Here is a 53135-nt window from a genome sequence, read left to right as displayed (position 1 = left end):
CCGACGGTTCGATCGCGATCGGCGTGGTCTCGACGGGCCTGCTGACGGTGGCGCTTTTTCTGTGGTGCTGGCGCCTGTTCGTGACGGGCTATCGCTTGAAGAGCTGAGACCGCTGTGGCCGGCGCGACAAAGCTTGCGATTTTCGCCGGCTTTTCAGGTGCTTTCACCGTCGATTGATTGACACAACCGCGTTCCAAAGCGACAACCTGCAGCCTTCCGGTCCCCGTGCTTTCAGCGCGGGGGCTTCTTTCCTTTTTGGGAGGTCGGTCTCTTGAGCACCGCGACGTCGTCCAACTCCTCGCAACAGCACATCATGGGCGTCTACAACCGCGCCCCGCTGGCGTTCGAGCGAGGCCGAGGCGCGCGCCTGTTCTCGACCGACGGCGGCGAATATCTGGACTGCGTGGCGGGCATCGCCACCAACGGCCTGGGTCACGCCCACCCCGTGCTGGTCGAGGTTCTGAAGGAACAGGCCGAGAAGCTCTGGCACGTCTCGAACATCTACCGGATCCCCGAGCAGGAAGCCCTGGCCGACGCCATCTGCGCCTCGACCTTCGCCGACGTGGTGTTCTTCACCAACTCGGGCACGGAAGCCGTCGAGTGCGCGCTGAAGACGGCCCGCAAGTACCACTCGGCCAACGGCCAGCCCGAGCGGATCGACATCTACGGCTTTGACGGCTCGTTCCACGGCCGGACCTACGCCGCGGTCAACGCGTCGGGCAATCCCAGCTATGTCGACGGTTTCGGCCCCCGCCTGCCGGGCTATCATCAGCTGACCTTCGGCGACCACGAGGCCATCAAGGCCGCGATCGCCAGCCCGACCACGGCGGCGATCATCGTCGAGCCGGTGCAGGGCGAGGGCGGCGCTCGCTCGATCCCGACCCAGTGCCTGAAGGGCCTGCGCCGGATGTGCGATGAGCACGGCGTCCTGCTGATCTATGACGAAGTCCAGTGCGGCATGGGCCGCACCGGCAAGCTCTTCGCCTATGAGTGGGCCGAGGGCGGCGAACCGCACATCATGGCGGTGGCCAAGGCTCTGGGGGGCGGCTTCCCGATCGGCGCGTGTCTGGCCACGACCGAGGCGGCCAAGGGCATGACCGTGGCGGCGCACGGCTCGACCTTCGGCGGCAACCCGCTGGCCATGGCGGTCGGCAAGGCGGCCTTCGACCTGATCAACTCGCCCGAGACGCTGGACAATGTGAACGCCGTCTCCGGCTTCCTGACCCAGCAGCTGAACGGCCTGAAGGACCGCTTCCCGGACATCATCGTCGATATCCGCGGCAAGGGCCTGCTGATCGGGATCAAGCTGATCCCCAACAACCGCGAGTTCATGGTTCTGGCCCGCGATGAGCACCTGCTGATCGCCGGCGGCGGCGACAACTGCGTACGCCTGCTGCCGCCGCTGAACCTGACCATCGAGGAAGCCCGCGAAGCCGTCGCCAAGCTTGAAAAGGCTTGCGAGGCGGCTCGCGCCAAGGCCTCGGCCTGACACATCTGAACCTTTGAAATCGCCCGCTTCGGCTTGCCGGAGCGGGTGTGAGGGATTTGGCCCATGACCGCCCCCCGCCACTTCATCGACCTGTGGAAGCTGGACGGCCCGACGCTGCGCTTGCTGCTCGAGGACGCCAAGGCCCGCAAGACCGCCCGTAAGGGCTGGCCGCAAGGCAAGGTCGATGCCGACGCGCCGGCCAAGGATCGCGTGCTGTCGATGATCTTCCAGAAGAACTCGACCCGCACCCGCTTCTCGTTCGACGCCGCCATGCGCCAGCTGGGCGGCTCGGCGATCATCTCGACCTCGGCCGACATGCAGCTGGGGCGCGGCGAGACCATCGAGGACACCGCCAAGGTGCTGTCGCGGATGGTCGACGCGGTCATGATCCGCGCCAACAGCCACGCCGACGTCGAGCGCTTCGCCCAGGTCTCGACTGTGCCGGTGATCAACGGCCTGACCGACAAGAGCCACCCGTGCCAGATCATGGCCGACATCCTCACCATCGAGGAGCATCGCGGCGACATCGGCGGCAAGACGATCGCCTGGGTCGGCGACGGCAACAATGTTTGCTCCAGCTTCATCCACGCAGCGCCCTTGCTGGGCTTTGAGCTGAAGATCGCCTGCCCGGCCGTCTATCACGCCGACCTGCACGACCTGGCGCGCGCCGAGGGCCTGCAAGGCAAGGTCAGCATGACGACCGACCCGAAGGAGGCCGTGCGCGGCGCCGACGTCGTCGTGGCCGACACCTGGGTCTCGATGGGCGACACCGACCATGACGAGCGTCTCGCGGCGCTGGAGCCCTACCAGGTCGACGACAGGCTGATGGACCTGGCCAAGGGCGACGGCGTCTTCCTGCACTGCCTGCCGGCCCACCGGGGCGAGGAGGTCACGGACGAAGTCATGGACGGTCCGCGCTCGCTAGTCTGGGATGAGGCGGAGAACCGCATCCACGCCCAGAAGTCGGTGCTGGCCTGGGCGTTCGGCGCGATCGGCTGAAGAGAGAAGGGCGCCGGCCAGCGCCCGGTTGGAATGCGCTGGCCGACTGCGCCGGCGCGTATGGGCAAAAGCGACGGCGCTTCATTGGTGCGCCGACTCCGCGAGCGCCGCAATGCGGCAGGAGGTCGCTTTGCGCAGATCGGGTAGACGTCGTTCCTGCTGTCGCATCCGGACAGGCTCGCAATTTCCACAAGACCCCTTATCTAACCGCCCCATGACCGACATCGCTTCCACTCCGGGCGTCCTCGACGACGTCGTTTCCGCGTTCCAGATCGAAGGCCTGCCCGTGCGCGGCCGCGTCGTGCGGCTGGGCCAGGCCGTCGACGAGGTGTTGACGCGCCACGCCTATCCCGAGCCCGTCGCCAACCTGCTGGGCGAGGCCTGCGCGCTGGCGGCCCTGGTCGGCTCCAGCCTGAAGTTCGAAGGGCGGCTGATTATCCAGGCCCAGGGCGATGGCCCCGTGCGCTATGTGGTGGTCGACTATGACACCTCGGGCGGCCTGCGCGGCTATTGCCGGTTCGACCCTGAGGAGGTCGCGGCGGTGTCGGAAGGCTTCGCGCGTCCCGGGGCCAAAACCCTGCTGGGCGGCGGCGTCTTCATCATGACCCTGGACCAGGGCCCTGACATGGACCGCTACCAGGGCGTGACGCCGATCGAGGGCGAGACCCTGGCCCTGTGCGCCGAGCAGTACTTCGCCCAGTCGGAACAGACCCCGACCCGCGTTCGCCTGGCCGTCGGCCAGGTCGACACGGGCGAGGGGCCTCAATGGCGCGCCGGCGGCATCCTGATCCAGGTGATAGCGGGCGACCAGGCGCGGGGCGATACGCAAGACGCCTGGCAACACGTCACGGCGCTGTTCGAGACGACCGGCGAGGACGAGTTGATCGACCCGACCGTCACGACCCCGACCCTGCTGTGGCGCCTGTTCAACGAGGACGGCGTGCGTCTGCTCGACGAAAAGCCGCTGCGCGCCTTCTGCCGCTGCTCGGAGGACCGCATCGGCGTGGTGATGGACTCGTTCTCGGCCGAGGAAGTCGAGGAGATGATCGAGCCTGACGGCAAGATCCATGTGACCTGCGAATACTGCTCGCGCGTGTACAAGCTGGACCCGCCGATGGCGGGGTGAAGCGCGTCCACGCCGCCGTGAGGCGGCGGCGTGGCGAGCCGGGACTATCGTTGTATCACCGGCAATTCCTCGATGCGGACCTTGCGGTTCGCCTCCCCATCTGCGGTTACTGCGGTGACAGCGGCCCAAGTTGCAACGGGGGCCGTGGGGGGGAGCTTATAGACGACGTTGGTCGTCACTCCCGACCGACTTCCGATCTCGTACACGCCGCTCGGTTCGCCGAGAGCCGCGATCATGGGTTCCTTGTCCGCGTCAAACAGAGCGACAGACAGGGCTTTCGAACTCAGCGGCGCGCTGCCGACCGCCCGTTGGATCACCAAGTGAAGCTCAAGGGCGCCAGTGAGGCGATTGCGGGTATGCTCCACCCTGAAGAGCTTGTCCGTGCTCGCCAACCCGATCTCCTCCGCAGTCGCCTGTGCTGGCACAAGGTCCTCCCCCTGCGTTGCAGCAAGCGTAGGTGTGGACAGGCTGCTGCCGACAACGGTCCAGGTCTGGGTCGCCAGGACGTTCCCGGCGCCGATGTCGAACAGCATACCCTCAAACGACAGGTTGATGGTGTAGTTGTTCAAGGGGTTAAGGGGCGCGTTGAACCCAGGCGCGTCCTCCATGCTGAAATCAGAGCCTGTGGCCTGATCGGGGTTTGTATAGCGGTCGTTGGTCATGGCGCACTGGCGATAGCCGTAGGCTGTGCAGAAGTCGCAGTTGTCGCCGGCGGGAGGACAGCCGTCCTCCTCATAATCTGTCGGCGACAGCACGACGGGGCCGCACAAGACGTGTGTCAAAGGCGAGCCATTGACCAAGAATTCGCCTTTCACGGTCTGGCGATAGACACCGTCCGCGCAGGTCTCGTCCGGTCCGCACGTAAATACCGCGGTGTTCGAGAACTCAGCGGCGAAGCGACCTCCAGTCCACGTGGGAACTACGTTCGAGGTCGGCGTGTCGAAGCTCGAATAGCCGATAGCCATGGAAATCTCCTGTTTTAGGCGGCGGGGGAGTTTGCGTGCCGCGAGCCGGCGCGCTGGAAGCTGGACAGGGGAGGGCGCCGACGCTGGCGTAAACGAGCGGCGGGTTCTCTCGAGCCGAGAGGGGGGGCGGCGAGCCTGCCGTACCTGTCGTTGAAATTGGTCTTAGCGGGTGTGAGCGGGCGGTGGGGCTCGCCCGCTCACCTAATTGAGTGGGCAGCCTACTTGATGGTGTCGGTCGACCAGCTGCCGTCCGCGTTGAGCGTGACGTTGATGATCGAGAAGCCGCCGGTGAAGTCACAGACCGCCGAGTTGATGCTGGACTGAGTGAAGTTCATCACCGTACCGGCCGTGTATTTGCCGGTTTGGACGTAGTACTTGAGGATCGGTTGGCAGTCGGTGTGGCTTGAGGGGTTGGCGACCACGAAGTTCGATAGGGTGATCCCGCCGTTCACCTCGACCGCCGAGCCAACGTTGTAGATGGCGGGGGGCGACGAATAGGTCGGGGTCGTGATCCGGAAAGCGCCGAGCTGAACGTCCGAACTCGAGGCCGTCGGGCTAAGGCCCAGCGGGTCGACCGTCGCCGTGGTCCAGTTCTTGGCGCTGCCGGTCGCCGGCGTCAGCTCGATGGCGCGGCTGGCTGACGCGTAGCCCGAGGACTGTCCGATGGTCGGGATGGTATGGGCCTGCTGAATGCCAGCATAGTACTGCATGTTTACTTGGAACGTAAGTTCCGCGCCAGTTTCGTCATAGTTCCCTAGCTTCTGAGAATAGAGGCTGTTGCTGTAGACGTTCGCGCCGCCACTATAAACCGCAGGCTGTTGGAAAAAGAAGAATTCCTGGGTGGATGCGCCGAGATTGGTAACGTTGATGGTAAGCAGGGTGGACATCGTTATCTCCCGTGATTGAGGGGTGTCGAGAGAAAGCGGTCGTTCCATTTGGTGGGGCTATGGGCGATCGCGTCCCCTCGACGCCCAAAGAGTGCTCTAAATATGGTTGTATTTTAAGGTCTAACAACTTGAGGTGAGCGCAAGTCCGGCGACGCAAACTTGCGCCCAGCTCAAGTGGGTTCGGTCATCTCCTCAAGCAGGGCCATCAGGCGAACCCGCGCCCTTCGCCGAACCTTGCGCAGAACGCGCAGGTACTCGAATTCCTCCGACGCCAAGCTTTCGACGGTATGGCCGTCCATCTCGCCGCGACCCAGCACCAGCCAGTCGAGCGAGATATCCAGCACCTCGGAAATCCGCGCGGCGTTCTCCAGTGACATGGGGCCGTTCTTGCGCCAGCGGCTGATGGCGCTCTCGTGGACGTCGAGGTCCAGCGCCAAGGCCATCATCTTGGAGATGCCGCGACCCTTGATGGCGTGGCTTAGCCGATCCCCCCTGGAATCCATCCCCCGGTCCACCCAAAGGGCGGCCCCGCCAGCCCGCCCATCCCAAGCGAATTCTGCGACACAACCTATGTCAGTATATAGAACAAATAAAGCTTATGATTGCGAATGCAGGCAGAGCTACTCGGCGCCGGCCGCCTAGGGCAAATGATGAGTTCCTGGGAGGTCCGCCTCAGTTCATCTTCAGCGAGGCGCCGGGCAGGTGCAGTGAGAACTCGGGGATCTCGGCGTCGAACACCTCGCCGGCCTCGGTCACCATCTGGTAGCTGCCGCGCATCGCGCCCGAGGGCGTGGGCAGGGGGCAGTTGGAGACGTAGCGGAAGGCCTCGCGGGGCCTCAGTTCCGGCTGTTCGCCGACGACGCCCGATCCCTCGACCTCGTTCACGCGGTTCTGGCCGTCGATGATGGTCCAGCGGCGCGAGACGAGGGTGACAGTCTCAACGCCGTGGTTCTCGATCTCCACTGTGTAGGACCAAAGGTAGACGCCCTCCTCGGGAGAGGACTCCTCGGCCGCATAGGCTGGGAAGACGCGCACGACGATGTCGCGCGTGCGCGCTTCATAGATCGCCGCGGCGTGGCCGCGCCGTCGCCGCATCCGCTGCATCGGCGGGGAGGTCTCACGCCTGATCGAGCGCACGGATCACGTCTCGGGTCAGGTCGGCCAGGCTTTCCAGGCCCACGGACAGGCGCACGCCGCCTTCGGTGACGCCCAGCAGCGGGCGCTCCTCTTCGGGCACCGAGCGGTGGGTCGTGGTCGGCGGGTGGGTCGCCATCGACTTGGCGTCGCCCAGATTGTTGGAGATGTCGACGATTTCCAGCGCGTTCAGGAACCGGAAGGCCGCCTCGCGCGAGCCCAGGTCCAGCGCGATCACCGTGCCGCCGCCGCTCATCTGCTTCTTGGCGACCTCATAGCCCGGATGGTCCTTGCGGAACGGGTAGAGGACGGTGCGGACCTTCTTGTGCTCGGCCATGACGTCGGCCAGGGCCGCGGCGGTGTCGCTTTGGCGACGAACGCGCAGGTCCAGGGTCTCGAGGCCCTTCAGCATCACCCAGGCGTTGAATGGCGACAGAGACGGGCCGGTGTGGCGCAGGCTGTCGCGGTAGAACTCCTCGTTGATCGCCTCGCTGGTCAGGATCGCCCCGCCCAGGACGCGGCCTTGGCCGTCGATGTGCTTGGTGGCCGAATAGACGACAACGTCGGCGCCCAGCTTCAGCGGCTGCTGGAAGATGGGGGTGGCGAAGACGTTGTCGACGATGACCTTCGCCCCGACGGCGTGGGCCATTTCAGCCACGGCGGCGATGTCGGTGATCTCCAGCACCGGGTTCGACGGCGTCTCGATCAGCACGGCCTTGGTGCCCGGGCGGATCGCCGCTTCCCAGGCCTTAAGGTCCGTGGCGTCGACGAAGGTTGTCTCGACGCCGAAGCGCGGCAGCCATTCGGCGACGATCCAGCGGCACGAGCCGAACAGGGCGCGGCCGGCCACGACGTGGTCGCCGGCCTTGACCAGGCCCATCAGCGAGGCGTGGATCGAGGCCATGCCCGTCGCTTGCGCACGGCAGACCTCGGCGCCTTCCAGCAGGGCCAGGCGGTCCTCGAACATCTTCACGGTCGGATTGTTGAACCGCGAATAGACGAAACCGGGATCCTCGCCCGCGAAGCGGCGGTCGGCGGCCTCGGCGCTGTCATAGGTGAAGCCCTGGGTCAGGTAGAGCGCTTCGGCCGTCTCCATGAACTGCGAGCGCGCGATCCCGCCTCGGATCAATTTTGTCGCGACATCCCAGTCTTTCGGATCTTCGGCCACCGCCCGCCTCCTACGCGTAAAACGCCGGCATAAGGAGCGGGAGGGGCGCCTGGGTCAAGCCACAACACCGCTGGACGGGGCGAAGAATTGTCACGCTCCGCCTGTCGATTGTCCCGCCCGCCCTGATTTGCGCCGAGCCTTGCCTTTGCGGCCGGGTTTGGCGAGTGTCGCGCCGATGACTGACGCACACGCCGCAGGGATTCTGCCCTGCCAAACGATCGAGGACCTGATCGCTCAAGAGGCGATCACCTCGGCCACGCCGTTCGACACCGATCAGGTGCAGCCCGCCAGCCTGGATCTTCGGCTCGGCGCGCGGGCGTGGCGGGTCCGCGCCTCGTTCCTGCCTGGCCTGCATCGCCGCGTGCCCGAGCGCCTGAGGGACGTGGCCATGCACGAGCTGGACCTGACCAAGGGCGCGGTGCTTGAGAAGGGCTGTGTCTACATCGCCGAGCTCCAGGAGCGCTTGGCGCTGCCTGGCAACGTCTCGGCGCGCGGCAATCCCAAGAGCTCCACCGGCCGCGTGGACGTCTTCGTCCGCCTGCTGACCGACCACAGCCGCGCTTTCGACGATGTCGACGCCGGCTATGAAGGGCCGCTCTATATCGAGATCGCGCCGCAGACCTTTTCGGTGCTGGTGCGGGCCGGCACGCGTCTGAACCAGCTGCGTCTGAAGCGCGGCGAGCCGGCCAAGCTGTCGATCCGCAGCGTTGGCGTCGATCTGACGGCGGGCATCGTCGGCTTCCGGGGGCGGCGCCACGCCGGCGTTGTCGACCTTGACCACGAGGACGGCCACGACCCGCGCGACTTCTGGGAGCCGCTGGAGGCCCGCCATGGCGAACTGCTGTTGGACCCGGGCGAATTCTACATTCTGGCCAGCAAGGACGACATCGAGATCCCGGTGATGGAAGCCGCCGAGATGACGCCGATCGACCCGTCGGTCGGCGAGTTCCGTGTCCACTATGCCGGCTTCTTCGATCCGGGCTTTGGCACCGATGAGGCGCTGGCGCGCGGCTCCAAGGGCGTGCTGGAGGTCCGCAGCCACGAGACCCCGTTCCTGCTGGAGGACGGCCAGACCGTGGCGCGCCTGGTCTACGAGCCCCTGACGGCGCGTCCGGAGCGGCTCTACGGCGAGGGCGGATCGCACTACCAGCGCCAGGGGCTGAAACTGTCAAAGCACTTCAAGGTCTGGTCCTAGCGGCGCTTCGCGTCTGTCGCAGGCCCGTCGCGCGGCAACGCGCCGCACTACATCTGGTGGACAGTGCGTGTCGTTGCACAAATCCTGGTCTCGTCCTCGCGGGCGGTGATCTTCTGAGTCGCCGGACGCGGAGGGCGGCGGAAGACCACGGAGACCAGCTTGGCCCGTCATGCTCAAGACCCGTTCCTGATCCTGCAAAGTCGCGTCGACGCTTGGGAGCGCTGCGCGCGCATTCCCGGCTGCGACAAGGCGATCTGGCGGCAGGACGCCAGGGGGCGGGTGATCCGCTGGTCTGATTTCGGTGACCGCTTCTCGCGCTACGGCTGGGAGGTGGTCGCTCGTCCGCGCCCAGACGTCTGGGGACGCGCCCTGGCCGCCAAGCGACTCGAGGCGGTGCACTGGCGCGCCGTGATGGGCGAGCCCGCTGTGCGTGACCCCTTTCTGGATCAAAGAGCCGCCTAAAACATCAAGTCTGTCCGTCATTTAGTCTGGCTTGAACGACATAATGACAAGACCGCTTGACACGGCCTCGACCTTTTGTGACAACTGTCCTTGTCATTTCGACGAGGAGGCTTGTCATGAGGAAGAACGTTCAGCGCGCACCCGTCAGCCGTAGGGATAAGCTCGCCATTGGCCTGGCTTCGAGCTCGGCTTCGTTGGTCACGGCTGTCTGCGCCGCGCGCGAGATGGGCGGCCCGCTCCTGGCGGCCGGCGCCGTCGAAGCGCTGGCCGCGCTTTAGTCGGCCGTCTGGATCAAAGAGGGGATCAATGAGCGAACACATCGGACGTCAGGCGCGCCGCCAAACGGCGGCGCTGCGAGGGCTGATCGGCGCCTTCCTGATCGGGGCGGTCAGCGGCGCGGGTTACCACATCGCCAAGGACCAGAGCCTGGCGATCTCACCCGTCATTCTGGGCGCTGGCTTCGTCGGCTTGGCCCTGCTCGCGGCGATCACCAGCGTCGTCTACTGGCGCAATATCGACGAGGCCGCCCGCGAGGCTCACAAGTTCGCGTGGTTCTGGGGCGGTTCGAGCGCGATGCTCCTGGTTCTGCCGGTCCCGTTCCTAATCGGCGACGCGCGCCTGGTCGCGCTGCTGGGCCAGCACGCGCCGACGGATTGGTTCGCCATCGGCGTCACGGCCCTGATCATCGCCCAGTTGATCGGCTACGGCCTGGTCTGGGCCGGCTGGTGGCTGCGCCAGCGCTGATCCGACCTGGAGCCCTTGGAGCGTCAAACATGACCAAGACCTCAAACCCCGCCGTTCGGCGCTATCTGGCGCGCTTCTTTCCGGCGATGATCGCCTATGTCGTGGTGCTGTCTGGATCATTGTGGCTGATCGAAAGCCACAGCCCGCAAGGCGTCTTGCTTTGGATACTGGGCGCGGCGCCCGCCATCCCGATCATCGCCGTCATCGCCGTCATGGGGCTCTATCTGGCGGAAGAGACCGACGAGTTTCTGCGCCTGGTGCTTGTTCAGTCCATGCTGTGGGGCATCGGCTTCACCTTGGCCGCAGGCACGGTCTGGGGGTTCTTGGAGAACGTCGGGCTGGTTCCGCACTTCCCGCTGTACCTGATCTTCCCCGTATTCTGCGGCGCGTTCGGCTTGGCCCAGCCCCTCGTCAGGAGGCGGTACCAATGAAGAACCGCCTCAAGGTCCTCCGCGCCGAGCGGGACTGGAGCCAGGCCGATCTGGCCGAGCGGCTTGATGTGTCCCGCCAGACCGTCAACGCCCTGGAGACGGGCAAGTACGATCCCAGCCTGCCGCTGGCCTTCAAGATCGCCCGCCTGTTCGGGCAGCCGATCGAGACGATCTTCCAGGACGAGGCTTAAGCGCTTCGCCCGCCTCCGGGGCGGCAAGCCCCAATTGCTGACCTGTACCGCTTCGCCCGGCGCCCTGTCGCCGAACCCTTCCGCACGCCTCGTTCCTATGGAGAGCACGATGCAAAAGCTGATGCCTAAAGCCCATCTGTTCGCCGTCATCATGGCGATCCTGGCCGCTCTTGGCGTCTTCGGCAGCCGCGCCGACGCCGCCGATCGGATGACCGTCACCGTCACGGGCAAAGGTCCCGATGTGGTGCTGATCCCGGGCCTGGCCTCGTCCGCCGCCGTCTGGGACCAGACCGCCAAGCAGCTCTCGGCCTCGCACCGCGTCCACGTCGTGCAGGTGGCGGGTTTCGCCGGTGCACCGGTCGGCGGCGCCGCCGAGGGGCCGGTGGTCGAGCCCCTGGTCGCGGCGGTCGACGCCTACATCAAGGCCAACAACCTGAAATCGCCGGCGATCATCGGCCACTCGATGGGCGGCTTCACAGGCCTGCTGCTAGCCCAGCGCCACCCCGAGGACGTCGGCCGACTGATGATCGTCGACAGCCTGCCGTTCTTCCCGCTGCTGTTCTCGCCGACCGCGACGCCCGAGAGGGTCACGCCCCAGGCTGCGGCCATGCGTGAAGCCACCATCGCCATGAGCGCCGAAGCCTTCGCCAGCCAGCAGGCCTTGACCGCGCCGCGTTTCGTCAAGTCGGTCAAGGATCAGGTGCTGGTGCTGGACTGGTCGAAGACCTCGTCGCAATCGGTCGTCGGCCGCGCGATGTACGACCTGCTGACCACCGACGCGCGGCCCGGCCTGGCTGGGATCAAGAGCCTGGTCACGTTGCTCTATCCCTATGATCCGGCGATGGGCGCGCCGCCGTCGATGGTCGAGAAGATCTACACCGACGCCTACGCGACCCTTCCAGGCGTGACCGTCAAGCGCGTCGATGACTCCCGCCACTTCATCATGCTGGACCAGCCCAAGGTCTTCGCCGAGGCGGTCGCCGACTTTCTAAAGTAGCCGCCTTCCAGCCTTCACCCCCCGGAGCGCTTCGGGCCTTGCCTGGCGTCTCCCATCACCTTCAACCTGATCCATCTCATCGGAGCGTTTCCATGTTTCTCAATCTTCACCGCGCCACCAAGCGTCTGGCCGTCGGCCTTGTCTCGGTCTTCGCGCTTGGCTTTGCTGGCGGCGCGCTTGCCGAACCCGCCTTGTGGGCGATCAAGGACAAGGACTCGACGATCTACCTGTTCGGCACGATCCACGTGCTGAAGCCCGACACGAAGTGGCGCTCGGCCAAGATCGACAAGGCCATCGCCGACAGCGCGGACCTGACCTTGGAGGTCATCGGCGCCGACGATCCCGCCGTCATGCAGCCGCTGGTCACCCACTATGGCCTGGACCAGACCAAGACTCTGTCGGCAAAGATCGGCCCCGAGGCCTTCAAGAAGGTCTCGGCCGTGGCCCAGACCGTGGGCATGCCGCCGCAGGCCCTGGAGATGATGCGGCCGTGGTTGGCGGGCATCACCGTCTCGATGGCGCCGATCATCAAGGCTGGCTACGACCCCCGCAGCGGTGTCGAGGCCGTCCTGACCAAGGAGACCAAGGCGGCGGGCAAGGCCCAGGCCGCTCTGGAGACGGCCGAGCAGCAGGTTCGCTTCTTTGCCGACCTGCCCGCGCCGATCGAAACCGAGTTCCTGAACTCGTCCGTCGACAACGCCGAAGAAGGTGTCGGCAAGCTGGACGAGATGGTCACGGCCTGGAGCGCCGGCGATGTGGCCGCCCTGGAAACCGTCTTCGTCACCGAGATGAAGACCAAGTATCCGTCGGTCTATGACGTGATGCTGGTCAAGCGCAACCAGGACTGGGCGGGACAGCTGAAGACCAAGCTCGCCGGTTCAGGGGTTAGCTTCGTCGCGGTGGGCTCCGGCCACCTCGTTGGTCCCGACAGCGTCCAGGTCCAGCTGGCCAAGCTGGGGATCAAGGCCCAGCGCGTCGAGTAGGCAAGGGGGCTCCGGCGGGGGACGCCCCCCGCCGGGTCAGCGCGGCGAAAGCACCGCGACGATCCAGGCGCCGCCCCAAGCGGCGCAAACGATGGCCTCGTCCTCTACTTTCGCGTGGGCCTTCATGAGTTCCCAGGTGGGCAACTGACGGGTGGCCAACCACATGGTCACCCCGAACTTGCCGCCTTCGCGCAGGTTCTTGCGGTAGCGGTCCATGACCTTGGACATGTCGCCCAGGAACTCGGCGCATTCCGAAAAGACGATGACGTCGAAGGTCTCGTCGGTGTCGAAGGCGCTCCCATCGCCCGTTTCGAAATGGACGGGTCCGTCGATAGGCGTCGCTGACGCCTTTTCCCGGGCTCGTTCGATGGCCAGCTTGGAGACATCAACGCCCAGATAGGCCGACGGGCGGTGCAGGGCGATCGTGTGGTAGAACGCGCCTTCACCGCAGCCGATGTCCAGCACAGCCGGGTTCGGTCGGCTTCCCGCCAGTAACGACGCGAGCAGCCTATGGTGGTGACGCTGGTCGTTGCGCCACAGTCGGTCCAGCACCCCTGACGCATAGTCGCTGTCCCAATCCCAGTTGGCGTTGGAGTCGCGCGGCGGCGTGCTTTTCCGTCGTCGGCCGAACACCTTCCCGACCCATGGCCGATCCATCGCCGCCAGTTCGATGAACCGCCTCAGCTTCCCATAAGCCATTACGCCATCCCCCTATTTGGCCCGTGCGCGACGCCGCGGCGAGGCCAAAGCTTCCATGAAAGAACGTTGTTCCACGCGTCTTTCACATGCGGCGGGCTTATTGTGAAGCTTGGGCGCGCCGTCGGCGTAACAGTCCGGGGCGAGACCGCCTACTCCGCCGCGCGGGGCGCCATGTAGATCGAGCGCTTGGGCGTGCTCATCACGCGGCCCAGCATGGGCTCGAACGCCTCCAGCGGCATCGACTGGAAGCTGGGGTCGAAGGCTTCCTGGTCGTACACATGACAGAACTTGGCCGTGTATTCGAAGTCGGGATGGCCCCGGAACTGGTCGCGCAGGTTCCGGTCCAGGCCCAGGTGATGGAAGAAGTAGTAGCCCTGAAAGATCGCGTGGTGCGCCACCATCCAGTGGTTTCGCTCCGACACGAACGGTTGGAGGATCGCCGCGGCGATGTCGGCGTGATTGCGTGGACCCAGGATGTCGCCGATGTCGTGCAGCAGGGCGCAGACGACATATTCCTCGTCCTCGCCGGCTTGATGCGCGCGGGTAGCAGTCTGCAGGCTGTGCTCCAGCCGGTCGATGGCGAAACCGCCGCAGTCTCCCTTCAGAAGATTCAGATGCGCGATCAGGCGTTTTGGCAGGTCGCGGCCAAATTCCATCGACGCGCTGGCGATGATCGCCCAGTCCTCGGCCGTGCCGTCGACCATGGCGTGAAATTTGGCCCGGGCCTCGACGCCTGGATGGTCTTCACCGTCCGCCATCGCGCTTCTCCCCAAACATCTGTTTGAGGCGATGGTGCGCCCGAAGCGGCGAACCGTCAACGCGAACGCTTGGGCCGGCTTAGCGCCGGGTCGGCAGACGTCGAGCCTCGGGGGCCAGACGCTCCCAGACCTCTTCCAGCTTTATCAGGAAGCGCGCGTACGACCACTGGTCGGCCGTGGCGCGGGCCGCGTCTCGTAGGGCGGCCAACCGCGCGCCGCCGGTGGCCACGACATCCGCCGCCTCGGCCAGGGCGTCGGCGGCGGCTTCGCAATCATCGTCGGGCGCCCAGAATCCGTTTTCGGCCGTCATGTACTGGCGACCGCCGATGCCCATGAAGCCAGCCGACACGCAGCCGCACGCCATGGCTTCCAGGGTCGTCATGCCGACGGACTCGAACCGCGGAAGGCTGAGATGGAGCGCCGATCGTCCCAAAATCTCGGCGACTTCGGCCTCGGGCTGGTTGGATATCTCGACCCATGGCAGGCCGACATGGCGCGGATGGGCCTTGCTCAGGAACTGCCGGATGATCCTGGTTTCCCCCATCCGCTTGCGAGGCGAATAGGCCGCTTGCAGCAGGTCGTTGGCGCCAGGCTTGAAGATCCGCTCGTCGGCGAAGCATGGGACGATCTCCACCTGGGCCCCCGGAACCACCCTGCGGATCGTGTTGGCGTTGATCGCGCCGACGGCGAAGAAGACCGGCGAATGACCCGGCGCGAACGCGTCGACTTGCTCAAGTCCCAGGTTCAGGAAGCTGAACTGGTTCTGCTCGAAGATGACCGTGCGCCGCCTGTCCTGGGCCAGGGTGCGGATCGCGTTGGGGGCGTCGGACGGAACCACCAAGATGTCATCCGGGCGAAACCGTGTCCCCACCTCGGTCGGCGCCTCGAAATCCAGCCAGGTCAGGTCGACCTTGTCGGTGTTGCGCCACCAGATCGCCTCGAAGCCCATCCTGTTGAGGGCTTCGACATGGCGCAGAATGACCTTTTGCCCGCCCGCCACAGCGCCCGTCGGAAAAGACAGATAAACGATACGCGTCAAGCAACGTCCCTGCTCTGAACACAGTCTTCCCGTGCGCTGTAGCACACAGCGCCGCGACGGTCGTCATAGGTCAGGAAAGCTTTGGAGCGGGCGGGGGGAATCGAACCCCCGACATTCAGCTTGGGAAGCTGACGTTCTACCTCTGAACTACGCCCGCCAAAGGGAGGACCCGTTTAGCCCGGCTTGGGTCAGCACTCAAGCGTCGGCGCGACCTGATTTTGGGGTTCGCCCGGCTCTAGGCGTCGGCTTTGGTCGCGGTGTCCTCGCCGCCGCCCACGCAGCGCGCCAGCATTTCAGCCAGGGCCGAGACCTCGATGGGCTTGGGGAGCACGTCGTCCATGCCGGCGGCCTGATAGCTGGCGGTTTCCTGTTGCATCAGGCTGGCGGTGACCGCCACGATCGGAACGCGCGGGCGACCCAACCGATCTTCCTCCTGGCGAATGGCGCGGGTGGCCTCCACGCCGTCCATCACCGGCATGTGGACGTCCATGAAGATCGCGTCCCAGGGCTGGCGCCGCCAGGCCTCGACCGCCTCGCGGCCGTCGGCGGCGAAGCCGCAGGCGATGCCGAACGGTTCGACCAGGGCGGCGATGATCTCGCGGTTCATGGCGTTGTCGTCGACGACCAGCAGGGTCGGCGCGTCCTCCTCGCCCTCCGCTTGCGGGACAGACGCCCGCTGCGGCGCCGGGGTCGAGACGGGGCAGGGGATCACAAGGGTGAAGGTCGAGCCGCGCCCTGGCTGCGACGCGGCGGTCATCTCGCCGCCCATGGCTGTGACCAGGCCCTGGCAGAGGGTCAAGCCTACGCCAATGCCCCCGGCCGAGCGTTTGGTCGAGTCGTCGATCTGGCTGAAGCGCTCGAAGATCACGGCCATCTTGTCCGGCGCGACGCCGTCGCCGGTGTCGCTGACCTCGATCCGCAGTTTGCCGCCCGCGCCGCTGATCCGGCAGTCGACGCCGCCTTGGTGGGTGAACTTCAGGGCGTTGTCGATCAGCACACTGACCACCTGCCGCAGCCGATCGACATCGCCCAGGCGGGTCTCCGCCGGCGCGGCCTCCAGCTGCATGGTCAGGCGCAGGCCGCGCGCTTCGGCGGCGGGGCGGTGCAGGTGGTCGAGCGACTGGGCGAGGGCGGCCAGCGGGAACGGTCGCGGCTTCAAGCGCAGCTCGCCGTCGTCCAGCTGGCATAGGTCCAGCACGTCGTCGATCATCATGCGCAGGCGCCGGGCCGCGCCCTTCATCTCAAGCACCTGCTCGCGCTGCTTCCGGCCCAGGGCCGAGCGGGTCAGGATCTGGCCCACGCCGAGGATCGCGTTCAGCGGGGTGCGCATCTCGTGACTGACCGTGGCCAGGAAGCGGGACTTAGCCTCATTGGCCGCCTGAGCGCGTTCGGTGGCCTGCTGCAACTGCCGGGTCCGCAGAGCCACTCGCGCCTCGAGGTCCTGGTTCAGACTGTTGAGGTCGTGACTGCGCCGCGCCAGGGCCTCAACCAGGTCTCGGTTCTGGTCGCGCAGCTGGATGGAGTCGACGAGCAAGGCGTGATTGTTGCGATGGCCCGCCAGCATGACCAGGCAGAAGACGACGCCCAGTACGCCCAGCACGGTCTCGCTTAGCTGCCCGGCGATCAGGGTCAGGGAGGCGGGCAGCAGAATGAGGGCGATATAGATTCGGCCGGTCAGCTTCAGGGGCGAGAGCACGCCGGTCGCGCCGCCCGCCAGCGCCGACAGCACCACGATGATCACATAGCGCGTCGACTGGCTGTCGATCGGAATGCGCGCGCAGGCCAGGAAAGCCCACAGGGCGGCGCTGATGATCAGGCCGCTTGAGAACATCGCCGCCAGAAGGTCCAGCCGGTTTGCCAGGGCCCGGCCGGCGATGGCGGCGGCCAGCAGGCGGTCGGCGACGATACGCGCGGCCAGCACCGTCAGAGTCACCGCCAGCCATGCCCAGTAGAACGGGCGCTCGCTGGGCAGGGAGGCCAGGGTAACGCCGATCGCCGCCGCCGCTTGCACGCCCATCGTCGCCATGCTGTTCCGCGACGCCTGTCCCAGAAGGGCCAGGGCCAACGGATTGTCACGGATCTTCGAGCGGGCGTGGTTGGGGATCATGGGACTGTCGCGGTCACGACACTAGATTGCAAGACTTGTTCCCTCCGGGAATAGCCAAAGTCGCCTTGGCGATCTCGCGACAAAGCGCCGCGCAGCAAGGCCAACGGCAGGTAAACCATAGGGGCGATGGCGCTGGCGGCCCACGCGGCAAGGCCTAGCGGGCGGTGTCGTCGAGGAAGATCGACACCCAGGCCAGGGGCGCGTTCCAGTTGATCGCGACCTCATTCTGGGTAAAGGCGCGGTAGTCGTCGGTCCAGCACGTCTGAGGGTGGCATTGGCCCTTCATGTCGCGCGCAATGGGGTCGTCCATGTCGGTGGAGTTGGGGCCGCCCGACAGCACCCCCGACGGCGGCGCGGGGTAGGCCGGGTTCGCCTCGCGGGCCCAGAAGCGGTGGTGGGGATTGCGCATGGCCCGAGGGCCAAAGCCGCTGACATACGACCGGTCCAGCGGGTTGCGACCCAGCACGTAGTCGAGGGCGTCGAGCGCGCCGGTCCGATACGCGGCCTTGCCGGTGAGGTCATAGGCCACGCCCAGGATGATCGCCCGGTTCAGCACCGACGCGTTCGAGCCCCAGGGATAGCCCTTGGGCGCATAGGGCAGGGCGTAGCCCTGGGTCTGGCCATCGGCGAGATGGCTGTCGGCGCTGGCGAGAAGGTTGGCGCGCAGCTTGGCGATCTCGGCGGGCTTGAGCCCGTTCGGGGCGAGGGCGAGAGTCACGCCGCCCAAGGCGCCGACCGAACTCCAGCTGATGTCGCCGGTCGGGCGGTCGCCCGCAGTGGGTCCGGCCAGGAACAGCGGCGAGGCCCGCAGCGCCTGGGCGTAGGCGTCCTCGCCCGTCGTGGCGTAGAGCTCGGCGGCCGCCCAGTAGAATTCGTCGGTCAGGTTCCCATCGCCATAGCCGCCGCTGCCGGCGAAGGCGCCCAGGGCATAGATTTCTGGATTTCGCACGGCGGCGGCGTAGGCCCGGCGAGCTGCGGCCAGGCACCGCGCGGCGAAGGCCGGGTCGATCGTCTTCCAGACCCGCGCAGCCTGGGCGGCCACGGCCGCCAGGTTCAGCGTCGCCGAGGTGGTCGGGTAGTAGAGATAGCGGGGACGCTTGTCCTCGGCCGGCGCCGTGGGGATCGTCGTCCACTGATCGTCGGCTATCTTCTGGTGCGCCATGCCCGAGGCGTCGACGGGCGTCAGGGGCAGCTTGCCATCGACCGGGTTCTGCTTGCCGATGGGGACCTGGAGCGTCTGGCCGTCCGGAACCTGCATCGACAACAGGAACGCCAACTCGTAGCGCGCCTCGTCCAGCAGGTCGGGAACGCGGTTGCTCCTTTCGGGTAGGGCCAGGGCGCCGTCGCCCACGGCCTTGAGCGCGGCCTTGCGCTTGAGCACGGCGGCGCGCTCATAGGCGTTGACAAGGGTCCAGACCGAGACGCCGCCATTGACAACGTACTTGCCGTGGTCGCCGGCGTCGTACCAGCCGCGGCTGGCGTCCAGTGTGTAGCCGCAGCCTGGCCAGACCTGCCCGCGCTCGTCGGCCTTGTCGAAGCAGGTGGCCTTGTCCGGTGCATGGCCAGCGGGGCGGGCAAGATCGGGGCGTTCCACGAAACGGGCCTCGATCGGGATGCTGGCCCGCTGCTGGTAGAAGAACGACAGCGACGCCCGGGTGAGCTTGCCGTCGGGCTTGGCGCGCAGCGCGAAGGGCCTGCTCTCGGCATCGCCGACCTTGAGTCGATAGCCGTCTCCCGCCCGCCGGAAGGACGAGAAGTCGATCTGGTGGACGTGCTCGCCCGAGGCGGCGTCATCGCCGAACACCCGCGTTTTGCCCCGCAGGACCACGCCGCCCTTGGCGTCCAGCAAGGTCCAGTCCAGCGGCTGGGCGGAGGGATCGGCTAGCACGGCGCGCTTAGGGCCGTTGGCTTCGAAGCCGCTCTGGTTGAACCGGAGAGCGCGAGGGGCCTCTTCGGCATGCGCGGCGCCCGCGAGCGGCAGGAGGGCGACGAGCGGCAGGGCGGCCAGACGGTTGTTGCGCATCCTAAGAGCTCGCTCCGACTTTTTCAGTCTGAAAGCTAGGCAAGCCGGACAGCGTTGTCACGATCTTTGCTGGACCCTCCCATACGCGGAACGCCGCCTGGCGGCGAGCCAGACGGCGTTCAAAGCATCCTGAGCGCGGCTCAGTTACCTTCGGGCGGCGGGCCTTCCGGCGGCGGGCCGGGAGGCGGGCCGTCGCCCTGCTGCATGCGACGCTGGCGCATTTTCTCGAAGGCAGACTTCATTTCGTCGAGCGTGATCTTGCCGTCCTTGTTGGCGTCGATCATCGCGAAGCGGTCCTCGGGACGGCCCGCGCCGGTCCATTCTTTCAGGTCCACGGCGCCATCGCTGTTGGCGTCCCAGCGCTTGAAGATGTCTTCGGGCGACGGCATCTGCATGCCAGGCGGCGGCCCGGCCTGGGCGAGCGCGGCGCCCGCGGTGAAAGTGGCGCAGGTCGCCAGCGCGGCGAGAATTATGCGGCGCATATAGGTCGTTTCCTTCCGGGTGATTGTCCCTGGACGTTTTGCATGAGCCGCGATTGTTACGGCTGTGTTTCGCGATTACGGCGAGAAGCGGCGTGGCGCCTCAGTGCTTGCCGCGGTCCCGGCCGAAGTTCGGCTCGGCGCTCTCCTGGCCCGCCGCCACGATGCCACGGCGGATGGCGCGGGTGCGGGTGAAGTGGGCGTGCAGGGTGTCGGCGTCGCCCCAGCGGATCGCGCGACTCATCGCCTGCAGGTCCTCGGTGAAGCGGCCCAGCATCTCCAGAACCGCGTCCTTGTTGGCCACGAATATGTCGCGCCACATGGTCGGGTCGCTGGCGGCGATGCGGGTGAAGTCGCGAAAGCCCGAGGCCGAATACTTGATGACCTCGTTCTCGGTGACGTTCTCCAGATCCGCCGCGCTGCCGACGATCGTGTAGGCGATCAGGTGAGGCAGGTGCGAGACGACGGCCAGCACCAGGTCGTGGTGCTTCTCCTCCATCAGCTCGACCTGGGCCCCGAAGGCGCGCCAGAAGGTCGACAGGCGCGCAACGGCGGCCGCGTAGGCCTCGTCCTCGCTGTCGAGGGGGGTGAGGATCGTCCAGCGGTTCTCGAACAGCTCGGAAAAGCCGGAGTCGGGGCCCGACTGTTCGGTGCCGGCGATCGGGTGGCCGGGGATGGCGTGGATCTTCGAGATGTCCTGGGCGCGGAACGCCTCGGCGACATTGCCCTTGGTCGAGCCGACGTCGGTCAGGGTCGCGCCGGCCTTCATGGCGGGGATCACCTGGGCGGCCAGGTCGGGGATCGACAGCACGGGCGTGGCGATGACCACGAGGTCGGCGTCCTTGACCGCCTGGGCGATGTCGCCGGTGACGTGTTCGGCGATGCCCAGCTTGAGGACGCGAGCCCGGTGCGCCTCGCTGGCGTCGGCCACCGTGATCTCGCCGACGACGCCATGCTCACGCGCGGCGCGGATGATCGAGCCGCCGATCAGGCCAGCGCCGATCACGGTCATTTTCGGATAGAGAACGCCGGGGCTAGACATGGATAGGGCTCACTTCAAACCGATCTCCCCGGCGAACGCCGGGGCCCAGATCCAGCCTGAGCGGTTTGGGATGACGTGCCTCTTGCCTGGTTTCAAGCGAAAGGCGGCCGTGGGTTCGATCTGGACCCCGGCATTCGCCGGGGGGGCGGGGGAAAAGCCAGACATCTAGCGGCTCATGAACTGGGCGAGGAGTTCGACCACGGCGCGGTTCTGCTCTTCCAGGCCGACGGTGATGCGGATCGCATTGGGCAGGCCGTAATTGGCGACCGCGCGGACCAGATAGCCCTTCGACGCCAGGAAGGCCTCGGCCTCCAGAGCCGTCTTGCCGGGCGTGGTCGGGAAGGTCGCCAGCACGAAGTTGGCCGCCGACGGCGTCACCTCCAGGCCCAGGCCGCCGAGCTGCTGGGCCAGCCACGGACGCCACTGCTCGACCAGGGCCAGCGAACGGGCCTGGAATTCGTCGTCGAACAGCGCCGCGACCGCCGCTTCCTGGGCGGGGATCGAGGTGTTGAACGGCGGCCGGATGCGCTCGATCGGCTCGATGATGTGGCTGGGCGCGTAGCCCCAGCCGACGCGCAGGGCGGCCAGGCCGTGCAGCTTGGAGAAGGTGCGGGTGACGATCACGTTCTCGGCGGTGCGGGCCAGGTCGAGGCCGTCCTCGAAACGCGGATCGCTACAGAACTCGGCATAGGCGCCGTCCAGGACGAGGAGCACCGACGGCGGCAGGGCCGCGTGCAGGGCGCGGATCTCCTCGCCCGTCAGCCAGGTGCCGGTCGGGTTGGCGGGATTGGCGATGAAGACCAGGCGCGTGCGCTCGTCCACGCATTTCACCACCTCATCGACGTCGATGCGGTGGTTGATCTCCTTGGCCATCCGTACCTCGCCCTGGCAGGCGCGTGCCCCGATGGCGTAGGCGGCGAAGCCGTGCTCGCCCTGGACGATGTTGTCGCCGGGCTCCAGATAGACCTGGCACAGCAGGGCGAAGATCTCGTCGCTGCCGTCGCCGAAGGTCAGGCGCTCGGGCTCGAGATCGTAACGCTTGGCCACCGCCTCGCGGAGGATGTTGGCCTTGCCGTCCGGATAGATGTGCAGGCGGTCGACCGCGTCGCGATAGGCCGCCTTGGCTTTGTCGCTGCTGCCCAGGATGTTCTCGTTGCTCGACAGCTTAACCGGATGGGCGACGCCCTCGACCTTGGACTTGCCGCCGACATAGGCGTGGATGTCCAGGATCCCGGCCTTGGGGACGGGGCGGGGCGCGGCGAAGCGGTCTGCGGCGGAGGCGGTCATGGGTCTGCTCGGGGGTCTACTCGGGCGTCGTACCAATCTGTGTACGGCGGCCGCTTCTTACACGTCGAACTGCTCGGGCGCAGCCCCGATGACGCCAGTCAATTGGCCTGGCGCGCGCGCCAGCCGCTCGTCGTCCGGCTGGAAGAAGCCCGACAGCGAAAACAGCTTCAGCCCGCCGGCATCGGCGATCAGTTCGGCGGCGACGCCGTCTTGGCCCAGGGCCTCTACGATAGCGGCGGCGCTCTTGGGCGAGTCGCTAACCCAGAAGGTCTGATCGCCACCGGTCGGTTCGACCTCCACCTCGGCCACGGCCAGGGCGGCCTGGAGCCCCCAAGTCGCGAGGCAGGGCAGGGCGGCGAACACCTTCAGTTTCGGCTCGGCCAGCAGACGTCCCCACCACGGCGTGTCGCTGGCCAGCGGCAGGACGGCTACGCCCCACGGGGCGCGGGCGACGGTGAGGGCGTCCTGAGGCGTCGGGACGAGAGACAGGCGCGGCGCGGTCCCGAAGCGCAGACGGGTCAGCTCAACCGTGCGGGCCGGCTCCCGGCCTCCGAAAACGCCCAGTTGGTAAGGACCCTGGCGCGCCAGATTGTCGGCCATGATCTCGCGCCAGATGCGGATGACCAGGGCGTTGGAGGCGCCCTTGCGGGGCGCGTCGAGCAGTTTGCGGACGATCTGGGCCTCGCGGCCGGGGCGCAGGCCAAAGCCGGTGTCGCCCGAGGCGCGCTTGGCGGCGGCGACCGCGCCGGCCAGGCTGGCGCGCTCGTCAAGCAGCTTCAGCAGTTCACCGTCGATGGCGTCGAGCCGCCATCGAACCTCATCGAGAGACGGTGTGGCGTCCGTCGCGTCGCTGCCCATGTTCTTCCCCGAAATTGGAGGGCGGACCATAGTCTTTGCCGCCGAACACGCAATAGCCAGCCTTCACGGGAAGAAAATTGCGTTTTGGGTGAGCATTGCTCGATCAGTAGACCCGCGGCGCGGGGCCGGTGTCGAGTACGCCCAGGAAGCTGCGCCCGTCGCGGAAATGCAGGCTGGCCTCGATGACCGGCTCGCGCCCCATGGCCTGGGCGGCGGCGGCGAGAGCCTGTTCGGGGGTGCGGATCGGCTTGGAGAGGTCGACGCGTTCCTTGATGGCCACTTCGAGGTCGCCGGTCAGGTGTCCTTGCGAGTCGACGGACAGCACGCCGGACTTGGCCCGCCCTTCCGCGTCGCCGGCCAGGATTTGGCTTTGCTCGAAGGTGATCTGGCCGCCCGCGGCGCTCCAGCCCTTCACGGCGGCCTCCCAGCTACGGCCGCGCAGCGCCGAGACGTGCGAGAGCTTGGTTTCCAGCATCAGCGAGGCGGTCTTGTCCTGGGCGATGCGGCCCAAGAGGCCCGTGAACGCGGTCTTGGCGCCGTCGGCCTTGAACAGGATCGCGCCCTGGTCCTCCGGACCCGCGCGCAGGTGCAGCTCCATGCCGTCCGCCGAAACCAGTTGGAACGGCTTGGCGCCCGAGGCCGGCGTGAAGGTCAGGCCCGCGCCCTCGACCGAGATGCGCGGCGGATACTCCTTGATACGCGAGATGCTGGCCCGCAGCGCCTGGCCGGTAATGGCGACGTCGCCGGCCTCGGGCCGCGTCAGCACCACGCCTTGCGGCGCCACCAGCACCCAGTGGGTGACGTCGAAGATGGCGGCCTCGCCCTTCAACACCGGCGCGCGCACCGCCCAGCCCGTGGGCTCGGCCACGCGGGCGTCGGTCAGGTCGATGTTCATCCGGAACGGAAAGCCGTGAAACGTCCTGGCGCTCCAGGAGAGGTCGTAGCCGCGCGACTTCAGGTCGGCGGCCTGGGCGTCCATCTTCTGCTCGGCCTGGCCGCGCAGCCAAAACCAGCCGTAGCTCCAACCGCCCGCAACGAGGGCGGCCAGGATAAAAGGTGCGAACAGCCTGCTGCGGCGGGCTTTGCGGGACGGGGCGGCGTCGCTATGGGTCATGGAAAGGCGCGTCCAGTCAGGAATGGTGATGGGTTTGGCAGGCGGCGGCGAAGATCGCTGGGTGTTCGGATACGGATCGCTGATGTGGCGGCCCGGGTTCCCGTTCATAGACCGAAGAACGGCTGTGCTCCACGGGCGGCGCCGCGCCTTCTGCATCTATTCGGTCCACCACCGCGGCACCTACGAGCGGCCGGGCCTGGTGCTGGGCCTGGCCCCCGGCGGCGCGGTGCGCGGCATGGCCTATCGGGTCGCGGCGTCCGAATGGGAAGGCGTCTATGCCTATCTGCGCGAGCGCGAGCAGCCGACCGAGACCTACTTCGAGACTTGGCGCGACGTGAAGGTCGATGGGAATGGCAAGGCGCCGGCGCTGGTCTTCCTGTCAGACATGAAGCACAGCCAGTGGGCCGGCGCGCTGACGCTGGAGCAGCAGGCCCAGCTGATCGCCGGCGCGACGGGACTATCGGGACCGAACATCGACTATCTCCGCGACCTCGTCATGCACCTGCGCGAGGACGGCGTGCGCGACCACGCCATGGAGAAGCTGCTGAGGATGGTCGAGAGCATCGAGACGGGCGCTTAGAGCCCCTCGTCCTCCAGCGCCTTGGTCGCGCCGTCGATCCGCGTCTGCAGCTCACGCATGAACTCCGCGCGCTTCAGGCCGGCGGGGATCGGCTCCAGATATTCGAAGACGATGGTCCCAGGCTTGAGCAGCAGGCTCTTGTCCCAGTGGCCGCCGCAGTTGAGCGCGAGGGGCGTCACCGGCATGTCAAGCTCGCGATAGAGCGCCGCGATACCGGGCTTGTAGTCGCCGGGCTGGCCGACATCGCCCCGCGTGCCTTCGGGGAAGATGACGATCTGGCGAGCGCCCTTCATGCGGTCCTTGGCGTCGCGGACCAACTTCTTCAAAGCGGCCGAGTGGCCGTCGCGGTCGACGACGATCATGTCCGCCTTCAGGCCGTGCCAGCCGAACAGCGGCACCATCAGAAGCTCTTTCTTCATCACAAAGCAGGCGTCCGGGAGGATGGCGAATTGGCTGAAGACGTCGAACATCGACTGGTGCTTGGCCGCGACCAGGGCCGCGCCGGTCGGGAGGTTGTCGCGGCCTCGGATCTCGACGCGCACGCCCGCCAGCCAGCGCAGGCTCAGCGTCACGCCCTTCGACCAGAAGGCCAGGCAGGCGCGATTGGCGGCTCTGGGCAGCGGAAAGGTGACGATCATCAGGATCGCCATCGTCGCGGACCACAGCCAGAAAACGAGCTGGAACAGGAAAGAGCGCAGATAGATCAAGAAGCGTCCTTCGCCTCGGGGGCGTCCTTTGTCTTGGGGCCAAGCGCCAGGAACGCCTCACGTCCCAGGATCGCCAGGTACTTACAATACTCCACGATCATCCGCCGCGCGCTGGTGCTGGTTTTCCACCACCGATGAGCATTGAGATCGGTCCTGACCGGATAGGGATAAAGTTTCACGCCCGGCATGGCGGCGCTGAGCTCCAGCATCGAGCGGGGCATGTGATAATCGGCGGTGACCACGATCAGGCTCTCATAGCCCTTTGAGCGCGCCCACTCTGCGGTTTCCAGCGCGTTGCCGACGGTGTTGGCGGCGGTGAAGCCCAAGTCGACGCAGCAGTCGTAGATTGGCTTGACCGCCTTGGTGACGCTCTGGACGTCGGCGCGGGTGGCTTCGCGATTGACGCCCGAGATCAGCAAGCGTTTGCCCTTGCCTTCCTCCAGAAGACGCGTGGCGGCTTCCAGGCGAAGGCTGGAGGCGCCGGTCAGGGCGACCACGCCATCGGCCTGCGGCGGCTCGGGCGCGGGCGTGGAGAGGTCTACGCGGCCGGTGAAGGCCAAAAGGCCCAGGCCCCAGATCATCAGGGCGATCAGCAGGGCGGCCAGCGACTTCACGCCATCTCCCCAACGATCCGAGAGGCGGCCAGACGCGCGGAGATTCCGGCGATCAGCGCGGCTGCGATGGGCGCGGGCGCAGCGGCCAGCAGGTCCATCCAGGCCAGCGGCAGGACCGGGGCCAGACCCGCGCCGCCGCCGAAATAGCGAAGGAGCGCGCCGATCCCGGCCGCGCTGGCGCCGCCCAGCAGACCCGCCAGCGCGCCCATCATCGCGAAACGGCCTTGGAACAGGCCGGCGATGAAGCCGCGTTCGGCGCCGGAGAAGTGCAGCACCTCGATGACGTCGCGGCGCGCGGCGAGGCCTGCGCGGGTGGCGAAGGCGATGACCGCCGCCGCAGCAGCAGCGATCAAGGTGAAGACGCCGAGCGCCGCCAGCCGCGCCATGTTGGCGGCGCGCTCGATATCGGCGATCCAGCGGCTGTGGTCATCCACCGTGGCGTCAACACCCGCCGAGCGCAGGGCCTTGTCCAGAATCTGGGCGGTGGGCGGCGCCTTGGGGTCGAGATCCAGGGTGACGAGGCGCGGCGTGGGCAAATCCTCGACCAGCGCGTCCTTGCCGATCCAGGGCTCCAGCAAGGCTTCGGCCTTTTCGCGGGTCAGGGCTTGGGCCTCGACCACGCCCCGCACGCCGGCCAAGGTCTCGGCGGCGCGGGCGGCGGCGCTGTCGGGGGTCTCGCCGGCGCGAGCGCGGACCACGACGGTGGCCGAGCCGGTCAGCTGCGATGTCCAGCCGTGGGCGGCGCGGTTGGCGGCCAGAGCCGCGAAGGCCGTGAGGCAGGCCAGGAAGCACAGGACGGCGACGACGAAAACAAGCGCCCCATCCCGCGCGTCGCGCGGCGGCAGCAGCGGCCCTGGCCGCCATCGCGAGACGTCGAACAGCGCGGTCACGGCGTCGCCTCCGCCCCCATCAGGCGTCCGTCCAGCAGACGCAGGGCCGGTCTTCCGGCGCGCGCGACCATGTCTTCGTCGTGGGTGGCGATCAGCACCGTGGTGCCCAGGCGGTTCAACTCGACGAACAAGCGCAGCAGGCGCAGCGACATGGCCGGGTCGACATTGCCCGTCGGCTCGTCGGCCAGCAGGATATCGGGGCGATCGACGACGGCGCGGGCGATGGCCAGTCGCTGCTTCTCGCCGCCGGACAAGGTCGCGGGAAGAGCATGCATGCGCTCGCCCAGGCCGACCCATTTCAGAAGCTCGGCGACGTCGTCGCGATAGGTGGCGGGTTTGCGCTTGAGAATACGCAGCGGAAGGGCTGCGTTGTCGAACACCGACAGATGCTCGAGCAGCCGGAATTCCTGGAAAACGACGCCGATGCGGCGACGCACGAACGGCAGGTCATTGGGGTGGAGCAGGCTGATATCGCGGCCAAAGAGTTCCACGCGTCCTCGTGACGCACGGTGGGCCAGATAGATCAGTTTAAGCAGCGAACTCTTGCCCGCGCCGGAGGCTCCGGTCAGGAAATGGAACGAGCCCTGGCGCAGGGAGAAGCTGATATCCTTGAGAGTTTCGGGCGCCCGGCCGTAGCGCATGGAGACGCCTTCGAAGCGGACCACCGGTAGGGCGTCATCGCCCTGTTCTGTGTCGATCCGCAAGGCGCGTCACTGGGCTTTCTGGACATCAGGGTTAAAATCGGCGACCCCGTAAGCAGCGTGTAGAGATCGTTCGATTCGCGGCCATGATACTGACCTGTCCGGAGTGCGCCAGCCGCTATTTCGTGGACGACTCCAAGGTCGGTCCGGAAGGCCGGGTCGTGCGCTGCGCGGCCTGCGGCCATCGGTGGACGGCGCGCAACGAAGAGACGGCGACCGACCTCTTCGAGGATCCTGAAAACCCCAGTCTCGCCAGCCGGAGCGACTCGGAGGCCGCCCCTGAGTCGGCGGGCGAGCCGACTGAAAGCGAGGCGGTTGAAGAGCCGCCGGTCAGCGCCCTGCCGGGCGAGGAACTGCCCAAGGTCTTCCGCGCCCGCGCCGACGCTCAGCGGCGGCTGCGCGAGGCCACCGTCACGGGCGTCATCTGGGCGGGCGTGGCGGCGGTCATGGCCGCGCTCGTCATCGGCGCGCTGATCTTCCGCATCGACATCGTGCGGATTCTGCCCGGAACCGCCGGAGCCTATGCGGCCGTCGGGCTGCCCGTGAACACCGTGGGCCTGGTCATCGACCGCGGAAGCATCAAGGCTCAGCCTCTGATGAAGGACGGTCACGCGGCGGTCACCGTGACGGGCGCCATTCGCAATATTACAGAGCATCCGGTTGTCGCGCCGGCGCTGCGCGTCGAGCTTCTGAACGGCGAGGGTAAGCGGGTCTCCGGCCAGCTGGCCGCCGCGCGCGACGCCAAGATTCCGCCGGGCGAGGTGCGGCATTTCTCGGTCACCTTCCTAGACCCGCCGCGCACCGCCAAGGACCTGCAGATTGGCTTTGCGACCGACGAGGGGGCCGTGAAGGCGTCGATCCCCCCGTCGGCGGCCCATGAAAAGGGCGCCGAAGGGCACGGCGAGAAGCCCGATGTGGCCTTGCGCGGCGCCCAGGAGACGTCCGCGTCGTCAGAAGCGGCTGGACATGCCCCCCGGGACATGAGAGCGGGGACAAAACCGTCCCCACAGACTCTCACGAACCCGCTCACCATGAATGATTCCAAGAAGCCCGAAGTCCTGATCTCTGAAGCCGAGATCGCTGAACGGGTTAAGGCGCTGGCCGAGGCGATCGCGCCGCGCATCGACGACGACACCGTGGTCGTCTGCCTGCTGACCGGCGGCCTCTGGTTCGCCGCCGACCTGACCCGCGCGCTTTGGAAAGCCGGCCGCGACGTACGCTTCGACGCCCTGTGGCTGGCTTCGTATCATGACGAGCGCAAGAGCTCGGGCCGTTGCGAGGTTCGCGCTGACCTGCAGCGTCCGCTGGTGGGCCGCCGCGCCCTGGTCGTCGATGACGTCTTCGATACGGGCCTGTCGCTGTCGGAGGCCGCGCGCCTGGTGAAGGATGCTGGCGCCAGCGAGGTGCTGACAGCTGTCTTCGCCCGCAAGCCCTGGCCGACCTCGCGGGGCATGGAGCCTGACTTCGTGGCCTGGGAGGCGCCCGCGCGCTACCTGGTGGGCTATGGCCTCGACGACGAAGGCAAGAGCCGTGGCCTGCCTTACATCGGCGCGATGGACTAAGGCCGTAGAGCGCGGCTGCCTTAAGCCGCGCGCTGCTCCGCCTGCGGCCGCGCTTCGCGGCCGATCTCGAACATGTCGACTCGCTGAGCCAGCTCCTGGGCCTCGTTGCGCAGGGCGTGGGCGGCGGCGGTGGTCTCTTCCACCATGGCCGCGTTCTGCTGCACCACGCGGTCCATCTCGCCCATCGTGCTATTGACCTCGCCCAGGCCCTCGGCCTGGTTGCGGGCCGAGGCGGCGATGGCGTTGACCTGGGTGTTGATCTCGGCGACGCGGGCGATGATCCGCTGCAGCGCCTCGCGCGTGCGGCCCACGCGCTCGACGCCGGCGCTGACCTGATCGCCAGAGACGTTGATCAGGGCCTTGATCTCCTTGGCCGCATCGGCCGAGCGTTGGGCCAGGGCCCGCACTTCCTGAGCCACGACCGCGAAGCCACGACCGGCTTCACCGGCGCGGGCCGCCTCGACCCCGGCGTTCAGGGCCAGGAGGTTGGTCTGGAAGGCGATCTCGTCGATGACGCCGATGATCTTGCCGATCTGGCCCGACGAGGTTTCGATCTGGGTCATGGCCTCGACGGCCTCGCTGACCACCGGGTCCGAACGCTCGGCCTCCTGGCGGGCGGCGGCGGCGGCGGCGTTGGCCTGGTTGGCGCTTTCGGCCGTGTTCTGGACGGCCACGGTGATCTCGCCGAGCTGAGCGGTGGTCTGGACTAGGCTGGCGGCCTGATGCTCGGTGCGGCGGGCCAGCTCGTCCGAGGCGCGCGACATGTCGGCGACGCCCGCTGTCATGCTCGCGGCGTTGCCGGCGATCTCGCGCATAGCCGCCTGCAGGCGGCTCAGCGCCTCGTTGAAGTCGGCGCGGAGGGGCTCGTAGCGAGCGGCGAAGGTCTGGGTCAGGCGCCAGGTCAGGTCGCCGCGCGACAGGTGGGCCAGAGCCTCGGCCAGTTCCTCGACGACCTGGGTCTGCTCGGCTTCCACCGCAGCCTTCTGCCGAGCCTGCTCGGCGTTGGCGGCGTCGCGCGCGGCGCGCTGGGCTTCGGCGTCGGCGTTGGCGGCGTCAGCCCGGGCGGCGGCGTCGAGGGCCTTGTCGGTGCGTGCGGTGACGGTGACGAACAGGCGCGAGACGCTGGCGGTCAGCCAGATCAGCGACCAGGCGGTGGCCAAGGTGACGCCGGCGCTTAGGGCGACGCGCAGGAACGTGACCTCGCCGATCATCAGCAGGTGGGGCGCGAACAGGGCGGCGGCGATCTCGATGGAGATGATCGTGCCGGCGGCCACGGCGACCGCGCGCCAGTCGCCATAGGCCACCATCAGCGCCAAGGCGGCGAGGTAGGCCATCCGAGCTTCGGGCTGCAACGCGTGACCCGCGAAGGCGGCGACGAACAGACTGACCTGCCCCATCAGGGTGACCGCAGTGGAAATCCGTTGGGCGGCGTTGTCGCGCCAGATGGCCCAGCCGCCCCAGCCGATCGCGGCAAGCAGCACCGAGCCGCCGGCCAGCGTCATGGTCGATTTGCCGCCGGTGAACAGGCTGGCGACCGGGGTGATCAGCGCCAAGGCCGCGATGCAGACGAGCACCAGGTGCCCGCCCACTTTTCGTTGCGCCTCGATACTGTCGAACTCTATGAAGCTGCCCACCGAAGATACTCCACGCCCCAAATTGGGTTGAAGTTCGGTGATCGCGGTTAATCTAGCGTGACGATCGGAAAGAGTTTCGGTCCGTACGACTACTTAAACCCAGTCCGGTATCAGATCGCGCGCCAGGATCTCGTCATAGGTCGGACGTTTGCGGATCACAGCGTAGCGATCGCCATCCACCAACACCTCGGGCACGAGGGGACGGGTGTTGTACTCGCTGGCCATCGCGGCCCCATAGGCGCCCGCCGACATGAAAGCCACCAGGTCGCCCGTCGTGAACGGCGGAAGCGCGCGATCGCGGGTGAAGGTGTCCCCCGTCTCGCAGACCGGGCCGACGACGTCGTAGACGGTCTCGCCGCCGCGCTGGATCACGGGACGGATGTCGTGGAAGGCGTCGTACATGGCCGGGCGAATCAGGTCGTTCATGGCCGCGTCGATGACCAGGAACTTGCGGCCCTCCGGCCGCTCATGGACGTGCACGACCTCGCTGACCAGCACACCGGCGTTGGCGGCGATCACGCGGCCAGGCTCGAAGGCTAGGGTCACTGGCAGGCCGTGAGTGACCTCGCCGACCATGGCGGCGAATTTAGCGGGCGAGGGGGGAGCGGGGCTATTGAAATAGGGCACGCCCAGGCCGCCGCCCAGGTCCAGCCGCTCGACCGAGAGGCCTTCGCCCAGCAGTTGCTCGACGAGACCCCGCATCTTGGTGAAGGCGGCGCGCATGGGCTCCAGATCGGTGATCTGGCTGCCGATGTGGCAGGCCACGCCGACCGGCTCGAGATTGCGGTTGTTGCTGGCGTTGGCGTACAGGCGCGCGGCCTCGGCGAACGAGACGCCGAACTTGTTTTCGGACTTGCCCGTGGCGATCTTGGCGTGGCCGCCAGCGGCGACGTCCGGATTGACGCGGAAGGCGACCTTGGCCTTCACGCCCATGTTCGCGGCGACCTGCGCGATCAGGTCCAGTTCCGGCTCGGACTCGACATTGATCTCGGCCACGCCCGTCTTCAGGGCGAAGGCGATCTCGCGGCGGGTTTTGCCGACGCCGGAGAAGACGATGCGCTCGCCGGGGATGCCGGCCGCCAGGGCGCGGCGGATTTCGCCCTCCGAGACGGTGTCGGCGCCGGCGCCCAGCTCGCCCAGCACCTTCAGCACCGCGACGTTGGAATTGGCCTTCACCGCATAGGCGATCAGCGGATCGACCACGCCGGCCACCGCGAGGGCGTCGCGGAAGACCGTGAAGTGCCGCTCCAGCGTGGCGCGGGAATAGACGTAGACCGGCGTGCCGACCTCGGCCGCGATCTTGGCCAGGGGAACGCCCTCGCAGGCCAGGCCCTCGGGGCCGTACTCGAAGTGGTTCAACGCGAGGTCCTAGTTGGGCGTGGCGCCGGGGAAGCCGGCGGCGGAGGGGCCGCCGAACGGATCGTTCGTGCCGGGCAGCGGCGCGGCGCGAATGGTGCGGTTGCTGGAGGCCGGGTCCCGGAGTTCTTGGGTCCCGCCGGCGCGGGCGGGCTGGTTGGCCTGGGCCGAGGCCGCGCGGCGCTCGGCTTCCCAGGCGGCCTTCTTGGCCGGATCCCACAGGGGCGTGGGACGCTCCAGAGCGCCTTGCTTGCCGCAGGCCGCAGCCGTGACGGCCAGAGCCGCGAGCGTCAGAACGGTGAGAGGGCGACGGAGCCTCATGCCAGAACTTCCTTCCAACGCGCGATCTGGGCGCGGACCTGGGCGGGGGCGGTCCCGCCATAGCTCATACGGCTGGCCGCCGAGGCGGCCGGGGTCAGAACGGCGTAAACGTCCTGGCTGATCCGGGGCTCGATCGCCTGGAACTGCTCCAAGGTAAGATCGGCCAGATCAACGCCAAGACCCTCGGCGGTCTTCACGGCCGAACCTGTCACGTGGTGGGCGTCGCGGAAAGGCATGTTCAACGTCCGCACCAACCAATCAGCCAGGTCGGTGGCGGTCGAGAAGCCCGCGCCCGCCGCCTTGGCCATGACTTCGGTGTTCGGGGTCAGGTCCGCGACCATGCCGGCCATGGCCAGCAAGGCCAGCTCCAGAGCGTCGAAGGCCTCGAAGGTCGGGACCTTGTCCTCCTGCATGTCCTTCGAATAGGCCAGCGGCAGGCCCTTCATGACCACAGTCAGGGTGGTCAGCGAGCCCAGAATCCGGCCGACCTTGGCGCGGATCAGCTCGGCCGCGTCGGGGTTCTTTTTCTGCGGCATGATCGAGCTGCCGGTGGTGAAGGCGTCGGTCAGTTTGATGAAGCCGAACATCGGCGTCGTCCACAGCACGATCTCCTCGGCCAGGCGCGACAGGTGCGTGGCGGTGATCGAGGCGGCTGACAGCGCTTCCAGCGCGAAGTCGCGCGAGGAGACGCTGTCCAGCGAATTGGCGGTCGGACGGTCGAAGCCCAGGCTCGCCGCCGTCTGGTGGCGGTCGATCGGGAACGGCGAGCCGGCCAGAGCGGCCGCGCCCAGCGGGCACTCGTTCATGCGGGCGCGGGCGTCGCGGAAGCGGCTGGCGTCGCGGCCGAACATCTCGACATAGGCCATCAGGTGATGGCCGAAGGTCACCGGCTGGGCTGGCTGCAGGTGGGTGAAGCCCGGCATCAGTGCGTCGGCGTGGGCCTCGGCTTGGGCCAACAGCGCCTTCTGAAGGGCTTCCAGCTGGCCGACCGAGCGATCGCAGGCGTCGCGGACCCACAGGCGGAAGTCGACAGCCACCTGGTCGTTGCGCGAGCGGGCGGTGTGCAGCCGGCCGGCCGTCGGGCCGATCAGCTCGCGAAGTCGCGCCTCGATGTTCATGTGAATGTCTTCGTACTCGTCGCGGAACGGGAAGGTCCCCGCGGCGATCTCGCCCTCGATGGTGTCGAGACCTTTGAGAATTTCGTCGCCGTCGGCGCTTGCAATCACACCTTGGCTGATCAACATCCGGGCGTGGGCGCGCGAGCCTGCCAGGTCCTGCGCCCAAAGGCGCTTGTCGAAGCCGATGGAGACGTTGATCGCCTGCATCAGCTCGGCGGGCTTGGCCGAAAAGCGACCGCCCCACATGGCTTGGCCCTGGCCCTTGGCGGCCTGGGGCGTATCGGAGGCATGGTCGGTCATATGAGCGAAGTCCAGTCGGGTCAGAACGAGCCGGGCGCTGCGAAGCGCAATCCTTTTAGGCTGGCGCTTGCGGGCGTCATCCTCGTCGGTGTGGCGGCGGTTCTATACGTCATCGTCACCGCTTCGTTCAAACCCCAAGGTCCCGCCGACCTCAGAGAATTCAAGAAGGGGACGCTGGCGAAGCTGGACGTCCCCGAAAGCCCGCGTCCGGCGCCGGCCACGGTGTTCACCAGCATGGACGGCAAGCCGGCCACTCTCGCCGACTTCAAGGGGCGGGTCGTGGTCATGAACCTGTGGGCTACCTGGTGTGCGCCGTGCAAGGCTGAGATGCCGACCCTTGCCAAGCTGCAGGCCGTCTACGCCACCCAGCCAGTGACCGTGCTGCCGATCAGTGTCGACCGCGACAGCGACCTGAACCTGGTCAGGGAGGAGATGGCCGCCAACCCGCCGCTCGTCACCTATCGCGACCCTTCCTACAAGCTGTCGTTCGACCTGCAGCCGCGGGCCCAAGGCTATCCCACCACGGTCATCTATGATCGTGAGGGGCGTGAACGCGCTCGGCTAGCGGGGCCCGCCGACTGGTCGGCCCCTGAGGTCCGGGGTCTGGTCGAGAAGCTGCTGGCCGAAAAGTGATCGACCCCAAGGTCCTCGAGCCGCTGGCCGACGACGCCTGGCCCGCGCGCGAGCGTGAAAGGCTGGGCGGCTGGAGGCTGAACGCTTCTTCCGGTTATTCGCTGCGGATCAATGCTTGTTGGCCGCTGGACGCGCCGGATCGTGACCCTGACCTTGCCATTGAAGCGGTGGAGGCGTGGTACGTCGCGCGAGGCTTGCCGCCGCGCTTCAAGCTGACTGATGGGGTGTTTGCTCCGCCTGATCTCGCCGAACGTCTCGCCGCGCGGGGCTACCGCTTTGGCCACGAGACCTTGGTCATGGCGGGAGCGACAGGCGGGGAGGGCGACGCGGGGGTGCGTCTTTCGCCCACGCCTGATGCGACTTTCGAGGCCGTGTTCACGGCCTCGGCGGGCGATCCGGAGGATGGACGCGAACGGGTCCAAGCGCTTGGCCGCATGCCGCCACCCGCCCTCTATGCTCGGTTGGAGATCGACGGCGCGCCAGCCGCGATCGGCGTCGCGGCCTTGGGCGGGGGCGTCGTCGGCGTTTTTGGCATGCGCACCGTCCCGACGCATCGCCGCAAGGGCTTGGCGCGTCGGGTCTTGCGATCGCTATTGGCCGAGGCGCGCCAAAGGGGCGCCCAGCGCGCCTGGCTTCAGGTCGAGGCGGGCAACGCCTCGGCTATCGCGCTCTACGCTGCTGAAGGCTTCGAGCCCGCCTATCGCTATCACTACTGGAGCCGATAGAGACTCAGACGAAGCCCAGTTCGTAGCTTAGAGCCTCGGGGCTGACCCCGGCCGCCCGAAGCTCTCGCAGCGTCTGGGCCTTGTCGCGTTTGGCGTAGCGTTTCCCGTCGGGGCCTAGCAGCAAGCCGTGGTGGCGATAGATCGGTGTCGGCAGGTCGAGCAGAGCTTGCAGTAGTCGTTGAATATGCGCCGCCTCGAAGAGGTCGTTGCCCCGGATCACGTGCGTGACGCCTTGCAGGGCGTCGTCGTGGACGACCGCGAGGTGGTAGGCGACCCCCACGTCCTTGCGGGCTAGGACGATGTCGCCCGCCGTTTCGGGTCGCGCCTGGATCAGGCCCGTCTCGCCGTTCGGGCCGGCGCCTTCCTCGACGAAGGTCAGGGTCTCGAAGCCGCCCAGAGCCTCGCGCGCCGCAGCCAACGACAGCCGCCAGGCGAAGGCCTCGCCGCGCGCGAGGCGTTCAGCTTCCTCGTCGGGCGGCAGCGGCGAGCCAGCATAGGGAATGGACGGCTCGTGCGGGGCGCGGCCGATGTCGATTTCCTTGCGGGTCTTGAAGCAGCGATAGACGAGGCCGCGCGTCCGTAGGGCCTCGATCGCGGCGTGGTAGTCGGCCAGATGGTCCGACTGTCGACGGACGGGATTTTCCCAGGCCAACCCCAGCCACGACAGGTCCTCGAGGATGGCGGCCTCGTATTCGGGGCGGCTGCGCGTGACGTCGATGTCCTCGATCCGCAGCAGGAAGCGGCCGCCGGCGTCCCGCGCGGCCATGAAGGCCGAGAGGGCGGAATAGGCGTGTCCGCGATGCAGATGGCCCGTGGGTGAGGGGGCGAACCGGGTGACGAAGGGCACGCTCAGTCTTCGGCGAACTTCGCGAACATGCCCAGGTGCTGGAACACCGCGCGCAGGAAAGCTTCCTCGCCGCCGAGCACTTCCTTGAGATGGGCAAACTGCTTGAAGCCAATCATCTCGGCCAGGCCGTGGCCCGCGCACCAGCCGGCGATGGTGGCCAGCTCAAGGTCGATCTCGGCGAGAGGCGTCTTGGACTGCTCGGCCAAGGTGTCGCGCACCTGGCAGTAGGCACCGCCTTCCTTCAGCTGGTCGGGCAGGGCGTCCTTGTCGCGCGAGCAGTCGTACATCACGCGATAGAGGGCGGGATTGTCGCGGGCGAAGCAGACATAGGCCACGCCGAGATTCGACATCCGCTCGCTCGGGTCCCGGGTCGAGGCGCGCGCCTTCGAAAGCGCCGCGTCTAGTTCGACCCAGCCTTCATGGGCGACGGCTTCGAGCAGTTGCGCCTTGTCCTTGAAGTGGTGGTAGGGCGCGGCGGGGCTGACGCCGGCCTCGCGTGCTACCGCCCGTAGCGACAGAGCGGCGGGGCCGTCGGTCTCGAGGATTTTTCGCGCGGCCCCAATCAGCGCGCGGCTGAGGTCGCCATGGTGATAGGGGCGGGGTTCGACGGTCGCGATGGTCATTGGGCTCACTCTAACCCCGGCTTTCTAGAATTTCATCCAAACGCTGTAAAGATCATCTTGACGGCGTTCAGATTTGCGTTATCTAAGCGCTGTCCAGATTGGCTCGGCCAAGCGGCGGCCAATGGTCCATGGTGGGCCCGGACGTGATAACGCATCAGGGGATACCGACATGCTTCGTTATGTGACCGCCTTCGAGAACGCTTTCGACCGCCTTGCGGGCGGCTATTTCCTCGTCATCGCTGTGGCCGTCGCGGCCGCCGTGGCTGGCGTCGTTCTGTAAGCGATCTGCTCGCGCTCGGCGGGCCGCATCGGCGCCCGCCGCCGCGTCCGATGCTTGATGCCGCCCCAAGGGGGAGCTAACCAAGTCGGGACGCGTTAGGCCTCGACGCCGCATGTGCGCGTCATAGGCGAATTCTTCGATGATCAAGACTTCCGAGCGGCTATGAGCGTCGCCTTCACGAAAGAGGGCGACAGCGAGGCCTTCGCGGCCGATCTGCCCGATCGCCCGATCTCTTCCCATCCCAACCTCGTCACGCCGCAAGGCTTGGCCAAGATCGAGGCCGAGCTGGCTTCGGCGCGCGCGGCCTATGCCTCCGCCCAGAGCGCCGGCGGCGCGGCTGACGGCGACCGAACGGCCATGGCGCGTGCGACACGCGATCTGCGCTACTGGTCGGCGCGTCGCGCCACCGCTCAGCTGATGGAGCGCGACCCGACCAAGACCGTCGTCCAGTTCGGCGACCGCGTGACCTTCGAGCGCGAGGACGGCCGCGTGCAGACCTTCCGCATCGTCGGCGAGGATGAAGCCGACCCGGCCAAGGGCTCGGTGTCCTATATCGCCCCGATCGCGCGGGCGCTGTTGGGCAAGGCGTTGGGCGAAACCGCCGCGGCGTCGGGCGGCGAGATCGAGATTACCGCGATCGACTAGACCGCAAGTTTCGGATTGCCTTTCGCGCGTCGGGTCTTCACCTGCGAACAATGTTTTTTCCGCCCTCCGCAGAGACTCTTCGCGAAGCCTGCAAGATACTGGCCGACGCCGATCCAGCTTTGGCGGGGATCGAGGCGGTGACACCGCCTTTCGACTGGCGCGTGGGGCTGGGCGGCTTTCCGGGCCTGCTGAAGATGGTCGTGCAGCAGCAGGTCTCGCTAGCCTCGGCCGCCGCGATCTGGGCGCGGGTCGAAGCGGGCTTGCCCGAGATAACGCCCGAGGCGGTGCTGGCGTACGAGGACGCGCACCTTTTGTCGCTCGGCCTTTCCCGGCCCAAGGCGCGCTACGCCCGCGCGATCGCCGAGGCCCACGTCTCGGGAACCTGCGATTTCGAGGCCTTGCCGGGCCTTTCCGACGATGAGGCCGTGGCCGCGCTGACCGCGATCACCGGGATCGGACGTTGGACGGCCGAGGTCTATCTGATGTTCACCCAAGGCCGGATGGACATGTTCCCCGGGGGCGACGTCGCCTTGCAAGAAGCCATGCGCTGGATGGACCGGGCGGAGGTCCGGCCAAACGAGAAGCAGGCCTATCGCCGCGCCGAACTGTGGCGGCCCTATCGCGGCGTCGCCGCGCACCTTCTGTGGGCCTGCTACGGCGCGGTGAAGCGGCGGGAGATCGCGCCTTTTTGAAGCAAGGCGACAGATGTCTTGGTTCTGTCGCCGATCTGGCCCATCCTTTCCTTGCGTTCGGGAATGAATGCCGATTCCCTGAATTGCGTAGGAAGGAGGCCCGTCTTCAGTCCTGTCGCGTACCCCCTCAGCCGAGGTCTCGGGCGTTTTGACGCTTGCCTCGAAGGGAGGATCTGATGCAGGTCCTCACGCGCCCCCGTCGGGCATGCCGGCTCTCGTGCTCAACGCCGACTTCAGGCCGCTCAGCTACTATCCGCTGTCCCTCTGGCCCTGGCAGGAGGTGATAAAGGCGGTTTTTCTGGACCGTGTCGATGTCGTGGCCAGCTACGACCAGGTGGTCCATTCCCCGTCGTTCGAGATGCGGCTGCCTAGCGTCGTGGCGCTGAAGCAATACGTCCCGCAAGAGCGTCCGCCGGCCTTTACCCGCTTCAACCTCTTCTTGCGTGACGCATTCAGCTGTCAGTACTGCGGCGCGACCGAGGATTTGACGTTCGATCACGTCATTCCGCGCTCTCGCGGCGGTCGCACGACGTGGGAGAATATCGTCACCGCCTGCGCGCCCTGCAATCTCAGCAAGGGCGGACGCACGCCTCGGGAGGCGGGGATGCAGCCCTACCACCACGCGCGTCGCCCCTCTATGCATGAGCTGCAGGAGCGCGGACGACGCTTCCCGCCGGGGCGTCTGCACGTTAGCTGGCTGGATTATCTGTACTGGGACATCGAGCTGGAAGCCTGAGGCTCCTGGGCTGCGGTGCGGGTGATCTGGTTGCGCCAATGCAACCGGAACCTTGGCGGCAGGTTTTATCTCCGAGGCTCAAGCCACGGAGATAAGCCATGACCCGACCCGACTCAGACCAGGGCAAGGACCGCCACCCTACCCACGGAACCTCCGCCTCGACCGCAGACATGGCGGCTGAACGCGAGATCCGCCGGGAAGATAAGTCGTTCGACGCTCCCCACGCCCGCGAGGCGGAGGAGCCGCTCCGCGAGGGTGAGAAGCACGACCAACTCGCCGGCAAGGTCGAGACGGCGGAAAACCGTCAGGAAGCCTTGCTCGACGAAGGGCTTGAAGAGAGCTTCCCGAGCAGCGACCCGGTCAGCGTCAAGCGCATAACCTGATTAGCGAGCAGGAAACCGTTGCGAGGCGCGCTCGGCGAAGTTCGCGGCTTCCGCCGAGCCTTCCTGCGGTTCGAACGTCACATTGGCGCGGCGTGCGGCGCGACGCGCGTCCATGGCCGCGATTTCGGCGAAGGTCAGGGCGCCTTGCTCGCGGATCATCCAGCGCCAGCGCTCGATCATGCTGATCACGTAGACAGCGTAGATGCCGGCCGCGTCGGCCACGAAATCGAGCAGGCTGCTGCTGCGCGAGACATAGGCTTGAGCGATCTCGACGCCGGCGCCGATCGCCAAGGCGATCAGCATCATGTCGATGCGGCGACGGAACGGGAAGGCGAAGAACGCGATCGCCAGCAGGCCGCCGAAAGCGAGCGCATGGGCCAGCTTGTCGTTCAGGCCGAAGATTTCCTCAGCGCCCGCGAACGGGCCGAGGGTCAACGCCACCACGGCCAGAACACCCAGAACAAGGGCGCCGCGGGCCACGGGAACGATATGGCGGGGCTTGAGGAACATGCGAGGATCTCCAAATGGCGACCTCGTCTTTACGGCGAAGGTGACGCCAACTGGTGAACGAACGCGGTTAGCCAAGTATGACTTTCCGAGGTCGTCTCGTATCCTCGCCAGTATTATTTTTGTCCGGATTCGGCTTTCTTCTTTGCCTCTGCGGCCGCCTTGTCGGCCTCGTCCTTGGCTTTTTTCCAGGCGTGGTAATTCTCGAGATAAGGTTGACGACGCAGGACTTTTGACGCCGGATCCACGATGATCGGGAACGCGTCGCCCACGGTTATCCGGTCGGTTCCGCCGGACATCGCCGCCGTTACGACCGCGTCTCCCACCTTGACCTCGATCGGCATGGGAAAGGGTTTGTCCTTAGCCGTCTTCCAAGTCAGCACCAGATCCGCGCCGTCGCGGGTCTGGAGAAGCTCAGGCTGCTGGGCCTCATAGAGATAGACGTCGAAGAACCAGCCATAGTCCTTGCCCGTCACCTGGTTGACGATCTTGATGAAGTCCTTGGTGCCAAGATAGCGCGGCGCGAAGTTGCCGGGCGCTGGATCGGGCCTGCCGTAAACCGCGATCCTGGTGATCTTGAAGAACGCCTCGTCGCCGATCAGGGCGCGCAGCGTGTGCAGGACATTGGCGGCCTTATAGTAGATGTCGTTCCCGGGGCCGCGGTCGCCGTTATAGACCGCGTCCTCCTTCAGGGGGCGACCCGAGACGATCGGGAACCGATTCTTGGTGTCGACGCGCATCTGGTTCAGGCGCGCCATGTACTCCATGTCGCCGTGTAGCCATTGCGAGAACAGCGGCTGCATGTAGGTGCCGAAGCCCTCGTGCAGCCACATGTCGTCATTGTCGGCGTTGGTCAGCTGGTTGCCGAACCATTCGTGCGCGAACTCGTGCTGCAGCAGCCAGTCGAAGCCATAGACGTCCTTGCGGTAGTCATTGCCATAGGCGTTGATCGTCTGGTGCTCCATGCCCAGGTGCGGGGTCTCGACCACGCCCATCTTCTCGTCACGGAAGGGGTAGGGGCCGATCATCTGCTCATAGAAGTCCAGCATGGGCGTGAACTCGGCGAATAGCGCCTTGGCCTTTTCGGTGCGGCTCTTGAGGTGCCAGAACACCATCGGGATCGTGTCGCCGTAGCGGCTTTTGTAGGTGGCCGTCAGCGCCTCATAGGGGCCGACGTTCAGAGCGATGGCGTAGGTGTTGGGGAACTTGGCGCGCCAGCTGTAGGTGCGCCACCCGTCCTTCTCGGTCATGCCCAGGAAGACGCCGTTGCCGGGCGCGACCAGCGGAGCGGGGACGGTGATGTGCAGGTCGACGAGCTTGGGTTCGCCGGTCGGATAGTCAATGCACGGCCAGAAGAGGTCGCAGCCATCGCCTTGCACGGCCGTCGCGATCCAGGGCTCTCCCGTCTCGGTCTTGCTCCAGACGAAACCGCCATCCCAGGGCGCGCGCTTGGCTTCCACGGGAACGCCGGCGTATGCGATGGCGACCGTGACCGTCTTGCCGGTCGCCAAGCGTCTGGGCAGGGTTATCGTCATCCGGCCTTCGGGATTGGTCCAGGCCGAGGGCTTCAGCGGCTTGCCGTCGATCGTCAGTTTGCTGATCGCGAACACTCGGTCGAAATCGAGGACCAGCTTGTCCAGTGGCGACTTGGCCGTGAAGGTTAGCGTCGCTTCACCCTCGATGGCCTTCTTGTCGGGCAGGATTTTGAACTTCAGGTCGGCATGGTCGAAGGCCAGAGCCTGCTGCTCGATCGGCATGACGCCGCCGGTTTCCAGCGAGAGGGCGCTGGTCTTCAGGGGCTCGGCGGCGAGCGCCATGCTGGCGGCGGAGAGAGCGATCAGAGAGGCGGCGCAGGCGGCCAGGGCGCGGATACGGACTGACAAGGCGGGCGACTCCCCCAACGCGAAGCGATTGGCGAGCATCGGTAGGCGCGGCCGTTAGCGGCGCCAAGCGCCGGGTTAGATCTTTTCGCTGATCTTGATAGCGGCGCGGCAACCGGCCTGGATCACGGCGCTGAGCAGCGAATAGCCGGGCGCTTCGCGGGCGCCTTCCTCGACGGCGAGGTCGCGGTGGGCCAGCTCGTCGTCGCGGAACTGCGAAAGCTCAGCCGCCAGGTCCGGATCGCGGTCCTTCAGCTCTTCGATCTGGCCGGCATAATGCTTCTCGATCACCGACTCGACCGCTTCGGTGCAGGCATGGGCCGCCTTGTCGCCGAGCAGGGCGGTGCCAGCGCCCAGCGCGAAGGCCGCCGCGCGCCAAACCGGCGACATCAGGGTCGGGCGCACGCCGCGCTCGGTCAGTAGGTCGTTGAAGCGCGTGAGATGGACCTGTTCGTGGCCCTCCATCTCTTTGAGCTGCTCGGCGATCCGCTCGCGGCCGGGCGCGTGCCGCATCACTGCGGCCTGGCCACGATAGATGTGGACGGCGGCCAGTTCTCCAGCCTGGTCGACACGCAGGATTTCGCCGAGGCGAACTTTCTGGGCGCCCATGCCAGGGCGATGGGGCGTGGGTTTGGTCATGCCGCGGCTTCCGACTTGCGCAGCGCCGCCAGGACGGACCAGACGGCCAGTTTCAGAGAGATCAACACGTTCCAGCCCGCCATGGACAGCCCAAGGAAGACCCAGGCGGCCGTATCGCAAGCCGGCGGCTTGATCTTGGCTGTTCCCTTCAGCATGGCCTCAAGGTTGGAGGCCGCCGCAGCGCCTATGCCCGAGCAGGCTGACGGCCCCGGCCACCACTTCCATTCGGCGCCGGCGTGATAGGTCGCCAGCCCCGCGCCATAGAGGAACAGCGCGCCCAACAGCAGGTTCGCTGGCAGGCGCAGGCGCGGCCACAGCGGCGTGCGCTGCAGCGCGAAGGCGACCAGGCCGATGGTTCCGGCCACCCAGTAGATCTCGCGTTGCTTCAGGCAAAGATGGCAGGGCGCCAGGCCGCCGAAACGTTCGAATGCGTGAGCGGTCGCCAGCATCAGCGCGCTGGCGAGGAACGCCAGCAGCGGCCAGTGACGCGTGACCAGATCATAGAGGCGGCCGACGAGGCTGTTTGCTTCTGTCTGGGCGCTCTCATTCGTCATACCACGCAGGCTCCGCCGCTGCCGCTACCGCCAATGAAATGGCTCGCGGTCAGGCCGATGACAATGAGGGCGATCAAGATTCCGGCGAACAGCGCCAGGCGCCGCTCGACCACCGGCAGCAGGGCGGGGCCGAATTTCTTGATGATGAAAGCGACGAGGAAGAAGCGCGCGCCACGCGTCAGGGTCGAGGCGACGATGAACATCGGGAAGCTGAACATCGCTAGGCCCGAGGCGATCGTCACCAGCTTGTAGGGGATCGGCGTCAGGCCCTTGGCCAGGATTACCCAGACACCGTACTTGCCGTACCAGCACTGGAACTCCGCGAGGCCGCCGGCGTGGCCGGTCACCGTCATCATCCAGAGCCCGAAATCTCGAAGGAAGTAGCCGATGGCGTAGCCGAGGATGCCGCCCAGCACCGAGGCGATCGTGCAAAGGGTCGCATAGCGCCAGGCCTTTTCCGGCTTGGCCAGGCACATCGGCGCCAGCATTACATCGGGCGGAATCGGAAAGAACGAGCTTTCGGCGAACGATACGGCGAACAGGCTGGTGGGGGCGTGGCGGGAGGCGGCCAGGCCCATGACCCAGTCGTAGAGGCGACGCAGCATGCGAACTCCGATCTAGTGAGAGCCCGTAGCTAAAGCGAGATAGCCAAAAGTGTAAGCGGTTTTGGCGATCATCTCGCATCTAAGCAAAGGAAAGACTTCCTCCGAGCGGATGAATGCGCCGTTGAGGCGCTGTCAGCTCGGATGTCGGGCGCGCGCGGCTTCCCGTCCGCGCGCGCCCCTCTCCAGCCTAGAACTTCAGCGCGAGGGAGACGCTGTAGTTGCGGCCAGGCTGGCTGTAGGCGTCCTTGACGGTGGAGTTGTCGGCCAGGCCGCGCATGTCGCTCCACCACCAGTACTTTTCGTCGGTCAGGTTGAAGACGCCCGCGCGTACCGTCACGGCGTCCGTTACCGCCCACCAGCCGGTCAGGTCAGCCACCGTGAACGAGGGTGGCATGAAGCAGTTGTAGGCCGAGCTGCCACCGGTTCCGGCGCAGGTGACGCCCGCGCGGCCGGCGGACTTGCGGTCCGAATGGATGACGCTGAAGTCGCCGCCGAACTTGCCGGAAGGCGCGCGGTAGGTCACGCCGCCGGTCAACTTCACAGGGTCGATCGAGGCCAGCGGCGTGTTGACGCCGTTCGTCCGCGAAGCGCCGCGCGCGTAGGAGACCGCCGCCCTGGCGGTGAAGCCCGCGCCTAGGTCGAGCGATCCCTTGGCCTCGGCCCCGCTGATCTTCACGCCCGACAGATTCACGTACTGGTAGACGGCCGGATTGGCGGCGGTGAAGTTCCCCGACACCTGAACCTGCTCGATGAAGTCGTCGTACTCGCCAGTGAAGCCGGTCACGGCCACGCGCCAGCCGCCGCGATGCAGCCGGAAGCCGGCCTCTAGCGTACGGCTGGTCTCGGGCTTCAGGTCGGGGTTCGAGATCGACTTGTAGTTCGAGACCAGGTTGGCGAAGCCGGTGTTGACCTGCGAGGGCGAGGGGGCCTTGAAGCCGGCGGCGAGGTTGGCGAACAGCGTCACCAGATCGGTCGCGTCCCAGACGACGCCGACCTTGGGGCTAAGGTGCGTGTCGCTCTGGCCGGCCGTCGCCGTCGTGAACAGCGGATCGGCCTTAGGATCCAGCTTGTAATAGTCGAAGCGCACGGCGGGGTAGATCGTCACCGGGCCGGCTGTGATCTCGTCCTGCACATAGAGGCCGCCCAGGGTGAAGTCGGTGGTGGGGAAAGCCTTGCCGGGGAAGGTCTCGCCGCTCGGCGGGACCGTGCCGTCGCGCGTGCCCTGCTGGCGGGTGATCGAGGCGTCGCCGCCCCAGACAACCTCATGCTTGAAGGCGCCGGTCTCGAAGCGGCTGTGCAGCTCGACGCCCGCGCCGAACACCCGGTTGTCGAAGGTCGCGTCCCGGGTGCGGTCGGCGGCGGTGTTGCGGTCTTCCGCCGAGAACTGTCGGGTCTTGCTGCGCTGCCAGTAGAGCGTCGTCTGGGCCGCCTCGATCAGGCCTTGGCCGCCGTCGAACCGGTGATCCAGACTGACGCGGTCGCGCTTCATCCGGTCGAAGGCGGTCAGGCCGATCACGCTGGTCGAGGCCAGCGGCGGTTTGGCGATGGCCGAAAGCACCGTCCAGTCGACGTCGCGGTCCAGGTGGTCGACAGTCAGGCGGAAGCGGTTCTTGTCATTGGGGCTGTAGATCAGCTTCCCGAGAACCGCGTTGGACTTGTTGTCCTCCGGATTGGCGGTGGTGCGGTCGGTGTTGGCCGAGTCGTTGGTTCCGGCCGTCTTCTGGCCTTCGCCGTCGCGACGGGTATAGGCCAACATCGCTTCCCAGCGGTCCGAGCGGCCCGCCAGGACCAGGCTCTCGCTCCAGCTTTCGTCGGCCGAAGCGTAGGATGCCCGGGCGCGGCCGGCGACGTTCTGGCCGGGCTTGAGGATGTCCGACGGGTCCTTGGTGATGAAGCTGACCGAACCGGCCAGGCCGTCCGCGCCATAGAGCGCCGAGGCGGGGCCGCGGACGATCTCCACGGATTTCAGGATATCGAGATCCACATAGTCGCCGCGACCGGTCGACTGGGCCCCGAAAGCGAAGCCGTCCGGGACGCGCACGCCGTCGACCACGATCAGCACGCGATTGCCTTCCAGGCCCCGGATGTTGAAGCCGGCGTTGCCGTCGCGACCCGTCGAGGCCCCGGCGGCGGTGAAGCGGGCGGGGGCGGTGCGCACCGCGACGCCAGGTTCGTCGCGGACCAGGTCCTTGATGTCCTTGACCAGCCCGTCTTCCATTTCGTCCGCCGAGATGACGCTGACCGTCGCCGGCGCTTTTGAGATCGGTCGTTCGGAACGTGTAGCCGTCACCGTGACCTTGTCGACTTCCGTGGCGTCGACGGAGGCGGCGGCGTTGTCGGCCGCTTGAGCGGTCGAGGCGAGCAGAGCGGCGGTCGAGGCGGCAGCCAGGGCGGCCAGCTTCAGGCGAGACATCGATATCCCCTTCGATGGTAAGATGCGAGCTATTCGCAATTTTGTGGCGATGGGGGTTAGAGCGACCGGGACACGCGGTCAAGCTATTTGCAATTGATTCTCAGAACCAATCGCAATATCGGGATGGCGCCGCGTTGGAGCGGCGCCAAGGATGACCTCGATGATCCGTTCTTTTCGGGCCGGCCTGATTGGCGGCGCGCTGCTGCTGGGACTGGCCGCGCCGGCGGCCCAAGCCCATTCGCCCTACCTCCTGCCCAGCGTCTTCGACGCCTCGGACCGCACGCTTGTGACGGTGGAGGGGGCCTTCACCGAAAGCTTCTTCACGCCCGAAGTCGTGATGAAGTCCGATACCTACGCCGTGATCGGACCGGATGGCGCTCGTACGCCGCTGACGCCGACCTATCTGCGTCAGCTGGCGATCGCCGAGGTCGTGACGGAGAAGCCGGGAACCTACCGCATCACGACGGGCCAGCGCGCCGGTCGGGTCGCTAAGGCCGCCCTGGTCGATGGCGAATGGAAGTTCTTCGAGGGCGGCAAGGCGCCGGCCGACGCCATCGACATGCAAAGCATCACGACCGCCGAGGTCTATGTCACGCGCGGCGCGCCCAGCGACGCGGCGCTCGCGCCGGCGGGCAAGGGTCTGGAGTTCCGGGCGGTGACCCATCCCAGCAAGATCATCACGGGCCAGGACGCGGTTTTCGAGGCCCTGTTCGACGGCAAGCCTCTGGCGGGTCTGGCCGTCACGCTGAGCGCCGCCGATGACCGTTACGCTGACGCCAAGGCCGCGCCGAAGACCTTCACCAGCGACGCCAAGGGGCGGGTGGCCATCAAGGTCGAGCGTTCGGGCGTCTACCAGATCCAGGCCCGCCACCGCGTCGCGGGTGGCGTCGGTCAACCCGGTCAGAGCCACACCTACGCGCTGACGTTCGAATCTCTCCGTTGATCCAAGGACACGACATGAACACCCGAATCCTCTTCGCCGGCGTCGCGCTGACGGCCTCGTTGCTGGCCGGAGCGGCCAGCGCCGCCTCTCACGCTCGTGACACCTTCATCAAGGAGCAGGACCAGAACGGCGACGGCGTCGTCACCAAGGACGAGTACGCCGCCACCCGCGCGATCCAGTTCTCGGCCACCGACGCCGACGGCAACGGAACCCTGTCCCAGGCCGAATACGTCAACGAGTTCAAGGCTCGTCTGGAGAAGAAGCTGGCCGCTTCGGACCGCACGCCGGAAAAGAAGACGGAGGAGCGCGAGCGTCAGATGCGCCAGACCGACGTGCGCTTCCACGTGCTGGACAGCGACAAAAGCGGCGCGATCACCAAGGCCGAGTTCGACTATTCGGGCTGGCGGATGTTCACCCATCACGACACCAACAACGATGGCGCGGTGTCGGCGGCCGATCCGGTCAAGGACGATCAGCAGGACTAGCCTGGAGAGAACGGGAGGCGTCGATTTGGACTTTCGGCGTTTCGTGGGTATCACCGCCGGCCAAGACACGGGCCCGCGCCCGCATAAAAGCTGGAAGACCATGAGCGACACGCCTCCCGACCGCCTCTCCGTCAACCCCGACAGCCCCTACTATGACGCTGATCTGCTCGAACGCGGCATCGGCATCCGTTTCAAGGGCGTCGAGAAAACCAACGTCGAGGAATACTGCATCAGCGAAAAGTGGGTGCGCGTCGCAGCCGGCAAGACGCTGGACCGCAAGGGCAATCCGATGACCATCAAGCTGCAGGGCGAGGTCGAGGCCTATTTCCGCGACACCGCCGAAGGCTGAGGGCGTGGCGGACGATCCCGATCTGGAGGCGATGGCCCGCGACGAGCTTTCGCGGGCCCTGACCCTGCGGTGGCAGGATCTTCGCGCGATAATCCCCTGGGGCGACACCTTCGAAGGGATTTCGCCCGCCGGCCGCTACGTCGAGGTGGAGCGCAGCTATATCTGGGCGGCAGAGGAGGGGGGCGACATCCTGTGCGAGATCACCGTCTATGGCGGACCCTCGCGCTACGGTCACGGCGCCCAGGCGTCCGCGACGATCTCGCGTCCGGCCTAGGCTCTGGTGAGCGCGCGACTCGACCCCACAGAAGACAAAAACGCGCATTTCTGGCTGGTCGAGGCATAGAAACGCCACTCGCGAAGGCGAGACAGCTATTCTCTGCCCACGGGGCGTGCGAAACTGCCTCTTCGTTGGGGCGGGCGCCGGGGGGCATTGTAGCCCCAGCTGGCCGCGCTCAGATCAAGACGCGCACGGACCGAAACGCCAGGGTCCGGCAAGCGCGGATGGACTGGCGAAGGCCGCTCCTTCAAGGCGGCCGCGCCTGGGAGGACGAAAGGAACGGGACATGACCGCCACGGTCTCTCCGATCACGCCGGGCGCGCCGGAAGCGCCCGAAACCGGTGTCAGTCTTTCTGATTATGTGCCCTATCGCTTGGCGACCGCCTCGGCGGCCGTCAGTCGTCTGATCGCCCGCGCCTACGAGGACCGCTTCGGTCTCACCATCCCGCAATGGCGACTGATGTCCGTCCTGGCCGAGGGCGCGCTGACGCCGCACGCAGCGGTCACTCGTACGGCGATGGACAAGGTGCGCGTCAGCCGCGCGGCCCAGGACCTTGTGGTGCGCCGGCTGATCGCCCGCACCACGGTGCGCTCCGACCGCCGATCGCACACCCTTGAGCTGACCGCCGCTGGTCGCCGCCTGTTTGCCGAGATCGCGCCGCTGGCGCTCGCCTACGAGGCTACGCTGCTGGCCGGTCTGGCCCCGCACGAGGTCGCGACGTTCAAGCGCCTTCTGAGCCATCTCGAGACTGCCGCCATCCAGTTGGCCGGCGGCGAGACGATCACGCCGCCCTAGCTTCAAAGACCGCTCGACCGATCGCGCGGGCCAGGCAGTCCGCCGCCGCCGAGCCCAGGCGCGAGAGGGCGGCGGCGCGTCCTGATCCTTCGCCGAGAGGGGCCGCGCCAGAGGCCAGGGCGAAGACGATATCGCCGTCGAAGGCCGTGTGAGCGGGTCGAATCGCCCGACCCATGCCGTCATGCGCCATCATCGCCATGCGCTGCGCCTCGGCGGTGCTGAGATCGGCGGTGGTCGCCACCACGGCCAGGGTGGTGTTGGCGCCAGGACGCAGGCGACCCAGGGCGCCCAGCTTAGTGTCGTCAGGCATGGGGTCGATCGCGGCGTTCATCGGCCCCGGGCGACGCCCGCCGAATTCGCCGTCGATCTCGAACGGCCAGGCCCAGAAGGTCTCGCCGTCGGGCATATAGACCGAGCCGACCGGATTGGCCGCCACCAGGGCGCCGACGATCAGGCCGCCGCCCAGGTCCAGGGAAGCCGAGCCCAAGCCGCCCTTGACCACCCCGGCCATCGCTCCGCGTCCCGCGCCGACCGCGCCCAGCGGGAAGTCGACGCTTGCGGCTTCCACCGCCTTCATGCCCAGGTCGCGATAGGGCGGGGACAGGCCCCAGGCTTTGTCGCCGCCATTGCCCAGATCGTGCAGCGATGCGGCCGGCACGATCGGGATCGCCGGAGAGCCCGCCGCCAGCTTGACCCCCATGTCCCGCGCCGAGAGGGCGATCGCCGCGCCATCGGCGGCGCCCAGGCCGAACACCGAACCGCCCGACAGGCAGATCGCGTGGGCGCGGGAAAAGCTGTTCTCGGGCCGCAGGGTGTCGGTCTCGCGCACGGCCGGGCCGCCGCCGCGCACGTCAACCGCCGCCGTCCAGGCGTCGGGGCAGAGCAGGATCGTCACGCCGGTGCGGACGGCTTCATCCTCGACACACCCGACGGTCAGGCCGGGGACGTCGGTGATCAGGTTGCGAGGGCCGGGCTTCAGCATCGGGAATCTCCGTGATTTTCGATGCTAGACCGGACGTCGCGAGACTGGAATTCACCGCCGACGCCTGCTAGGAAGACCACCCTTCGCGTTGCGAAGCCTGCGGGCGTGGTGAAACTGGTAGACGCGCCGGACTCAAAATCCGGTTCCGAAAGGAGTGTCGGTTCGACCCCGACCGCCCGCACCATAATCTATTCAATGAGCTGGCGTGATGGCGGGTTCATTGCGACCGGAACCGTGTGAGCTGTCGGCGGATGGCGTTGCGTAGCGGTCGCTGGTATGCCGACAGCTATGGATCGTCGTCAGATCATCGCCACTGTTGCCGGGCCAGTATTCGGCGGCGGCATCGCTAGCTTCATCGCCTCGCTGCAACCAGCTATGGACGCGTACCATCTTTCCCTGGGTTATCTGGGGACGGGCATGATCGTGGCGGCGCTCACGACGTGGGTGGTGTTGTGGGGCACGGTCGAGAGGGCGAATACTGAAGGTCGAAAGTATATCACGCTGACGGAAGTTGGCCGCGTGTTGTACGACACCGGAAGGCATTCTCTACGTGAAGCAATGTCGCAAGGTGTGCCTTCGGTCTTCAGAACATTAGATGCCGCCGGTGTAGCGTACGCTGCTGAGGCTGTGAAAGAGCTGGGCTTGCAGTTCTATGGCCGGCGAGGCGAGGGTGTGCGGATCGAGCCTATAAAAACTGACGAAGCCGATCCAGGTGTCTTTCTCCAGGTTTTTGGTAATTTGGAGAAGATGGACGAAGTCTCGATTGAGCGTAGGCACCTTTCCAAGGTCCTGCGCTATTATAAACGTTCGACACAAGACGGCGTGAATTAGAAGTTTTCGAGTTGTTTGCGCCTGTCTACCTGCGAAATGAGTGTCAGGTTCGACCCCGACCGCCCGCACCAATTCTTTCTTCTCTTAAAAAGCGAAGCGCTGGTTTCGGCTTGAAAAAGCCCCAGCGCGCTCGCAGCATCAGCCCTGATACCGGTGTCAATAAATGCCGGAGGAGGAGGCGTCATGAACGGATTCAAAGGCCAGGGAGAGCTCTCGCGGCCGCTCGGGCGGCGAGTCGTTCTTGGCGGTCTTGGCGCGCTGTCGGCGGGCCTGTCCGCTTCGGCCATGGGGCGCCGCCCGACTCGCGACGCGCCCGACCAGACGCGCTGGACGTTCGATCGGCTTTCCAGAATCGGTGGCGCGGCGACGATGGTCGAGGGCGATCCGCGCCTGATCGACACGCCCTATGGCAAAGCGGTGCAGTTCGATGGCGTCGACGACCGACTGGTGATCGAGCGTCACCCGCTGGCCGGCATGGCGCAGTTCACCTTCGAGGCTCTATTCCGGCCCGATGGCGGCGTCTTCGCGCAGCGCTGGTTTCACCTGAACGAGGAAGATCCGACGCCCGGCGCGCCCCCCTCGGTCACCCGTATGCTGTTCGAGATTCGCGTGACCGGCGAGGCCTGGAGCCTGGACGCCTTCGCCACGGGGCCGGGCTACAAGCAGACGCTGCTTTTCTTGGACAAGACCTTCCCGGTCGGGCGCTGGTACTGGGTCGCCCAGAGCTATGACGGCAAGACCTACCGCGCCTTCGTCAACGGCCAGCTGCAGGGCGAGGTCGAAATGGCGTTCAAGCCGCAAGGGCAAGGGCGCTCATCGGTTGGCGCGCGGATGAACAGGGTCGACTACTTCAAGGGCGCGGTGCGCGAGGCTCGCTTCACGCCCCGCGCCTTGGGGCCAGAGGCGCTGCTGCGCACCAGCGGCGATTAGAATCGCTTGGTCGCCTCGACCCGGTCGACCAGACTCTTGAGCAGGGCGCGGCCCTTCAGCCAGGGGCCATGGCCGGAGTCGACGTTAATGTGTCCCGCGCGGCCCAGGTCGACGAACGCTGAGCCCCAGCTGCGGGCGAACGCCTCGGCGCGGTCGATCTCGACATAGGGGTCGTTGCGGCTGGCCACGACCAGGCTGGGGAAGGGCAGGCGTTGGCGCGGGATGGGCGAGAAGCCGACCAGCAGGCGGCCGGCCGGACCTTCGCGATTGACGTCGGCCGGGGCCACCATCATCGCCCCGCCCACGCCGCGTCCGCCCGTCACTTGCGCGAAGTGGGCGACGAGGGCGCAGCCTAGGCTATGCGCCACTAGGATCGCGCCGGGCCGCTGGCGCACGGCTTCCGCCAGGCTGATCGTCCAGTCACCCAGCAGAGGGCGCTCCCAGTCCTGCTGCTCCACGCGTTCGGCGTTGGGCAGTTCGCGCTCCCAATGAGTCTGCCAGTGATCTGGGCCTGAATTGTAGAGGCCTGGAACGATTAAGATCGGCGGGCCGTCGGCGTCTTCGCGGCGGTTGTGGCGCGGCGTTTCGAAGGCGTTCGGGGCGGGGGTCATGGTGCGCTCGGGGCAATTGCGGGCCGTCCAGCGCACATGGCTCGTTTCACGGGCCAAGCTCAATTCATATCAATTCGATGGGAATTGAGAAAAGCTAGGGCGAGACCGCTATTTCGGCCTTAGCCGATTCAATCGCTCGTGCAGCGGGAAACGTGCATCCGCCGATCTCCGACCGATCGTCTCTGGGCTCAGCGATGCCCGATGAGTCGCGATATCATGCGCGGGCTACAGGCCAAGTCCGACCGGCGTGGCGATGGTGGAGGCTGCCAGCCCCTCGGTCGCCGCGCCGGTCGTCATGACCTAGCGCCTTACGCGTTCTCGAGCTGACGGGCGCCGCTCAGAAGGCCCTGGACGTAGTCGCGAATGGCTTCGTCCTGGGCGTTGGCGAAGAAGTACTCCTGGAAGCGTTCGCCAGCGATGGCGGCCTTCACGAGATCCTGGTCGACCGCCTTCAGGGCGCTCAGCATGTCCTTGCAGGTCGCGGCCTTCACGGTCTTCAGGATGCCGCGGTTCTTGGCCATGATCTCGGCGCGTTCCTTGGGATAGCCCAGGCCGCGCTCGCCATCGAACAGCTTGCGATAGACGTCCTGCAGGTTCAGCTCGGCCGCCCAGCCGAAGCCCTTGGCGTAGGGCATCGAGATGGCGTTGCCGTCGTTGATCTGGCCGAACAGGAAGGCGTCGGTCGGGTCGATGACCAGGCCGCAGAAGACGCCCGGCATCGCATTGCAGGCCAGCATGGCGCCCATGCCGGTGCCGCAGCCGGTGACCACGAAGTCGGCCGCCTTCGAATTCAGCAGGATGCCAGCCAG

The 53135-nt window shown here is 66.8% G+C and carries 61 protein-coding genes, 2 tRNA genes and 2 pseudogenes (2 of these 65 cut by a window edge); 30 read left to right on the top strand and 35 right to left on the bottom strand.

What is annotated here, in order from left to right; translation table 11 throughout:
* The 4 genes from CSW59_RS18175 to CSW59_RS18160 form a co-directional block, all read left to right on the top strand.
* Positions 1-107 carry the final stretch of an ABC transporter permease gene (locus tag CSW59_RS18175; protein WP_099445394.1) on the top strand. 715 nt of this gene lie to the left of the window's left edge, so only the last 107 of its 822 coding nucleotides appear in the window; the start codon falls outside the window, past its left edge; it ends in the stop codon at positions 105-107.
* A gap of 164 nt (positions 108-271) precedes the next feature.
* Positions 272-1489, top strand: coding sequence for an aspartate aminotransferase family protein (locus tag CSW59_RS18170; RefSeq protein WP_099445393.1), 1218 nt, complete (start codon positions 272-274; stop codon positions 1487-1489).
* A gap of 63 nt (positions 1490-1552) precedes the next feature.
* Positions 1553-2488, top strand: a complete 936-nt coding sequence (argF, locus tag CSW59_RS18165; RefSeq protein WP_099445392.1) for an ornithine carbamoyltransferase — start codon at positions 1553-1555, stop codon at positions 2486-2488.
* A 214-nt stretch (positions 2489-2702) separates the two neighbouring features.
* Complete coding sequence (locus CSW59_RS18160) at positions 2703-3614, top strand: Hsp33 family molecular chaperone (protein ID WP_099445391.1); 912 nt, start codon at positions 2703-2705, stop codon at positions 3612-3614.
* Between the two features lie 44 nt (positions 3615-3658).
* On the opposite strand, the gene CSW59_RS18155 is transcribed toward CSW59_RS18160, so the two are convergent.
* From CSW59_RS18155 to metZ, 5 genes are all read right to left on the bottom strand, one after another.
* Positions 3659-4579: a hypothetical protein gene (locus CSW59_RS18155; RefSeq protein ID WP_099445390.1), complete on the bottom strand. Its 921-nt coding sequence runs from the start codon at positions 4577-4579 to the stop codon at positions 3659-3661.
* Between the two features lie 218 nt (positions 4580-4797).
* Positions 4798-5466 (bottom strand): hypothetical protein, encoded by a 669-nt coding sequence (locus tag CSW59_RS18150; protein WP_099445389.1) that lies wholly within the window; start codon positions 5464-5466, stop codon positions 4798-4800.
* Between the two features lie 170 nt (positions 5467-5636).
* Positions 5637-5969 (bottom strand): helix-turn-helix domain-containing protein, encoded by a 333-nt coding sequence (locus CSW59_RS18145; protein WP_099445388.1) that lies wholly within the window; start codon positions 5967-5969, stop codon positions 5637-5639.
* A 169-nt stretch (positions 5970-6138) separates the two neighbouring features.
* Positions 6139-6603: a Co2+/Mg2+ efflux protein ApaG gene (gene apaG / locus CSW59_RS18140; protein ID WP_099445387.1), complete on the bottom strand. Its 465-nt coding sequence runs from the start codon at positions 6601-6603 to the stop codon at positions 6139-6141.
* Positions 6584-7768 carry an O-succinylhomoserine sulfhydrylase gene (gene metZ, locus CSW59_RS18135; protein WP_099445386.1) on the bottom strand — a complete coding sequence of 395 codons (1185 nt, stop codon included), beginning with the start codon at positions 7766-7768 and terminating at the stop codon, positions 6584-6586. Before metZ ends, apaG begins: the two co-directional genes overlap by 20 nt.
* A 175-nt stretch (positions 7769-7943) precedes the next feature.
* On the opposite strand from metZ, the gene CSW59_RS18130 reads away from it, so the two are divergent.
* From CSW59_RS18130 to CSW59_RS18100, 8 genes are all read left to right on the top strand, one after another.
* Positions 7944-8963 carry a 2'-deoxycytidine 5'-triphosphate deaminase gene (locus CSW59_RS18130; protein ID WP_099445385.1) on the top strand — a complete coding sequence of 340 codons (1020 nt, stop codon included), beginning with the start codon at positions 7944-7946 and terminating at the stop codon, positions 8961-8963.
* A 159-nt stretch (positions 8964-9122) separates the two neighbouring features.
* On the top strand, positions 9123-9425 hold the full coding sequence (locus CSW59_RS18125; protein WP_099445384.1) for a hypothetical protein: 303 nt from the start codon (positions 9123-9125) through the stop codon (positions 9423-9425).
* A gap of 116 nt (positions 9426-9541) precedes the next feature.
* The gene (locus tag CSW59_RS20830) at positions 9542-9703 is read left to right on the top strand and encodes a hypothetical protein (protein WP_161495070.1); all 162 of its coding nucleotides are present in this window, start codon (positions 9542-9544) and stop codon (positions 9701-9703) included.
* 28 nt (positions 9704-9731) lie between these two features.
* Positions 9732-10169: a hypothetical protein gene (locus CSW59_RS18120; RefSeq protein ID WP_099445383.1), complete on the top strand. Its 438-nt coding sequence runs from the start codon at positions 9732-9734 to the stop codon at positions 10167-10169.
* Between the two features lie 29 nt (positions 10170-10198).
* Positions 10199-10600: a hypothetical protein gene (locus CSW59_RS18115; RefSeq protein WP_099445382.1), complete on the top strand. Its 402-nt coding sequence runs from the start codon at positions 10199-10201 to the stop codon at positions 10598-10600.
* A complete protein-coding gene (locus CSW59_RS18110; protein WP_099445381.1) occupies positions 10597-10791 on the top strand; it encodes a helix-turn-helix transcriptional regulator in 195 nt (64 codons plus the stop codon). Before CSW59_RS18115 ends, CSW59_RS18110 begins: the two co-directional genes overlap by 4 nt.
* Before the next feature lie 109 nt (positions 10792-10900).
* Positions 10901-11788: an alpha/beta fold hydrolase gene (locus CSW59_RS18105; protein ID WP_099445380.1), complete on the top strand. Its 888-nt coding sequence runs from the start codon at positions 10901-10903 to the stop codon at positions 11786-11788.
* A gap of 92 nt (positions 11789-11880) precedes the next feature.
* On the top strand, positions 11881-12771 hold the full coding sequence (locus CSW59_RS18100) for a TraB/GumN family protein (RefSeq protein WP_099445379.1): 891 nt from the start codon (positions 11881-11883) through the stop codon (positions 12769-12771).
* Positions 12772-12807: 36 nt separating this feature from the next.
* Here CSW59_RS18100 and CSW59_RS18095 read toward each other — a convergent pair whose 3' ends face one another.
* The 11 genes from CSW59_RS18095 to CSW59_RS18045 form a co-directional block, all read right to left on the bottom strand.
* Entirely contained in the window at positions 12808-13470 is a 663-nt protein-coding gene (locus tag CSW59_RS18095; protein ID WP_099445378.1) for a cyclopropane-fatty-acyl-phospholipid synthase family protein, read from the bottom strand.
* A gap of 149 nt (positions 13471-13619) precedes the next feature.
* Positions 13620-14228 (bottom strand): HD domain-containing protein, encoded by a 609-nt coding sequence (locus tag CSW59_RS18090; protein WP_099445377.1) that lies wholly within the window; start codon positions 14226-14228, stop codon positions 13620-13622.
* 79 nt (positions 14229-14307) lie between these two features.
* Complete coding sequence (locus CSW59_RS18085; protein ID WP_099445376.1) at positions 14308-15267, bottom strand: glycosyltransferase; 960 nt, start codon at positions 15265-15267, stop codon at positions 14308-14310.
* Positions 15268-15349: 82 nt separating this feature from the next.
* A tRNA-Gly gene (locus CSW59_RS18080) sits at positions 15350-15424 on the bottom strand.
* Positions 15425-15502: 78 nt separating this feature from the next.
* A complete protein-coding gene (locus CSW59_RS18075) occupies positions 15503-17374 on the bottom strand; it encodes an ATP-binding protein (RefSeq protein ID WP_099445375.1) in 1872 nt (623 codons plus the stop codon).
* Between the two features lie 154 nt (positions 17375-17528).
* Positions 17529-19397, bottom strand: coding sequence for a glycoside hydrolase family 9 protein (locus CSW59_RS18070; RefSeq protein ID WP_099445374.1), 1869 nt, complete (start codon positions 19395-19397; stop codon positions 17529-17531).
* A 140-nt stretch (positions 19398-19537) separates the two neighbouring features.
* On the bottom strand, positions 19538-19879 hold the full coding sequence (locus CSW59_RS18065; protein WP_099445373.1) for an EF-hand domain-containing protein: 342 nt from the start codon (positions 19877-19879) through the stop codon (positions 19538-19540).
* Positions 19880-19979: 100 nt separating this feature from the next.
* A complete protein-coding gene (locus CSW59_RS18060; protein WP_099445372.1) occupies positions 19980-20918 on the bottom strand; it encodes a prephenate/arogenate dehydrogenase family protein in 939 nt (312 codons plus the stop codon).
* A gap of 165 nt (positions 20919-21083) precedes the next feature.
* Entirely contained in the window at positions 21084-22205 is a 1122-nt protein-coding gene (hisC, locus tag CSW59_RS18055; protein ID WP_099445371.1) for a histidinol-phosphate transaminase, read from the bottom strand.
* A 57-nt stretch (positions 22206-22262) separates the two neighbouring features.
* A complete protein-coding gene (locus CSW59_RS18050) occupies positions 22263-23063 on the bottom strand; it encodes a chorismate mutase (RefSeq protein WP_099445370.1) in 801 nt (266 codons plus the stop codon).
* Positions 23064-23166: 103 nt separating this feature from the next.
* Positions 23167-24177: a DUF2125 domain-containing protein gene (locus CSW59_RS18045; RefSeq protein ID WP_099445369.1), complete on the bottom strand. Its 1011-nt coding sequence runs from the start codon at positions 24175-24177 to the stop codon at positions 23167-23169.
* 28 nt (positions 24178-24205) lie between these two features.
* Between CSW59_RS18045 and CSW59_RS18040 the strand changes: the two genes are divergently transcribed.
* Positions 24206-24757, top strand: a complete 552-nt coding sequence (locus CSW59_RS18040; protein ID WP_099445522.1) for a gamma-glutamylcyclotransferase — start codon at positions 24206-24208, stop codon at positions 24755-24757.
* Here CSW59_RS18040 and CSW59_RS18035 read toward each other — a convergent pair.
* Genes CSW59_RS18035 through ftsE form a run of 4 tightly spaced genes read right to left on the bottom strand, consistent with a single transcriptional unit; the run spans position 24754 to position 27672 of the window.
* Positions 24754-25464, bottom strand: coding sequence for a 1-acyl-sn-glycerol-3-phosphate acyltransferase (locus CSW59_RS18035; RefSeq protein ID WP_099445368.1), 711 nt, complete (start codon positions 25462-25464; stop codon positions 24754-24756). The genes CSW59_RS18040 and CSW59_RS18035 overlap by 4 nt on opposite strands.
* Positions 25461-26078 (bottom strand): YdcF family protein, encoded by a 618-nt coding sequence (locus CSW59_RS18030; RefSeq protein WP_099445367.1) that lies wholly within the window; start codon positions 26076-26078, stop codon positions 25461-25463. Before CSW59_RS18030 ends, CSW59_RS18035 begins: the two co-directional genes overlap by 4 nt.
* Positions 26075-26968: an ABC transporter permease gene (locus CSW59_RS18025; protein ID WP_099445366.1), complete on the bottom strand. Its 894-nt coding sequence runs from the start codon at positions 26966-26968 to the stop codon at positions 26075-26077. The genes CSW59_RS18030 and CSW59_RS18025 overlap by 4 nt, the downstream gene beginning before the upstream one ends.
* Complete coding sequence (gene ftsE / locus CSW59_RS18020; protein WP_201722845.1) at positions 26965-27672, bottom strand: cell division ATP-binding protein FtsE; 708 nt, start codon at positions 27670-27672, stop codon at positions 26965-26967. The genes CSW59_RS18025 and ftsE overlap by 4 nt, the downstream gene beginning before the upstream one ends.
* An 83-nt stretch (positions 27673-27755) precedes the next feature.
* On the opposite strand from ftsE, the pseudogene CSW59_RS18015 reads away from it, so the two are divergent.
* Positions 27756-28433, top strand: a pseudogene (locus CSW59_RS18015) (MJ0042-type zinc finger domain-containing protein); the annotation flags it as partial.
* A 216-nt stretch (positions 28434-28649) separates the two neighbouring features.
* Positions 28650-29231, top strand: a complete 582-nt coding sequence (locus CSW59_RS18010) for a phosphoribosyltransferase (protein WP_201722844.1) — start codon at positions 28650-28652, stop codon at positions 29229-29231.
* A gap of 20 nt (positions 29232-29251) precedes the next feature.
* Here the strand turns inward: CSW59_RS18010 and CSW59_RS18005 are convergent, their stop codons facing one another.
* From CSW59_RS18005 to argH, 4 genes are all read right to left on the bottom strand, one after another.
* A complete protein-coding gene (locus tag CSW59_RS18005; protein WP_099445364.1) occupies positions 29252-30865 on the bottom strand; it encodes a methyl-accepting chemotaxis protein in 1614 nt (537 codons plus the stop codon).
* A 93-nt stretch (positions 30866-30958) separates the two neighbouring features.
* On the bottom strand, positions 30959-32224 hold the full coding sequence (lysA, locus tag CSW59_RS18000) for a diaminopimelate decarboxylase (RefSeq protein WP_099445363.1): 1266 nt from the start codon (positions 32222-32224) through the stop codon (positions 30959-30961).
* Positions 32225-32233: 9 nt separating this feature from the next.
* Positions 32234-32560 (bottom strand): hypothetical protein, encoded by a 327-nt coding sequence (locus tag CSW59_RS17995; RefSeq protein ID WP_099445362.1) that lies wholly within the window; start codon positions 32558-32560, stop codon positions 32234-32236.
* Positions 32539-33960, bottom strand: coding sequence for an argininosuccinate lyase (gene argH / locus CSW59_RS17990; RefSeq protein WP_099445361.1), 1422 nt, complete (start codon positions 33958-33960; stop codon positions 32539-32541). The genes CSW59_RS17995 and argH overlap by 22 nt, the downstream gene beginning before the upstream one ends.
* On the opposite strand from argH, the gene CSW59_RS17985 reads away from it, so the two are divergent.
* Together CSW59_RS17985 and CSW59_RS17980 are read left to right on the top strand one after the other, a co-directional pair.
* On the top strand, positions 33961-34593 hold the full coding sequence (locus CSW59_RS17985) for a TlpA disulfide reductase family protein (protein WP_099445360.1): 633 nt from the start codon (positions 33961-33963) through the stop codon (positions 34591-34593). It abuts the gene before it with no gap.
* Positions 34590-35318 carry a GNAT family N-acetyltransferase gene (locus tag CSW59_RS17980; protein ID WP_099445359.1) on the top strand — a complete coding sequence of 243 codons (729 nt, stop codon included), beginning with the start codon at positions 34590-34592 and terminating at the stop codon, positions 35316-35318. The genes CSW59_RS17985 and CSW59_RS17980 overlap by 4 nt, the downstream gene beginning before the upstream one ends.
* Positions 35319-35322: 4 nt before the next feature.
* Here CSW59_RS17980 and gluQRS read toward each other — a convergent pair whose 3' ends face one another.
* A complete protein-coding gene (gene gluQRS, locus CSW59_RS17975) occupies positions 35323-36165 on the bottom strand; it encodes a tRNA glutamyl-Q(34) synthetase GluQRS (protein WP_099445358.1) in 843 nt (280 codons plus the stop codon).
* 2 nt (positions 36166-36167) lie between these two features.
* A complete protein-coding gene (locus CSW59_RS17970) occupies positions 36168-36788 on the bottom strand; it encodes a TetR/AcrR family transcriptional regulator (protein ID WP_099445357.1) in 621 nt (206 codons plus the stop codon).
* Positions 36789-36957: 169 nt separating this feature from the next.
* Between CSW59_RS17970 and CSW59_RS21510 the strand changes: the two genes are divergently transcribed.
* From CSW59_RS21510 to CSW59_RS17945, 5 genes and pseudogenes are all read left to right on the top strand, one after another.
* On the top strand, positions 36958-37068 hold the full coding sequence (locus tag CSW59_RS21510) for a hypothetical protein (RefSeq protein WP_099445356.1): 111 nt from the start codon (positions 36958-36960) through the stop codon (positions 37066-37068).
* A 162-nt stretch (positions 37069-37230) separates the two neighbouring features.
* Positions 37231-37713, top strand: coding sequence for a transcription elongation factor GreA (gene greA / locus CSW59_RS17960; protein WP_099445355.1), 483 nt, complete (start codon positions 37231-37233; stop codon positions 37711-37713).
* Between the two features lie 50 nt (positions 37714-37763).
* Positions 37764-38405, top strand: coding sequence for a DNA-3-methyladenine glycosylase (locus CSW59_RS17955; RefSeq protein WP_099445354.1), 642 nt, complete (start codon positions 37764-37766; stop codon positions 38403-38405).
* Positions 38406-38578: 173 nt separating this feature from the next.
* Positions 38579-39141 (top strand): annotated as a pseudogene (locus CSW59_RS17950) (HNH endonuclease).
* A 98-nt stretch (positions 39142-39239) separates the two neighbouring features.
* Positions 39240-39524 carry a hypothetical protein gene (locus CSW59_RS17945; protein WP_099445352.1) on the top strand — a complete coding sequence of 95 codons (285 nt, stop codon included), beginning with the start codon at positions 39240-39242 and terminating at the stop codon, positions 39522-39524.
* Here CSW59_RS17945 and CSW59_RS17940 read toward each other — a convergent pair whose 3' ends face one another.
* From CSW59_RS17940 to CSW59_RS17915, 6 genes are all read right to left on the bottom strand, one after another.
* Positions 39525-40034: a VanZ family protein gene (locus CSW59_RS17940; protein ID WP_099445351.1), complete on the bottom strand. Its 510-nt coding sequence runs from the start codon at positions 40032-40034 to the stop codon at positions 39525-39527.
* A 113-nt stretch (positions 40035-40147) separates the two neighbouring features.
* Positions 40148-41953, bottom strand: a complete 1806-nt coding sequence (locus CSW59_RS17935) for a M1 family metallopeptidase (protein WP_369825792.1) — start codon at positions 41951-41953, stop codon at positions 40148-40150.
* A 36-nt stretch (positions 41954-41989) separates the two neighbouring features.
* The gene (locus tag CSW59_RS17930; RefSeq protein WP_099445350.1) at positions 41990-42550 is read right to left on the bottom strand and encodes a demethoxyubiquinone hydroxylase family protein; all 561 of its coding nucleotides are present in this window, start codon (positions 42548-42550) and stop codon (positions 41990-41992) included.
* The gene (locus CSW59_RS17925) at positions 42547-43104 is read right to left on the bottom strand and encodes a disulfide bond formation protein B (protein WP_099445349.1); all 558 of its coding nucleotides are present in this window, start codon (positions 43102-43104) and stop codon (positions 42547-42549) included. The genes CSW59_RS17930 and CSW59_RS17925 overlap by 4 nt, the downstream gene beginning before the upstream one ends.
* Positions 43101-43709 (bottom strand): YqaA family protein, encoded by a 609-nt coding sequence (locus CSW59_RS17920; RefSeq protein ID WP_099445348.1) that lies wholly within the window; start codon positions 43707-43709, stop codon positions 43101-43103. The genes CSW59_RS17925 and CSW59_RS17920 overlap by 4 nt, the downstream gene beginning before the upstream one ends.
* A 187-nt stretch (positions 43710-43896) precedes the next feature.
* Positions 43897-46122: a TonB-dependent hemoglobin/transferrin/lactoferrin family receptor gene (locus CSW59_RS17915; protein ID WP_099445347.1), complete on the bottom strand. Its 2226-nt coding sequence runs from the start codon at positions 46120-46122 to the stop codon at positions 43897-43899.
* Between the two features lie 160 nt (positions 46123-46282).
* Between CSW59_RS17915 and CSW59_RS17910 the strand changes: the two genes are divergently transcribed.
* From CSW59_RS17910 to CSW59_RS17890, 5 genes are all read left to right on the top strand, one after another.
* Entirely contained in the window at positions 46283-47065 is a 783-nt protein-coding gene (locus CSW59_RS17910) for a DUF4198 domain-containing protein (RefSeq protein ID WP_099445519.1), read from the top strand.
* A 14-nt stretch (positions 47066-47079) separates the two neighbouring features.
* Positions 47080-47550, top strand: coding sequence for a hypothetical protein (locus CSW59_RS17905; protein ID WP_099445346.1), 471 nt, complete (start codon positions 47080-47082; stop codon positions 47548-47550).
* A 100-nt stretch (positions 47551-47650) separates the two neighbouring features.
* Positions 47651-47899 carry a DUF3297 family protein gene (locus CSW59_RS17900; RefSeq protein WP_062099782.1) on the top strand — a complete coding sequence of 83 codons (249 nt, stop codon included), beginning with the start codon at positions 47651-47653 and terminating at the stop codon, positions 47897-47899.
* A 31-nt stretch (positions 47900-47930) separates the two neighbouring features.
* Positions 47931-48173, top strand: a complete 243-nt coding sequence (locus tag CSW59_RS17895) for a hypothetical protein (RefSeq protein ID WP_099445518.1) — start codon at positions 47931-47933, stop codon at positions 48171-48173.
* Positions 48174-48462: 289 nt separating this feature from the next.
* Positions 48463-48972: a MarR family winged helix-turn-helix transcriptional regulator gene (locus CSW59_RS17890; RefSeq protein ID WP_099445345.1), complete on the top strand. Its 510-nt coding sequence runs from the start codon at positions 48463-48465 to the stop codon at positions 48970-48972.
* On the opposite strand, the gene CSW59_RS17885 is transcribed toward CSW59_RS17890, so the two are convergent.
* Positions 48959-49954, bottom strand: coding sequence for a P1 family peptidase (locus tag CSW59_RS17885; protein WP_099445344.1), 996 nt, complete (start codon positions 49952-49954; stop codon positions 48959-48961). The genes CSW59_RS17890 and CSW59_RS17885 overlap by 14 nt on opposite strands.
* A 99-nt stretch (positions 49955-50053) precedes the next feature.
* Here CSW59_RS17885 and CSW59_RS17880 point away from each other — a divergent pair.
* The 3 genes from CSW59_RS17880 to CSW59_RS17870 all read left to right on the top strand — a co-directional run bounded on the left by CSW59_RS17880 (position 50054) and on the right by CSW59_RS17870 (position 51715).
* Positions 50054-50138, top strand: a tRNA-Leu gene (locus CSW59_RS17880).
* Between the two features lie 104 nt (positions 50139-50242).
* Entirely contained in the window at positions 50243-50785 is a 543-nt protein-coding gene (locus CSW59_RS17875; RefSeq protein WP_099445343.1) for a hypothetical protein, read from the top strand.
* A 183-nt stretch (positions 50786-50968) separates the two neighbouring features.
* Positions 50969-51715, top strand: a complete 747-nt coding sequence (locus tag CSW59_RS17870) for a LamG-like jellyroll fold domain-containing protein (RefSeq protein ID WP_099445342.1) — start codon at positions 50969-50971, stop codon at positions 51713-51715.
* On the opposite strand, the gene CSW59_RS17865 is transcribed toward CSW59_RS17870, so the two are convergent.
* A complete protein-coding gene (locus tag CSW59_RS17865) occupies positions 51712-52326 on the bottom strand; it encodes an alpha/beta hydrolase (RefSeq protein ID WP_236632260.1) in 615 nt (204 codons plus the stop codon). The genes CSW59_RS17870 and CSW59_RS17865 overlap by 4 nt on opposite strands.
* A gap of 308 nt (positions 52327-52634) precedes the next feature.
* Positions 52635-53135: the 3' portion of an RpiB/LacA/LacB family sugar-phosphate isomerase gene (locus CSW59_RS17860; RefSeq protein WP_099445341.1), read on the bottom strand. 162 nt of this gene lie beyond the right edge of the window; only the last 501 of its 663 coding nucleotides appear in the window; its start codon lies beyond the right edge, outside the window — the gene reads right to left on this strand; it ends in the stop codon at positions 52635-52637.

The sequence above is a fragment of the Caulobacter sp. BP25 genome (genome assembly GCF_002737755.1).
Taxonomy (GTDB): domain Bacteria; phylum Pseudomonadota; class Alphaproteobacteria; order Caulobacterales; family Caulobacteraceae; genus Caulobacter.
This window is presented reverse-complemented; position numbering and strand designations above follow the sequence as displayed.

Excerpts from the sequence above, each read along its gene's own strand:
- argF (WP_099445392.1), top strand. The coding sequence starts at position 1,553 with ATGACCGCCCCCCGCCACTTCATCGACCTGTGGAAGCTGGACGGCCCG.
- CSW59_RS18160 (WP_099445391.1), top strand. The coding sequence starts at position 2,703 with ATGACCGACATCGCTTCCACTCCGGGCGTCCTCGACGACGTCGTTTCC.
- CSW59_RS18155 (WP_099445390.1), bottom strand. The coding sequence starts at position 4,579 with ATGGCTATCGGCTATTCGAGCTTCGACACGCCGACCTCGAACGTAGTT.
- CSW59_RS18150 (WP_099445389.1), bottom strand. The coding sequence starts at position 5,466 with ATGTCCACCCTGCTTACCATCAACGTTACCAATCTCGGCGCATCCACC.
- CSW59_RS18145 (WP_099445388.1), bottom strand. The coding sequence starts at position 5,969 with ATGGATTCCAGGGGGGATCGGCTAAGCCACGCCATCAAGGGTCGCGGC.
- CSW59_RS18130 (WP_099445385.1), top strand. The coding sequence starts at position 7,944 with ATGACTGACGCACACGCCGCAGGGATTCTGCCCTGCCAAACGATCGAG.
- CSW59_RS20830 (WP_161495070.1), top strand. The coding sequence starts at position 9,542 with ATGAGGAAGAACGTTCAGCGCGCACCCGTCAGCCGTAGGGATAAGCTC.
- CSW59_RS18120 (WP_099445383.1), top strand. The coding sequence starts at position 9,732 with ATGAGCGAACACATCGGACGTCAGGCGCGCCGCCAAACGGCGGCGCTG.
- CSW59_RS18115 (WP_099445382.1), top strand. The coding sequence starts at position 10,199 with ATGACCAAGACCTCAAACCCCGCCGTTCGGCGCTATCTGGCGCGCTTC.
- CSW59_RS18110 (WP_099445381.1), top strand. The coding sequence starts at position 10,597 with ATGAAGAACCGCCTCAAGGTCCTCCGCGCCGAGCGGGACTGGAGCCAG.
- CSW59_RS18105 (WP_099445380.1), top strand. The coding sequence starts at position 10,901 with ATGCAAAAGCTGATGCCTAAAGCCCATCTGTTCGCCGTCATCATGGCG.
- CSW59_RS18100 (WP_099445379.1), top strand. The coding sequence starts at position 11,881 with ATGTTTCTCAATCTTCACCGCGCCACCAAGCGTCTGGCCGTCGGCCTT.
- CSW59_RS18095 (WP_099445378.1), bottom strand. The coding sequence starts at position 13,470 with ATGGCTTATGGGAAGCTGAGGCGGTTCATCGAACTGGCGGCGATGGAT.
- CSW59_RS18090 (WP_099445377.1), bottom strand. The coding sequence starts at position 14,228 with ATGGCGGACGGTGAAGACCATCCAGGCGTCGAGGCCCGGGCCAAATTT.
- CSW59_RS18075 (WP_099445375.1), bottom strand. The coding sequence starts at position 17,374 with ATGATCCCCAACCACGCCCGCTCGAAGATCCGTGACAATCCGTTGGCC.
- CSW59_RS18070 (WP_099445374.1), bottom strand. The coding sequence starts at position 19,397 with ATGCGCAACAACCGTCTGGCCGCCCTGCCGCTCGTCGCCCTCCTGCCG.
- CSW59_RS18065 (WP_099445373.1), bottom strand. The coding sequence starts at position 19,879 with ATGCGCCGCATAATTCTCGCCGCGCTGGCGACCTGCGCCACTTTCACC.
- CSW59_RS18060 (WP_099445372.1), bottom strand. The coding sequence starts at position 20,918 with ATGTCTAGCCCCGGCGTTCTCTATCCGAAAATGACCGTGATCGGCGCT.
- hisC (WP_099445371.1), bottom strand. The coding sequence starts at position 22,205 with ATGACCGCCTCCGCCGCAGACCGCTTCGCCGCGCCCCGCCCCGTCCCC.
- CSW59_RS18050 (WP_099445370.1), bottom strand. The coding sequence starts at position 23,063 with ATGGGCAGCGACGCGACGGACGCCACACCGTCTCTCGATGAGGTTCGA.
- CSW59_RS18045 (WP_099445369.1), bottom strand. The coding sequence starts at position 24,177 with ATGACCCATAGCGACGCCGCCCCGTCCCGCAAAGCCCGCCGCAGCAGG.
- CSW59_RS18040 (WP_099445522.1), top strand. The coding sequence starts at position 24,206 with ATGGGTTTGGCAGGCGGCGGCGAAGATCGCTGGGTGTTCGGATACGGA.
- CSW59_RS18010 (WP_201722844.1), top strand. The coding sequence starts at position 28,650 with ATGAGAGCGGGGACAAAACCGTCCCCACAGACTCTCACGAACCCGCTC.
- argH (WP_099445361.1), bottom strand. The coding sequence starts at position 33,960 with ATGACCGACCATGCCTCCGATACGCCCCAGGCCGCCAAGGGCCAGGGC.
- CSW59_RS17985 (WP_099445360.1), top strand. The coding sequence starts at position 33,961 with ATGAGCGAAGTCCAGTCGGGTCAGAACGAGCCGGGCGCTGCGAAGCGC.
- CSW59_RS17970 (WP_099445357.1), bottom strand. The coding sequence starts at position 36,788 with ATGACCATCGCGACCGTCGAACCCCGCCCCTATCACCATGGCGACCTC.
- CSW59_RS21510 (WP_099445356.1), top strand. The coding sequence starts at position 36,958 with ATGCTTCGTTATGTGACCGCCTTCGAGAACGCTTTCGACCGCCTTGCG.
- greA (WP_099445355.1), top strand. The coding sequence starts at position 37,231 with ATGAGCGTCGCCTTCACGAAAGAGGGCGACAGCGAGGCCTTCGCGGCC.
- CSW59_RS17955 (WP_099445354.1), top strand. The coding sequence starts at position 37,764 with ATGTTTTTTCCGCCCTCCGCAGAGACTCTTCGCGAAGCCTGCAAGATA.
- CSW59_RS17945 (WP_099445352.1), top strand. The coding sequence starts at position 39,240 with ATGACCCGACCCGACTCAGACCAGGGCAAGGACCGCCACCCTACCCAC.
- CSW59_RS17940 (WP_099445351.1), bottom strand. The coding sequence starts at position 40,034 with ATGTTCCTCAAGCCCCGCCATATCGTTCCCGTGGCCCGCGGCGCCCTT.
- CSW59_RS17935 (WP_369825792.1), bottom strand. The coding sequence starts at position 41,953 with ATGCTCGCCAATCGCTTCGCGTTGGGGGAGTCGCCCGCCTTGTCAGTC.
- CSW59_RS17930 (WP_099445350.1), bottom strand. The coding sequence starts at position 42,550 with ATGACCAAACCCACGCCCCATCGCCCTGGCATGGGCGCCCAGAAAGTT.
- CSW59_RS17925 (WP_099445349.1), bottom strand. The coding sequence starts at position 43,104 with ATGACGAATGAGAGCGCCCAGACAGAAGCAAACAGCCTCGTCGGCCGC.
- CSW59_RS17920 (WP_099445348.1), bottom strand. The coding sequence starts at position 43,709 with ATGCTGCGTCGCCTCTACGACTGGGTCATGGGCCTGGCCGCCTCCCGC.
- CSW59_RS17915 (WP_099445347.1), bottom strand. The coding sequence starts at position 46,122 with ATGTCTCGCCTGAAGCTGGCCGCCCTGGCTGCCGCCTCGACCGCCGCT.
- CSW59_RS17910 (WP_099445519.1), top strand. The coding sequence starts at position 46,283 with ATGATCCGTTCTTTTCGGGCCGGCCTGATTGGCGGCGCGCTGCTGCTG.
- CSW59_RS17905 (WP_099445346.1), top strand. The coding sequence starts at position 47,080 with ATGAACACCCGAATCCTCTTCGCCGGCGTCGCGCTGACGGCCTCGTTG.
- CSW59_RS17900 (WP_062099782.1), top strand. The coding sequence starts at position 47,651 with ATGAGCGACACGCCTCCCGACCGCCTCTCCGTCAACCCCGACAGCCCC.
- CSW59_RS17895 (WP_099445518.1), top strand. The coding sequence starts at position 47,931 with ATGGCCCGCGACGAGCTTTCGCGGGCCCTGACCCTGCGGTGGCAGGAT.
- CSW59_RS17890 (WP_099445345.1), top strand. The coding sequence starts at position 48,463 with ATGACCGCCACGGTCTCTCCGATCACGCCGGGCGCGCCGGAAGCGCCC.
- CSW59_RS17885 (WP_099445344.1), bottom strand. The coding sequence starts at position 49,954 with ATGCTGAAGCCCGGCCCTCGCAACCTGATCACCGACGTCCCCGGCCTG.
- CSW59_RS17875 (WP_099445343.1), top strand. The coding sequence starts at position 50,243 with ATGGATCGTCGTCAGATCATCGCCACTGTTGCCGGGCCAGTATTCGGC.
- CSW59_RS17870 (WP_099445342.1), top strand. The coding sequence starts at position 50,969 with ATGAACGGATTCAAAGGCCAGGGAGAGCTCTCGCGGCCGCTCGGGCGG.
- CSW59_RS17865 (WP_236632260.1), bottom strand. The coding sequence starts at position 52,326 with ATGACCCCCGCCCCGAACGCCTTCGAAACGCCGCGCCACAACCGCCGC.